General features: G+C 68.6%; 52 protein-coding genes and 3 pseudogenes (2 of these 55 running past the window's edge). 28 read left to right on the forward strand and 27 right to left on the reverse strand.

Annotated features, from left to right (window positions below; genetic code table 11):
- From ACZ67T_RS35345 to ACZ67T_RS35360, 4 genes are all read right to left on the reverse strand, one after another.
- Positions 1–315, reverse strand: partial view of a LacI family DNA-binding transcriptional regulator gene (locus tag ACZ67T_RS35345; protein ID WP_469989655.1) — the 5' portion only. The gene continues 738 nt to the left of window position 1, outside the view; only the first 315 of its 1,053 coding nucleotides appear in the window; the start codon lies at positions 313–315; its stop codon lies beyond the left edge, outside the window.
- Positions 316–619: 304 nt separating this feature from the next.
- Entirely contained in the window at positions 620–721 is a 102-nt protein-coding gene (locus tag ACZ67T_RS35350; RefSeq protein WP_469989657.1) for a zinc-binding dehydrogenase, read from the reverse strand.
- Between the two features lie 719 nt (positions 722–1,440).
- A complete protein-coding gene (locus ACZ67T_RS35355) occupies positions 1,441–2,514 on the reverse strand; it encodes an alkene reductase (RefSeq protein ID WP_469989659.1) in 1,074 nt (357 codons plus the stop codon).
- Between the two features lie 258 nt (positions 2,515–2,772).
- Positions 2,773–3,363 carry a malonic semialdehyde reductase gene (locus ACZ67T_RS35360; protein WP_469989661.1) on the reverse strand — a complete coding sequence of 197 codons (591 nt, stop codon included), beginning with the start codon at positions 3,361–3,363 and terminating at the stop codon, positions 2,773–2,775.
- 209 nt (positions 3,364–3,572) lie between these two features.
- On the opposite strand from ACZ67T_RS35360, the gene ACZ67T_RS35365 reads away from it, so the two are divergent.
- The 4 genes and pseudogenes from ACZ67T_RS35365 to ACZ67T_RS35380 form a co-directional block, all read left to right on the forward strand.
- Entirely contained in the window at positions 3,573–4,076 is a 504-nt protein-coding gene (locus ACZ67T_RS35365) for a MarR family winged helix-turn-helix transcriptional regulator (RefSeq protein WP_469989662.1), read from the forward strand.
- Positions 4,077–4,409: 333 nt separating this feature from the next.
- Entirely contained in the window at positions 4,410–5,411 is a 1,002-nt protein-coding gene (locus ACZ67T_RS35370) for an alcohol dehydrogenase catalytic domain-containing protein (RefSeq protein ID WP_469989664.1), read from the forward strand.
- Between the two features lie 354 nt (positions 5,412–5,765).
- Positions 5,766–6,170: pseudogene (locus ACZ67T_RS35375) on the forward strand (AraC-like ligand-binding domain-containing protein); the annotation flags it as partial.
- Positions 6,171–6,317: 147 nt separating this feature from the next.
- Positions 6,318–6,554 (forward strand): annotated as a pseudogene (locus ACZ67T_RS35380) (helix-turn-helix domain-containing protein); the annotation flags it as partial.
- A gap of 318 nt (positions 6,555–6,872) precedes the next feature.
- Here ACZ67T_RS35380 and ACZ67T_RS35385 read toward each other — a convergent pair.
- The 7 genes from ACZ67T_RS35385 to ACZ67T_RS35415 form a co-directional block, all read right to left on the reverse strand.
- Positions 6,873–7,580, reverse strand: a complete 708-nt coding sequence (locus ACZ67T_RS35385; protein ID WP_469989666.1) for a maleylpyruvate isomerase family mycothiol-dependent enzyme — start codon at positions 7,578–7,580, stop codon at positions 6,873–6,875.
- Positions 7,577–8,401 carry a fumarylacetoacetate hydrolase family protein gene (locus ACZ67T_RS35390; RefSeq protein ID WP_469989668.1) on the reverse strand — a complete coding sequence of 275 codons (825 nt, stop codon included), beginning with the start codon at positions 8,399–8,401 and terminating at the stop codon, positions 7,577–7,579. The genes ACZ67T_RS35385 and ACZ67T_RS35390 overlap by 4 nt, the downstream gene beginning before the upstream one ends.
- Positions 8,398–9,513: a cupin domain-containing protein gene (locus ACZ67T_RS35395; protein ID WP_469989670.1), complete on the reverse strand. Its 1,116-nt coding sequence runs from the start codon at positions 9,511–9,513 to the stop codon at positions 8,398–8,400. Before ACZ67T_RS35395 ends, ACZ67T_RS35390 begins: the two co-directional genes overlap by 4 nt.
- Positions 9,510–11,237, reverse strand: a complete 1,728-nt coding sequence (locus tag ACZ67T_RS35400) for a (2,3-dihydroxybenzoyl)adenylate synthase (RefSeq protein WP_469989672.1) — start codon at positions 11,235–11,237, stop codon at positions 9,510–9,512. Before ACZ67T_RS35400 ends, ACZ67T_RS35395 begins: the two co-directional genes overlap by 4 nt.
- A complete protein-coding gene (locus ACZ67T_RS35405; protein ID WP_469989674.1) occupies positions 11,218–13,311 on the reverse strand; it encodes an acetate--CoA ligase family protein in 2,094 nt (697 codons plus the stop codon). The genes ACZ67T_RS35400 and ACZ67T_RS35405 overlap by 20 nt, the downstream gene beginning before the upstream one ends.
- Complete coding sequence (locus tag ACZ67T_RS35410; protein WP_469989676.1) at positions 13,308–14,888, reverse strand: FAD-dependent monooxygenase; 1,581 nt, start codon at positions 14,886–14,888, stop codon at positions 13,308–13,310. The genes ACZ67T_RS35405 and ACZ67T_RS35410 overlap by 4 nt, the downstream gene beginning before the upstream one ends.
- Positions 14,889–15,033: 145 nt before the next feature.
- The gene (locus ACZ67T_RS35415) at positions 15,034–15,834 is read right to left on the reverse strand and encodes a PaaX family transcriptional regulator (protein ID WP_469989678.1); all 801 of its coding nucleotides are present in this window, start codon (positions 15,832–15,834) and stop codon (positions 15,034–15,036) included.
- Positions 15,835–16,181: 347 nt separating this feature from the next.
- Between ACZ67T_RS35415 and ACZ67T_RS35420 the strand changes: the two genes are divergently transcribed.
- The 3 genes from ACZ67T_RS35420 to ACZ67T_RS35430 all read left to right on the forward strand — a co-directional run bounded on the left by ACZ67T_RS35420 (position 16,182) and on the right by ACZ67T_RS35430 (position 20,153).
- The gene (locus ACZ67T_RS35420; protein ID WP_469989679.1) at positions 16,182–17,288 is read left to right on the forward strand and encodes an NAD(P)-dependent alcohol dehydrogenase; all 1,107 of its coding nucleotides are present in this window, start codon (positions 16,182–16,184) and stop codon (positions 17,286–17,288) included.
- Positions 17,289–17,328: 40 nt separating this feature from the next.
- The gene (locus ACZ67T_RS35425) at positions 17,329–18,774 is read left to right on the forward strand and encodes an aldehyde dehydrogenase family protein (protein WP_469989681.1); all 1,446 of its coding nucleotides are present in this window, start codon (positions 17,329–17,331) and stop codon (positions 18,772–18,774) included.
- A gap of 224 nt (positions 18,775–18,998) precedes the next feature.
- Complete coding sequence (locus ACZ67T_RS35430) at positions 18,999–20,153, forward strand: MBL fold metallo-hydrolase (RefSeq protein ID WP_469989683.1); 1,155 nt, start codon at positions 18,999–19,001, stop codon at positions 20,151–20,153.
- Between the two features lie 91 nt (positions 20,154–20,244).
- Here the strand turns inward: ACZ67T_RS35430 and ACZ67T_RS35435 are convergent, their stop codons facing one another.
- On the reverse strand, positions 20,245–21,381 hold the full coding sequence (locus ACZ67T_RS35435; RefSeq protein WP_469989684.1) for a luciferase domain-containing protein: 1,137 nt from the start codon (positions 21,379–21,381) through the stop codon (positions 20,245–20,247).
- A gap of 128 nt (positions 21,382–21,509) precedes the next feature.
- On the opposite strand from ACZ67T_RS35435, the gene ACZ67T_RS35440 reads away from it, so the two are divergent.
- Entirely contained in the window at positions 21,510–21,983 is a 474-nt protein-coding gene (locus ACZ67T_RS35440; protein ID WP_469989686.1) for a MarR family winged helix-turn-helix transcriptional regulator, read from the forward strand.
- Here ACZ67T_RS35440 and ACZ67T_RS35445 read toward each other — a convergent pair.
- A complete protein-coding gene (locus tag ACZ67T_RS35445; protein WP_469989688.1) occupies positions 21,980–23,308 on the reverse strand; it encodes an MFS transporter in 1,329 nt (442 codons plus the stop codon). The genes ACZ67T_RS35440 and ACZ67T_RS35445 overlap by 4 nt on opposite strands.
- A 123-nt stretch (positions 23,309–23,431) precedes the next feature.
- On the opposite strand from ACZ67T_RS35445, the gene ACZ67T_RS35450 reads away from it, so the two are divergent.
- The gene (locus ACZ67T_RS35450) at positions 23,432–23,962 is read left to right on the forward strand and encodes a PadR family transcriptional regulator (protein WP_469989690.1); all 531 of its coding nucleotides are present in this window, start codon (positions 23,432–23,434) and stop codon (positions 23,960–23,962) included.
- A gap of 19 nt (positions 23,963–23,981) precedes the next feature.
- On the forward strand, positions 23,982–24,962 hold the full coding sequence (locus ACZ67T_RS35455; RefSeq protein WP_469989692.1) for an NADPH:quinone reductase: 981 nt from the start codon (positions 23,982–23,984) through the stop codon (positions 24,960–24,962).
- Positions 24,963–25,221: 259 nt separating this feature from the next.
- On the opposite strand, the gene ACZ67T_RS35460 is transcribed toward ACZ67T_RS35455, so the two are convergent.
- From ACZ67T_RS35460 to ACZ67T_RS35480, 5 genes are all read right to left on the reverse strand, one after another.
- The gene (locus tag ACZ67T_RS35460; protein ID WP_469989694.1) at positions 25,222–25,599 is read right to left on the reverse strand and encodes a Rossmann-fold NAD(P)-binding domain-containing protein; all 378 of its coding nucleotides are present in this window, start codon (positions 25,597–25,599) and stop codon (positions 25,222–25,224) included.
- 51 nt (positions 25,600–25,650) lie between these two features.
- The gene (locus tag ACZ67T_RS35465) at positions 25,651–26,007 is read right to left on the reverse strand and encodes a hypothetical protein (RefSeq protein WP_469989696.1); all 357 of its coding nucleotides are present in this window, start codon (positions 26,005–26,007) and stop codon (positions 25,651–25,653) included.
- Positions 26,008–26,086: 79 nt separating this feature from the next.
- Positions 26,087–26,776 (reverse strand): 3-oxoacid CoA-transferase subunit B, encoded by a 690-nt coding sequence (locus ACZ67T_RS35470; RefSeq protein ID WP_469989698.1) that lies wholly within the window; start codon positions 26,774–26,776, stop codon positions 26,087–26,089.
- Between the two features lie 17 nt (positions 26,777–26,793).
- Positions 26,794–27,465: a 3-oxoacid CoA-transferase subunit A gene (locus ACZ67T_RS35475; protein ID WP_469989700.1), complete on the reverse strand. Its 672-nt coding sequence runs from the start codon at positions 27,463–27,465 to the stop codon at positions 26,794–26,796.
- Complete coding sequence (locus tag ACZ67T_RS35480; RefSeq protein WP_469989702.1) at positions 27,462–28,667, reverse strand: thiolase family protein; 1,206 nt, start codon at positions 28,665–28,667, stop codon at positions 27,462–27,464. The genes ACZ67T_RS35475 and ACZ67T_RS35480 overlap by 4 nt, the downstream gene beginning before the upstream one ends.
- 83 nt (positions 28,668–28,750) lie before the next feature.
- Here ACZ67T_RS35480 and ACZ67T_RS35485 point away from each other — a divergent pair, with 83 nt between their 5' ends.
- Positions 28,751–29,638: a LysR substrate-binding domain-containing protein gene (locus tag ACZ67T_RS35485; protein ID WP_469989704.1), complete on the forward strand. Its 888-nt coding sequence runs from the start codon at positions 28,751–28,753 to the stop codon at positions 29,636–29,638.
- Positions 29,639–29,751: 113 nt separating this feature from the next.
- Here the strand turns inward: ACZ67T_RS35485 and ACZ67T_RS35490 are convergent, their stop codons facing one another.
- From ACZ67T_RS35490 to ACZ67T_RS35505, 4 genes are all read right to left on the reverse strand, one after another.
- Entirely contained in the window at positions 29,752–30,855 is a 1,104-nt protein-coding gene (locus ACZ67T_RS35490; protein WP_469989706.1) for a mandelate racemase/muconate lactonizing enzyme family protein, read from the reverse strand.
- Between the two features lie 117 nt (positions 30,856–30,972).
- Positions 30,973–31,428 (reverse strand): hypothetical protein, encoded by a 456-nt coding sequence (locus ACZ67T_RS35495; RefSeq protein ID WP_469989708.1) that lies wholly within the window; start codon positions 31,426–31,428, stop codon positions 30,973–30,975.
- Between the two features lie 130 nt (positions 31,429–31,558).
- Positions 31,559–32,476, reverse strand: coding sequence for an NAD(P)-dependent oxidoreductase (locus ACZ67T_RS35500; protein WP_469989710.1), 918 nt, complete (start codon positions 32,474–32,476; stop codon positions 31,559–31,561).
- A 68-nt stretch (positions 32,477–32,544) separates the two neighbouring features.
- Positions 32,545–33,489 carry a LysR family transcriptional regulator gene (locus tag ACZ67T_RS35505; RefSeq protein WP_469989712.1) on the reverse strand — a complete coding sequence of 315 codons (945 nt, stop codon included), beginning with the start codon at positions 33,487–33,489 and terminating at the stop codon, positions 32,545–32,547.
- A gap of 258 nt (positions 33,490–33,747) precedes the next feature.
- Between ACZ67T_RS35505 and ACZ67T_RS35510 the strand changes: the two genes are divergently transcribed.
- The 5 genes from ACZ67T_RS35510 to ACZ67T_RS35530 all read left to right on the forward strand — a co-directional run bounded on the left by ACZ67T_RS35510 (position 33,748) and on the right by ACZ67T_RS35530 (position 38,424).
- Positions 33,748–34,197, forward strand: coding sequence for a VOC family protein (locus tag ACZ67T_RS35510; protein WP_469989714.1), 450 nt, complete (start codon positions 33,748–33,750; stop codon positions 34,195–34,197).
- A 4-nt stretch (positions 34,198–34,201) separates the two neighbouring features.
- Positions 34,202–35,305, forward strand: a complete 1,104-nt coding sequence (locus ACZ67T_RS35515; RefSeq protein WP_469989716.1) for a cyclase family protein — start codon at positions 34,202–34,204, stop codon at positions 35,303–35,305.
- Between the two features lies 1 nt (position 35,306).
- On the forward strand, positions 35,307–36,026 hold the full coding sequence (locus ACZ67T_RS35520) for an SDR family oxidoreductase (protein WP_469989718.1): 720 nt from the start codon (positions 35,307–35,309) through the stop codon (positions 36,024–36,026).
- A gap of 143 nt (positions 36,027–36,169) precedes the next feature.
- Positions 36,170–37,534, forward strand: a complete 1,365-nt coding sequence (locus ACZ67T_RS35525) for an MFS transporter (protein ID WP_469989720.1) — start codon at positions 36,170–36,172, stop codon at positions 37,532–37,534.
- Positions 37,535–37,644: 110 nt separating this feature from the next.
- On the forward strand, positions 37,645–38,424 hold the full coding sequence (locus ACZ67T_RS35530) for an alpha/beta fold hydrolase (protein ID WP_469989722.1): 780 nt from the start codon (positions 37,645–37,647) through the stop codon (positions 38,422–38,424).
- On the opposite strand, the gene ACZ67T_RS35535 is transcribed toward ACZ67T_RS35530, so the two are convergent.
- A complete protein-coding gene (locus ACZ67T_RS35535) occupies positions 38,405–38,695 on the reverse strand; it encodes a hypothetical protein (RefSeq protein WP_469989724.1) in 291 nt (96 codons plus the stop codon). The two genes, ACZ67T_RS35530 and ACZ67T_RS35535, sit on opposite strands and share 20 nt — an antisense overlap.
- Positions 38,696–38,844: 149 nt before the next feature.
- Between ACZ67T_RS35535 and ACZ67T_RS35540 the strand changes: the two genes are divergently transcribed.
- A complete protein-coding gene (locus ACZ67T_RS35540) occupies positions 38,845–39,207 on the forward strand; it encodes a nuclear transport factor 2 family protein (protein ID WP_469989726.1) in 363 nt (120 codons plus the stop codon).
- A 234-nt stretch (positions 39,208–39,441) separates the two neighbouring features.
- Here the strand turns inward: ACZ67T_RS35540 and ACZ67T_RS35545 are convergent, their stop codons facing one another.
- The 3 genes from ACZ67T_RS35545 to ACZ67T_RS35555 all read right to left on the reverse strand — a co-directional run bounded on the left by ACZ67T_RS35545 (position 39,442) and on the right by ACZ67T_RS35555 (position 41,285).
- Entirely contained in the window at positions 39,442–40,242 is an 801-nt protein-coding gene (locus ACZ67T_RS35545; protein WP_469989727.1) for an SDR family oxidoreductase, read from the reverse strand.
- 96 nt (positions 40,243–40,338) lie between these two features.
- Positions 40,339–41,091 (reverse strand): isochorismatase family protein, encoded by a 753-nt coding sequence (locus ACZ67T_RS35550; RefSeq protein WP_469989729.1) that lies wholly within the window; start codon positions 41,089–41,091, stop codon positions 40,339–40,341.
- A 41-nt stretch (positions 41,092–41,132) separates the two neighbouring features.
- Positions 41,133–41,285, reverse strand: a complete 153-nt coding sequence (locus ACZ67T_RS35555; RefSeq protein WP_469989731.1) for a hypothetical protein — start codon at positions 41,283–41,285, stop codon at positions 41,133–41,135.
- Positions 41,286–42,062: 777 nt separating this feature from the next.
- On the opposite strand from ACZ67T_RS35555, the gene ACZ67T_RS35560 reads away from it, so the two are divergent.
- The 3 genes from ACZ67T_RS35560 (at position 42,063) to ACZ67T_RS35570 (ending at position 46,462) form a co-directional block, all read left to right on the forward strand.
- Positions 42,063–44,279, forward strand: a complete 2,217-nt coding sequence (locus tag ACZ67T_RS35560; protein WP_469989733.1) for an MMPL family transporter — start codon at positions 42,063–42,065, stop codon at positions 44,277–44,279.
- Between the two features lie 207 nt (positions 44,280–44,486).
- Positions 44,487–45,809: a sensor histidine kinase gene (locus ACZ67T_RS35565; protein ID WP_469989735.1), complete on the forward strand. Its 1,323-nt coding sequence runs from the start codon at positions 44,487–44,489 to the stop codon at positions 45,807–45,809.
- Positions 45,806–46,462: a response regulator gene (locus ACZ67T_RS35570; RefSeq protein WP_469989736.1), complete on the forward strand. Its 657-nt coding sequence runs from the start codon at positions 45,806–45,808 to the stop codon at positions 46,460–46,462. The genes ACZ67T_RS35565 and ACZ67T_RS35570 overlap by 4 nt, the downstream gene beginning before the upstream one ends.
- 652 nt (positions 46,463–47,114) lie before the next feature.
- On the opposite strand, the gene ACZ67T_RS35575 is transcribed toward ACZ67T_RS35570, so the two are convergent.
- Complete coding sequence (locus ACZ67T_RS35575) at positions 47,115–47,483, reverse strand: MerR family transcriptional regulator (protein ID WP_469989738.1); 369 nt, start codon at positions 47,481–47,483, stop codon at positions 47,115–47,117.
- Positions 47,484–47,717: 234 nt separating this feature from the next.
- Here ACZ67T_RS35575 and ACZ67T_RS35580 point away from each other — a divergent pair, with 234 nt between their 5' ends.
- The 8 genes and pseudogenes from ACZ67T_RS35580 to ACZ67T_RS35615 form a co-directional block, all read left to right on the forward strand.
- Entirely contained in the window at positions 47,718–48,953 is a 1,236-nt protein-coding gene (locus ACZ67T_RS35580) for an alkene reductase (RefSeq protein ID WP_469989740.1), read from the forward strand.
- A 166-nt stretch (positions 48,954–49,119) separates the two neighbouring features.
- On the forward strand, positions 49,120–50,253 hold the full coding sequence (locus tag ACZ67T_RS35585) for an SDR family oxidoreductase (protein ID WP_469989742.1): 1,134 nt from the start codon (positions 49,120–49,122) through the stop codon (positions 50,251–50,253).
- Between the two features lie 90 nt (positions 50,254–50,343).
- Positions 50,344–51,030 (forward strand): NAD(P)H-binding protein, encoded by a 687-nt coding sequence (locus tag ACZ67T_RS35590; RefSeq protein ID WP_469989744.1) that lies wholly within the window; start codon positions 50,344–50,346, stop codon positions 51,028–51,030.
- Between the two features lie 286 nt (positions 51,031–51,316).
- The gene (locus ACZ67T_RS35595; protein WP_469989746.1) at positions 51,317–52,306 is read left to right on the forward strand and encodes an EthD domain-containing protein; all 990 of its coding nucleotides are present in this window, start codon (positions 51,317–51,319) and stop codon (positions 52,304–52,306) included.
- A 676-nt stretch (positions 52,307–52,982) separates the two neighbouring features.
- Positions 52,983–53,621 (forward strand): NADPH-dependent F420 reductase, encoded by a 639-nt coding sequence (locus tag ACZ67T_RS35600; RefSeq protein WP_469989748.1) that lies wholly within the window; start codon positions 52,983–52,985, stop codon positions 53,619–53,621.
- A gap of 293 nt (positions 53,622–53,914) precedes the next feature.
- Positions 53,915–55,531 carry a GMC family oxidoreductase gene (locus ACZ67T_RS35605; RefSeq protein ID WP_469989749.1) on the forward strand — a complete coding sequence of 539 codons (1,617 nt, stop codon included), beginning with the start codon at positions 53,915–53,917 and terminating at the stop codon, positions 55,529–55,531.
- Positions 55,532–56,071: 540 nt separating this feature from the next.
- Positions 56,072–56,296, forward strand: a complete 225-nt coding sequence (locus tag ACZ67T_RS35610) for a hypothetical protein (protein WP_469989751.1) — start codon at positions 56,072–56,074, stop codon at positions 56,294–56,296.
- Between the two features lie 12 nt (positions 56,297–56,308).
- Positions 56,309–56,625 (forward strand): annotated as a pseudogene (locus ACZ67T_RS35615) (IS30 family transposase) (its annotated part continues 34 nt past the right edge of the window); the annotation flags it as partial.

The following is a 56,625-nucleotide window of genomic DNA, read 5'->3' on the forward strand; positions in this document are numbered from 1 at the left end:
CTCGGCTGCCCGGACGAAGAGCCTCTCCACGAAGCGCACCTGGAACGGATTGCGCAGCTCGAATACCATGCCGATCAGGCGCGTGCGATTCTGCCGCAGCAGGCGCGCGGACGCGTTCGGCCGATACCCGAGCTCGCTCGCGGCGGCGAGGATCCGTTCCCTCGACTCGGCACTCGGCCCCGGTACGCCTCTCAACACCAGCGAGACAAGCTGACGGGACACACCGAGATGGTCGGCGATGTCCCGCATCGTCGGCATCCGGCCGGAGCCCTTGCCCCGCCCGCGGCTCCGCGAACCCTCCACGCCGGTCGTCATACGCGATAGTTTCGCATGCGGAGGGCGGGGGCGGTTCTGATCCACTTCCCGGCCAGGACGGGCCATCCACGGCTAACGGATGAAGGCGACTGGCGGACCGGCTGCCGGCTCTGGCCGTGGACCCGCTCGCTGGGGCCTACTCAAACGGCACAAGCAGAAGTCTGCCCGGACCGGCGACCATGTCTTCGCCCGAGCTGACACCACGGACACCACCGGCCCGTCCGTGGCGAAACCGGCTCGGCTGCAGCTCGGGGAAGGGAGCGCGACCGCATCAATGCACGCTCAGGGCGATCTTGCCGGCGCCTCACCCAGCCTCCCCATGAGCGTGCGCCTTGGCAGCCTGGTCAAGGGGGAAGACCCTGTCGATGACCGGATGGAGCCTGCCGTCGGCGGCGAGCGCGACCATGCCGACCGGTCCGGCCCGACCGCGCTCCAGTCGTACGAGATGCCGCGGGCCCGGGCCTGTTCCACCACCGCGGGGTCTGGTTCCGGCTTGAGGGTGACCAGATGCCCGCCGTCGCGCCGCACCGGCCCGACCTGGAGGTAGTTCCTCACAGCCCAGGCCAAACACCTCGTCGCCGTCGACTTCCTGCACGTCGACACCATCAACCTCAAACGCATCTACGCCCTGGACATGCTCGAATACGGCAGCCGCCGCGCCTACCAGCTCGGCCTCACCGCCAACACCACCGGCTAAACAGCAGTCCCAGGTCCCTGCGGACGCGAGCCCGGTGGGCGATGACGAAGGCGTCCTTCGCGTCGGCCTTTCCCTCGCCCGGGTAGGTCGACGGTGCGGTTACCCGATGTTCGGCGCGAACGCCGCCAACTGATCGGAGGTCGTCAGCGGTTCACCCGTCCGGTGACTGGTGCGTGCCCGTCACCGGACCTGCCGGACAGTCCCGTCCTGCGACGTCGGCTGCCAGACCCGGCGCCGGCACCCGATAAGCCAGTCCACCGACAAACAGCCACCCCATTCGGCCCGCGGTCCAGGCGCCCTCCTGCCCGGCGACAAGACACCGACGTCCTCATCGCATCCGGCGGACCCCGGCTCGCTGCGAGACGACGTTCTGACCCCATACCCGGGGGAACTCGAGTGGCGCTCCGTGCTGATCCCTATGGGTGCGGTCAGCCCAGGGGCGGGTAGTCGGTGTAGCCGCGGTGGTCGCCGCCCATGGCGGTGTTCGGGTCCTCGGTGTTGTACGGGCCGCTGGCGGCGAGGCGGGCGGGCAGGTCCGGGTTGGCCAGGAACAGCCGGCCGTACGCGATGAGGTCGGCGGTACCGTTCTCGATCAGTTCCAGCGCTTCCGGACCGACGGGGTCCATGCCGGTGGTGTGGGGGTTGAGCAGGAAGGTGCCGGGCCAGTCCTTGCGCAGCCGCAGGACCAGGTCGCGCAGCCCGGGGAGTTCGAAGACGTGCAGGTAGGCCAGGCCGAGCGGGGCCAGCCGGCCGATCAGCGCGCCGTAGGTCTCCTCCAGATCGTCCTCCTCGAGGTCGCCCGAGGGGTTGCCCGGGGACAGCCGGATGGCCGTCTTCTGGCCGCCGATGGCCGCGGCCACAGCGGCGGTGACCTCTACTGCGAACCGGATCCTGTTCTCGACGGAGCCGCCCCAACTGTCGGTGCGCTGGTTGGCGTTGGGGGCGAGGAACTGGTGGACCAGGTAGCCGTTGGCGCCGTGGATCTCCACACCGTCGAACCCGGCGTCGATCGCGTTGCGCGCGGCGGACACGAAGTCGGCGATCGTCTCGGTGATCCCGTCCCCGGTCAGGGCGATCGGGACTTGCAGGTCCTTATGGCCCTCGCGGGTGGACGCGTGTCCTTGCGCAGCTATCGCGGAGGGTGCGACCGGGTGCAGGCCGTCGGGCAGGAGATCGGAGTGGCTGATCCGTCCGGTGTGCATGAGCTGCACGAAGATCGTGCCGCCATCACGATGGACGGCGTCGGTCACCTTGCGCCATGCCTGGACCTGCTCGGCCGAGTGCAGGCCCGGGGTGTCGGGGTAGCCCTGGCCCACGGCGGACGGCTGGGTGGCCTCGGCGATGATGAGCCCGGCGGAGGCACGCTGTGCGTAGTACGTCGCCATCAGCTCGGTCGGTGACGCGCCGGGACCGTATGCACGGCGACGCGTCAGCGGTGCCATCACTATGCGGTTGGCCAGGCGCTTGCTGCCCAGCTCGTAGGGGTCGAATGCCGTAGGCATGATGCTCTGTTCCTTCTTCGGGCGGCTGAATACGGGCGGCTGCAGGTCTGCGATCTGCGGGTGGATGGGGCGGGGAGAGTGAGGGCGGTGGGGCTCTCGGCGCGCGACCGGCACGGGTCGCGCCGTGGTTTCCCCGTAAGTGGTTCAGGTGCCGACCGGCTCCGGTGCGATCCGAGGCCGGGTCTGCGGGGCCGTGGAGAGAGCGGCCGGCCGGTGCCCCGGATCTCCGGCGGACCGGGGCACCGTTTGCTGCACGGCTCAGACGGTGGTGCTGACCTCGGCGAACTCCAGGCGCGGGGCGCGCGGGTAGTAGGCGTCGGCCGCAGGCTTGCCGAGGGTGACGACCATCAGCGGGGTGTGGTCGTCGTCCAAGAACTCCTTCTGGATGCCGGCGTGGTCGATGCCGTTCATCGGTCCTGCGGCCAGGCCCAGGGCGCGGACACCGAGGACGAAGTAGGCCGCCTGCATCGCGGCGTTGAGCACGGCCGACTGCTCGCGGACCGGGCGCTCGGAGAAGAAGGCGTCCTTGGCTGCGGGGAAGGCGGGGAAGAGGCGCGGCAGCTCCTCGTGGAACTCGGCGTCGGCGGACAGGATCACGGCCAGCGGGGCGGCGGCGGTCTTGGCCTGGTTGCCCTCGGCCATGTGCCGGACCAAGCGCTCCCGGGCCTCGGGGGAACGGACGACGGTGAGCCGCAGCGGGGACTGGTTGAACGCGGTCGGCGCGAGCTTGATCAGGTCGTAGACGGCCTGCAGCTGCTCGTCGGTGACGGGCTCGTCGGTGTAGGCGTTCGCGGTGTGGACCTCGCGGAAGAGGAGGTCCAGGGCGGTGGGGTCAAGAGCGAAAGGCATGACTGTCATTTTTCATGTCGGTTTATGGATATATACGGGAGTGAGGAGTGGAAACTCGTGACGGGGCACCCCAGCGGGTGCCGCCTCGCGGCGATTCCGCGCTTGCCGCGGGCCCGAACCTGCGCCACGATGCTCGCCCCGAGCCCCGGACACATCATTCGCACACCGATGATTGCAGCAACAACTATTGCGTTGCGTATAATTCCCGTGTGGCAGAAAAAGATTTCCTGGACGCCGATCGGGAGCTGGCCTGGCGCGCCATACTCAAGGGGCACGCCCTGCTAGTGGGCCGCCTTGACGCTGAGTTGCGAGCAGAAGCGGATCTGTCGCTGATCGAGTACGACGTCCTGGTCCAGTTGTCGGAGGCGTCACAACGGCGACTGCCGATGGCGGAGCTTGCCCGTGCCGTGGTCTACAGCCGCAGCGGACTGACCCGCCTGGCCGACTCGCTGGAGCGCCGAGGCCTGGTCGCCCGGGAGCGCAGCAGCACCGACCGCCGCTCCTGGTATGCCGTCCTCACGGACGACGGCCTCGCAGCCCTGGAAAGAGCCTGGCCCATACATGCCGCCGGAGTGCGCGATCACTTTGGCGCGCACGTCAGCCCCGAGCAGGCTCGAACCCTCGCCACCGTCTTCGGCACCGTCATCGCCGACCTGGCCCCCGACCACAAGGAACTGCACCATTTCCACCCCGGTCAACAGACCTCTTCCTGAGTTCCCAGGGAGCCGCGCCAGCACGATGTCGGGCAGCTGTCCGGCATCGATAGATCACCGCGTAGGCATGAGTTATGACATCCGCAACGATGGCGGAGTCGGCCAGCGAGGCGGCTTTGACCTTTTCCCTGCTGGCGTGACGACACGCTCGCCGCCGTAGACCAGCCCGCTCGCCAGGCGGGATCCAACCACGCCCGCTCCGATGGCAGCCCGGTCATGACGCACTCCCCGCCCCTCCCCCCAGATCGCGCGGAGCCACACCAACACAGCTTAGTACAGATTTCAATCATTGCTTCGACTATAGTTGTCATGCGAACTAATGGAGAATTCATCATGCCGCGGACGATGCGTGCGGTCGTGCTCACCGAGCCCGGCCCTGTCGAGAACTTGCAGATCCGGGAACTGCCGCTGCCCGAACCGCGACCGGGCTGGGTGCGGATCAAGGTGAAGGCATTCGGGCTCAACCGCTCCGAACACCACATGCGCGTGGGTATTGCCGAAGGCGTGCCCTACCCGATCGTTCCCGGCCTGGAGGCAGTCGGCGTCGTGGACGCCGCACCCGGCAGCGACCTGCGCCCCGGCCGGCAGGTCGCCGCGCTGATGGGTGGCATGGGCCGTGCCTTCAACGGCGGCTACGCCGAGTACACCGTCGTACCCCGCACTGCAGTGGTTCCCTTCGACTCCGCACTGCCCTGGGAGGTGCTCGGTGCCGTCCCCGAAACCCTCCAGACCGCCCACGGCTCCCTCACCACCGGCCTCGATCTGCAGCCCGGCCAGACCTTGCTGATCCGAGGCGGCACCTCTGCCCTCGGCTACGCCGCAGCGGCCGTCGCCCACGAGCGGGGCGCCACCGTGCTGGCCACCACCCGCCAGGCCGACCGGCTCGGCACCCTCGCCGAGCACGGTGTCGACCACCCGCTCCTCGACGACGGCAACGTCGCCGGGCAGGTCCACGGCATCGTGCCCGGCGGAGTCGACACCGCGCTCGAACTGGTCGGCACCCCGACGCTGCCCGACACCCTGGCCGCCACCCGCGTCCACGGCACGGTCTGCTTCGCCGGGATGCTGTCCAACGAGTGGATCGTCCGCGACTTCTACCCGATCGCCTACATCCCGCGCGGCGTGCGCCTGACCTCCTACGGCGGCGGCGCCGACGATCTGCCCGCCCCGGTGCTGCAGCACTACCTGGACCGGATGGCCGCCGGCGCCTTCAGCCTCGGCCCCGTCACCACGTATCCGATGGAACGGATCCGCGACGCCCACCATGACGTGGAGACCAACGCCCTCAGCGGCAAGGTCGTCGTCCTCACGCACTCCGCCTCCGAGGAGTTCTGATGCGTGCCGCCTGGTACGACCGCAAGGGCGCGGCCCGCGACGTGCTGACCGTCGGCGAGCTGCCTGACCCCGGCTCGACGGCGTCGCTCACGCCGCCCTTTGCGTCCCTCCAGCCGTTGCTGAAGATCTTGCCCTGCCAGGAACGTCATCAAGAAGTCCCATGTTCTTGCTCTTTCCGTGTCTGCTGTTGAAACGTGCCGCCACTCAGCTCTGTTGAGCACGTAGGACGGGGTCGGCTGCCCTACCCGCCATGCCGACCGTCGTCGCTTTCGAGCGGCATGTGCTGCCCGCGGCTCCGAGCTTTCGGCCACGTCCCCCCGAGGCACGGCGACCGACGCCACGGCGTCGGACGCCGATTGCAGCGAACTCACCTACGCACCCGATGGGTTGCGGCCTCGGAAGACCCGCAGGGCAATCGCTGCCGCACCGCAGGACCCCTCGAAGATCTGCATTCCGCTGGCGGGCAGCGCGGTCATCCACCAAGCCGACCGTGAGGTTCTCATAGAGCCTCGCCAACTGGCCCTGTACGACACAGGACGGCCCTACGACCTGAGGCTTTCCGGAGACTGGACCTGCGCCGTCGTCACGGTTCCGCGGAATGCGTTGCCCGTCTCGGACGCCACGCTGGACACCGCGATGCGTCATCCGTTCTCGTCGGCCCAAGGCCCGGGGATTCTGCTGGCCAATCTCACCGACTACGCGCTGTTGAATGCGCGGGAGGGGGCGCCGACGAGGCCCGGACCCACCTCGGTGAAGTAGGGATCGAACTGGTCGCCGGCATGCTCGCCACTGTTACGTCCCGCGATGGAGACCGCGGGTCCAGGACAGGGAAACCATCCTCGCTTACATACGTACTCACCTGCGTGACCCGGATCTGAGCCACACGCAGCGGTCGCGGATGCACACCACATGTCGTCGCGAAGCCTGAATCGACTGTTCGAGGGTGAGGACCGCTCCGTCACGGCAACGATCCGGTCGATGCGCCTCGACGCCGCGCGCCACGATCTCCGGGATCCGCGGTGGCAGCGCAGCTCGCTGATAGCCGTCGCATCTCGCTGGGGCTTCCGCGACCAAGCGCACTTCACCAGGGCCTTCAAGGCCGAGTTCGGTATCACACCGGCCGCGCTGCGCCGGGGGGCGTGACAGGTTGCGAGCCGGCGCCGGTGTGCCAGAAACGAGATAGAGGGAACGGCCTGGTTCGGACGCTTCTTACTCGTTCGAGGACACTGGCTGCGCCCCCCGACATAGGAACACGCCGACGGTGCGGGTCCGCCGTAACGGGCCCGCACCGATGGAGCTACGGCCGCGCGGAGTGCAGCACTTCGCGACGGCCAAGAGTGTCGATCAGGTGTGAGGGCTCCGGGCCGGAAGTCGTGACGCTCTTCGGGCAACGCCTTGGGGCCAACAGCGAACGACTACTCAGTCGGTGCCCCACTCACACGGCGGACTCGGTCGGTCGGCCTAGAGCCAGGCCGGGAGGTGCGGCAGAGGTCCTCCTGACGCCGCACTCAGCGTCGGCGAGGCAATGCCCCGGGTCAGCCAGCGGGCGAGATCCGCCGCCGGGCCTTCGACCACCGGTCCGGTCGCGCCGAGGCCCTGCTGCCGGTCGGTGGCGCTGACCGCAACGTCGACGGCCTGGGGACCACGACGGCGAGTGAGCGCGTCGTCAATCAACGCGTCCGTGAAGTCGTCGGGGAAGGCGTCGAAGCCACCTCTACCCGGCAGGTCGCAGGCGTGGATCCACACCTCCCGGCAGCGCAGCCAGGGGATCGTCGTGGCCGGGACCGTTCGGCCCTGGGCAGTCACGACCAGCGCCTTCCACTGCTCCGGCTCAATACGGTCGAGCGCGGCCGACAGCTGGTCCTGCTCCTCCACGACGAAGTCGCGCAGCCGACCCGTGGACCACTGAGCTCCGGCTTCGATCTCCTCCGCCCGTGCCGACGGATTCGGATACATGGGCGTCTCTTCGCCGGTCTGTGCCCAGTGGGCGAGGCGGGTCAGGGCCCGTGCGTTGTGTCCGACATGGGAGAGCAGATGCTTTCCCGTCCAGCCCGGCAGCGCAGTTGGTCCTGCGAGCTCCGCATCGTCGACGCCCTTCAGACAGGCGACGAAGTACTCGTGGCCCTCGGTCATCCAACGGAGATACGTGGAGGGCGTGGTGTCGCTCACGACGCTCCGCCCCTGACCGGGGTGACGAGCTCGCCGATGCCTTCGATGCGTGTGACGACGGTCTGACCGTCGCGGAGGTAGCGCGCGGGCTTTCGGGCGTGGCCGACGCCACCGGTGGTGCCGGTGGCGATGAGGTCGCCGGGGTTGAGCGTGATCATCGTCGAGATGTAGCTGACCAGGTCGGCCGCGTCGAACACGAGGTCACCGATGGTGGACTTCTGCATCACCTCGTCGTCCACGGTGCAGCTGATCTCCGCGTCGGGCGCCAGCTCGTCCGGGGTGGCCAGGACGGGACCGAGGGGGGTGCTCGCCTCCCAGGTCTTGCCCTGCAGCCACTCCTTGGTACGGAACTGCCAGTCCCTCGCGGTGATGTCGTTGAGGATCGTGTAGCCGGCGATCGCGGCCGCGGACGTCTCCCGGTCGGCCCTCCTGACGCTGCGGCCGACCACGACGGTGAGTTCGGCCTCCCAGTCGACCGCTTCCGACTCCGGCGGCAGTGTCAGTACGTCGTTGGGGCCGATGAGCGCCTCCTGGTACTTGGCGAACAGGGTGGGGTACTGCGGCAGGTCTCGGCCCATCTCAGTGATGTGGGTGCGGTAGTTGAGGCCCACGCAGATGATCTTGCCAGGGTTCGGGACGACGGGGGCGAGCCGGTCGGGCTCGACCTGGAAGACCGGGCCCTCTGCCGCCGCCGCGACGGACTGCCAGTCCTCCCGGCGCAGCAGCCCGCCGACGTCTCCGGGGCCGATGTCGACGTATCCGCCGTCTTCGACCCGGACGACCCGGAATCCGTCCTCGGTGCGAATGGTCGCGAGCTTCATGCCTGGGTGCCTTCCCGGTAGTTGCGGTGGAGGTGGAGTCGTTCAAATATGGGGGCGTCGCTGAACCGGAACAGGTCCAGGCCCGCCTCGGTGGTGAGGCTCAGTGGCTGCCAGGAGGGGACGACGAAGAGGTCGCCGCGTTCGACGGTCCAGGTCGCGTCGCCGACGGTCACGTCTGCGGTGCCGTCGAAGACCTGGAAGACCGAGGAACCCACCTCCTTGTGCGCGGCCGTCTCCGTGCCGGGGGCGAGCCGGTGGAATTCGGTGCGCAAGGTGGGCATGATGTCGTCGCCCGTGGTCGGGTTGGTGTAGCGGACCGCGGCGTGGCCGGGCTCCACGGTGACGGGTTCCCCTTCGGCCTCCAGGGCGAGCTGCTCCGTCAGCGCGCGGTCGGTGTACTCCCAGCGGTAGGCGAGGAGCGGGGTCGCCGGGGTGGGCTGCAGATGCGTGAGCGGGCGCAGACCGGGGTGGGCCCAGAGCCGTTCCGAACGGGAGCGCTCCGGGGCCTCCCGTGATTCGACCTCGTCGGGCCCGAACTCGAAGAAGGTCGCCTCGGTGTAGTGCTGGAAGGGGATGTCGAGGCCGTCGATCCACGCCATGGCACGGTCGCTGCCGTTGTGGTGGCCGTGCCAGTTCCAGCCGGCCTGCGGCAGGAAGTCGCCGCGCCGCATGGCCACGGGATCACCGTTCACCACGGTCCAGACGCCCTCGCCCTCGACGACGAAACGGAAGGCGTTCTGGGTGTGTCGGTGGACGGGAGCGTCCTCATGCGGATTGAGGTACTGGATCGCGGCCCAGAGTGTCGGTGTCGCGAACGGGCTGCCGTTCAGCCCCGGATTGGCCAGGGCGATGGCCCGGCGCTCGCCGCCACGGCCGACGGGCACCAGTTCGCCTGCCTGCTCCGCTGCGGGGAGCAGGTTCTTCCAGCGCCACAGGTGCGGGAGGGCCTTCGACGTCGGCTGGGGCGGCATCAGGTCGCCTATCTCCGTCCACAGGGGGACGAGGAGCTGGCGCTCGAAATTGCGGTAGAGGTCTTCCAGTTGCGGGGTGCGATCAGGCTGGTCGGAGGCGTCCGTGGACTGGATGCGCACCGGCGACGCGACGGATGTCATGTGAGTCCTCCTGAGTTGCGGACGGGCACGGAAGCGGTGCCGTCCATGCGGCGAGCGATGTCTGCGCGCAGGGCTTTCTTGTCGATCTTGCCGACCTTCGTGGCGGCCAGCTCCTCTACGAGAACCAGTCGCTCGGGGACCTTGAACTGAGCGATGCCGATGCGGTCCATCAGCGCCCTGACTTCCTCCAGCGTGAGCGACGTGCCTGGACGGAGCACCGCGTACACACAGACCCGCTCGCCCAGCGTTTTGTCCGGCATCGCAACAGCCGCCACCTGGCTGACCTGCGGCAGCTGGTAGACGAGGTTCTCGACCTCCTCGGCGGAGATCTTCTCCCCGCCTCGGTTGATCATGTCCTTGTCCCGGCCCTCGACAATCAGGTTGCCGTCCGATGTTCGACGGCAGATGTCACCGGAGCGGTACCAGCCGTCTGCCGTGAACGCGCGGGTGTTCTGCTCCGCCGCCCGGTAGTAGCCGCGCGGTGTGTAAGGGCCGCGCGTCAGCAGCAGGCCAGGTTCGCCATCGGCCAGGTCGTGGTCGAGTTCGTCGACGATGCGTACTTCGTCCGCAGGGCTCATAGGGCGCCCCTGTGTCGTGCAGATGACGTCCTCGGAGTCGTCGAGGCGGGTGAAGTTGAGCAGGCCCTCCGCCATTCCGAACACCTGCTGGAGGGTCGTGCCGAGCACCGGACGGATCTTGCGTGCTAGTTCGTCCGCCAGGCGGGCTCCCCCGACTTGGAGGACGCGCAGTGACGCAAGCCGGTCGGCGCCGTGCTCCTCGGCGTACTCCATCCATCGTGCGGCCACGGCAGGCACCACGGCGGTGTGGGTAACACCCTCTGCGGCGATGGTGGCGAAGGCTCGTTCCGGTTGTGGCGACGGCAGGGTGAGCACCGTGCCCCCGGCCGCCAGTGTGCCGAGAATGCCCGGGCAGGCGAGGGGGAAGTTGTGGCCGGCCGGAAGGCTGATCAGGTAGACGGTCGTCTCGTCGACCGCGGCGACCTCGGCACTGCGGCGGATGTTGTAGACGTAGTCGTCGTGCGTGCGGGCGATCAGTTTGGGCAGACCCGTCGTGCCGCCGGACAGGAGGAAGACGGCCACATCCCCGCTGCCCGGACCGGCGGCGTCCAGGCGGGCCGAGTCCGCCGCGGGGTCCGTGGCCGGTGCGCACAGCGCTCGCAGGTCGACACTGCCCTGGCGGACGTCGTCCCCGGCGACCAGAACGTGCCAGTCGGCCCCGGTCTCCTTGCGGACGTCGGCGGACAGTTCGTGGGCGAGTGCTTGGTGATCGAAGTCCCGCATGCGGTCCGGTACCGCGATCGCGACCGCCTCGGCATGCACCGCGAGGTACTGCAGCTCGTAGCGGCGGTGCGCCGGCAGTGCCATGACGGGGACGATGCCAGCCCTCAGACAGGCCAGGGTGAGAACGACGAACTCCCAGCCGTTGGCCAGCTGCACAAGGATCCGGTCGCCCTTGCGGATGCCGAGGTCCAGGAGACGGACGGCGGCGGCGTCGGCGCGCTCGGCCAGCTCGGCGTGGGAAAGGCGGACCCCAGCACCGCCGGAGGCGACGGGATCCGTCACCGCGATGACGTCGGGGGTACGTGCAGCGACCTGGCGGAGCACGTCGCCGAGCGTCACACCGGCCCAGTAGCCCTCGGCGGCGAACCGCTGCGCCTCGGATTCCGGCCAGGGGACGACGTGGTCAGAGATCGGGCTGGGCATCGTCAGTCTCCTTGGTCAGGATCACGGCGTCGAGGGCCACAAGGCCCTCCGCGGTGAGGCGCAGCGGGTTCACCTCGACGTCGTCGAGTGAGGGATTAGCGTGGAGCAGGTCGCCCAACGCGGCGACGAACCGGCCCAGTTCGCCAGTGTCGAGAACGGGCCCGCCACGCCAGCCGTCGAGGAGCGCGTGTCCCGCGAGTTCAACCGGCATGGCCGCGGCCTCGGCCGGGGTGACGGGTGCCAGGCGGATGCTGACGTCCGCGAGCGCCTCCGCCGTGGTGCCGCCGAGGCCGAGGAGGACGACGGGGCCGAAGACGGGGTCCCGACGGGCTCCGACGACAAGGTCGACGCCGGGTCCGGCCATGGCTTCCACGAGGTAGCGGCGGACGCCGATGGCTTCCAACTTGTCGAGTGCGGCATCGAGTTCGGCCGGGGTGACGATCCCGAGATGGACGCCGCCGACCTCTGTCTTGTGCAGGACCGTGGCATCGAGCAGTTTCACCGCCACCGGACCGCCCAGGTCGGCGAGAGCAGCATGTGCGGCGGCCCGGCTGTCGCAGGCACGGCGCGGCGGAGTGGCGACGCCCAGACGGGACACCAGCTCCTTGGCCTGGTTCTCGTCGTAGGCGCCCGTTACGCCGGTGGGCACCTCGGACGCGGTAGCGGCGACCGCGTCGCGGGTACGGGACCGGGAGCGGGCATCAGCCAGCAGGGCCCCGGCTGCCGCGGCCACACCGCGAGGGTCGGCGGCGACAGCGATGCCGGCGTCGAGGAGCGCGCTACGAGCGGACGCCACCTCCTCGCCCGACCCGCCTAGGCCGATCACCATCGGCACCCCGTCCCTGCGACCCTGCACGGCGGCATCGACCACGTCCACGGCGTCAGGCTCGTACAGGGCGTACCCCGCCACGATGTCGACGCCCGGATCGTCGCTCACCGTCGCGAGCACCTGGGCCAGCTCGGGCCCCGGGCGTCCGGTGTCGACAGGGTTCCGCTGGAAGGTCAGTGGCGGCAGGAGTTCCGCCAGCCGCTGCTGACTCGCGTCCGTCAGCTCGGGGACGGGGGCCTTGCGTCCGCGCAGATCGTCGAGGAGCAGGAGGCCCGGGCCGGCCTGGGCGGTGACCACTCCCACAGCCGGATCGGCGCTGGGGCGCGCCCGGGTCACGGAGAGGGCTCCGACGGCGTCGACGAGCTCGCGCTCGTCGTCGACGACCACGGCCCCGGCCTGGGCAAGTGCGGCGCGTGTGGTGCGCCAGGACGTCGCCAGTGCTCCCGTGTGAGAAGCGGCGAACTCACCAACGTCGTGCCGGCCCACCACCAGGGCGATCACGGGGCGGCGGGCGGCCAGTCGGCGCACGCTCTCCACCAGGCGTGGTCCGTCGGCGACGGATTCGACGTGAAGGGCCACGGCAGTGGTGTGCGGGTCGTCCGCGAGGTGGTCCAGGACGTCCGGTGCGGTGACGTCGACGCCGTTGCCGAGGCCCACCGCAAGGCTGACCCCGTGTCCGGCATCGGTGAGCAGGAACGCAAGGGCGTGGTTGACGCCGCCGCTCGCCGCTACGACCGCGATCCGCCCAGGACGGACGCGGGCCACGCCGGGTACGAAGCTTGCGGTCAGCCCGGAGTGCGGAGCGAGGAAGCCACTGGTGTTGGGGCCCAGCAGGCGGATGCTTGTGGTGGCGACCACCTTCTCCAGCTCGCGCTGGTAGTCCACGCCGGCTCCGCCGGCCTCGGCGAAACCACCGCCGCTGATGACGGCGGCACCGACTCCGGCCTCGGCGGCTTCCGCGAGCACTCCGGGACAGGCCGGGGCCGGTACGCAAATCATCGCCAGGTCGACCGGCCCGTCCTGGGCGGCGTCGCGCACGGAGCGGTACATCGTGTCGTCCCGACCGTTGACCAGGGCCAGGCGGCCGCCTGCGGCGGCGAAGCCTTCCAGGGACCGGGCCAACGCGGCACCGAGCTTGCCGGGGTTGCGCGAGGCGCCGATGACGGCGATGCCCCGCGGCGCGAAGAGCGACGCCAGAGCAGCGCCCGACGGCGCGGTCGTCCCGCTGGTGATGGTGCTGGTCACGAGGACCCTCCTACGAGATCGGCGCGGCCGGAGAGCACCGTGGTCAGGGCACGGTCACGATCGGCCTGGGGGTCGATGACCAGGGCGGGGAGGCCATCGTGCAGCCTGGCTCGTTCGCAGGCGAGGGTCCGGGTGAGTGAGGTTCCGCCATGGACGGCGACCACGACGGGCCGGTCCTTCTCGGGGAGCGCGACGAGCTCGGCAAGACGGTCGTGCAGGGCGGGCAGCCCGGCTTCGGTGGTGGGTGCGGCTAGGAGCGCACCCCACGGGCCAGGGATCGGCTGTTCGGAGAGGGCGAGTCGTTCGGTGCCCTCCACGGCCGCCGGGGTGTCTGCCTCGTCACGGGAGATGCGGACCAGGCGTCCTGGCGTGGTCCATCCGCGGTTCTCGAAAGGCGTCTCCAGCGGCTCGGCGCCGTATCGGTTCTGCCAGGCGAGGTGACCGGCAGCGATGAAGTCCGGCGCGCGGCGGCCCAGGCGGGCGTCGGTGATGCTGCGGGTCATGAAGTGGTAGGCGAACTGCCAGGGTTCGAACACGTCGTGGTACCGGCCGAAGTGCTCCCACCAGGCCAGGCTGGGCCGCGCCGAGTCCTGGATCTTCTGGACTGAGGGCTGCGCGGCCTCTTCGTAGGCCGCGAGCGCCGTTTCGAGGTCCCCGGGGTGGGAGGCGACCGCCGCGGCGAGCGCGATGGCGTCCTCCATGGCCATCTTGGTGCCGGACCCGACCGAGAAGTGGGCGGTGTGCACCGCATCTCCGAGGAACACCACCGGGCGTGGCGTCAACGTGTGCCAGCGTGCGGTGCGACGGGTCCGGAAGTTGCCCCAGCGGGAGTTGTTGGTGAGCAACTGCTTGCCGTCGATCTGCTCAGCGAAGAGCTTTTCGAGGTACTGCTTGGTCTTCATGTCGCTCGCGCCGGGCGGCTGGGTCACGTCGAACTCGTCGAGTCCGGCGCGCCGCCAGGACGCCTCGTCCGTCTCCACGATGAAGGTCGACATCGTGTCGGAGATCGGATAGCCGTGTACAGCGAAGACGCCGTCCGGACCGTGTTCGTGAACGAAGGTCAATCCGTCGAACATGTAATCGGTGCCGAACCAGATGAACTTGGCCGTGGCCGTCTCGACCTGTACGTCGAGGTCGGCGCCGACCTGTTCCCGGATTCTCGATCCGGTGCCGTCCGCGGCGACCACCAGGTCGTAGTCGGTGAGTTCGTCGAGGCCGACCGCGGTCGAGAAGCGGACTTCGGCACCGACCTGTCGTGCACGCTCCTGCATCAGCAGAAGCAGCTCGCGGCGCACGACGGCTGCCATGCCGTTGCCGCCGCAGCGGATCCGCTCGCCCTTGAGCCGCACCTCGATCTCGTCCCAGTGCCGACCGTGCTCGTCCAGCGCCTCGCGCAGGACGGGATCAGCCTCGTGGATCGCCGCGAGGGTCCGGTCGGAGAAGACGACACCAAAACCGAAGGTGTCATCCGCGCGGTTGCGCTCGAAGACCGTGACTTCGGCCGTGGGATCGGACTGGCGGATCAGAGTGGCGAAGAACAGCCCGCCCGGGCCGCCGCCGACGACAGCAATACGCATGGGAATCCCCTGGTAGACGCAGGGCCGGGGCGGGAACACGCCCCGTCGGTTCAGGCGGCCCGTAGCGGCGCCGCAACATCAATGTACGACACATTTACAACGGCCGTCTAGTGACTGAAACAATTAGACCTCCCACGGCGCCCCGTCAGTCGACCTTCAGGAGCTGATCGACACACTCCTCAGCCCGGGCCCGCAGCAGGCCGTGCGCCTCCAGGAACACTTCGTGGGCCACGCGCCCCTGCCACTCGGGGGGCAGCAGGTCCGGCGGGAGGTCCGGGTCACGGAAGGGGAAGAGGCGGTAGTCGTGGATCAACCTCATCCGCTCGACCAGCGCCTCCCGGGCCGTAAGAGCGCCGGCCCTGTACCCCGCCAGCCGCGGCTGATAGGTCTCGAGGAGTTCCGCGTAGTCCTGATCCAGCTCCTTGAGGTCCCACGCCCGCGCAGCCACATCCCGGTCGGACTCGACACCTGTCAGACGGGAACGGAACGAGTGGAGCTGGACCGCTGGATAGTCGGCGAAGGCCGCGAGGACCTCCTCGGTACGGTCGTGCGGACTGAGCCAGACCGCAGAGGACAGCGGACCGAAGCCGAACCAGGCCAGCTTCTTACGGAGCTGTTCTCGTAGCGCGCGCTCCGTCTCGGGAACGGAGTACACCACCATGTTCCAGTGCCCGTCCCAGGGCCCGCGAGCCCGGCGGAAGATGCGGTCCCGCCCCTCGTCGAGCAGCTCCCAGGCGGCGTCGGTCAGCGCGTAGACCGTCTCGCGCCCTTCCCGCCGACTCACGAGCCACCCTTCCTTCCTCATACGCGTGGCGACCACGCGGACGGTCGCCTCGGGCACGTCGAAGCACGCCATGAGCGCGACCAAGCCGCGCAGCCGCACTTCGCCACCCCGGTAGCGCAGGTAGTCGCCGAACAGGTCGAAGACCAGGGAACGCGGTTTCACTCCATACCTCCTGACGCCCCCGCAAGAGGGCCCACTCCATACGCCTCACCAGCTCACGCCGGCTGCGACGCCCCTCGATCCCATTGTCCGACGCGGATACCAGTGGATCGAAGTAACTCACTTGAAAGACGAGCGCCATCATATTGACACTTAAGATGCCCGTCACGATGATGGCTGGAAAGGACAGCGCTACGTGGGTGCACCCGCGTAGGACGGACACACAGCGCCCGCGTCACGCGCCGATCGGCGCCCTCCTCCACCGGCCGTGCAGGCCAAGTGCCGTACTTCCCCGCTGGCTCAACCGCATCGAGTCCGGTCCGGGGTCCCGTTCACGAAAAGAGACGATCATGACCACCACCGTCACCGCCGCCGTCGCCCCGGCCACCGGCGACCCCCTGCTGGTGCGCGAACTACAGCTCGACGACCCCAGGCCGGACGAGGTACGCGTTCGCATGGTCGCCACCGGCGTCTGCCACACGGACGCCATCGTCCGCGACGGCATCTACCCCACTCCCCTGCCCGCCGTACTGGGACACGAGGGCGCCGGTGTCGTCGAGGCCATCGGTGACGCCATCACCACCGTCGCGGTCGGGGACCATGTCGTCCTGTCCGCCGCCTACTGCGGACACTGCCGCCGCTGCCGCGCCGGACAGATGGCCTACTGCGAGAACCTGATGGCCGAGGACTTCGGTGGGCGCCGGCGCGACGGCAGCACTTCGCTCTCCGACGAGGAAGGACCGATCTCCTCGCACTTCTTCGGCCAGTCCGCCTTCGCCACGTACGCCAATGTGGTCGAGACCAGCGTCATCAAGGTCGATGCCGCAGCTCCCCTCGAGAAGATGGCGCCGCTGGGCTGCGGACTGCAGACCGGCGCGGGAGCCGTCCTCAACGAACTGCGACCCGAGCCCGGTACGTCACTCGTAGTCTTCGGCACGGGCGCGGTCGGATCGGCCGCGATCATGGCCGCGCGCGTGGCCGGTTGCACCACCGTGATCGCCGTCGACCTGCACGACTCCCGGCTCGAACTCGCCGAAGAGATCGGCGCCACCCACACCATCAACTCAGGTGCCGTCGACGTCGTGGACGAGATCACGAAGATCACCCACGGTGCCGGCGTCGACTACGCACTCGACACCACGGCCGTCCCCGCCGTCCTGCGCCAGGCCGCCGCCGCGCTCGCCATCCGCGGCACGCTGGCTCTGGTCGGCGCGGCGAAGCCGGGCACCGAGGTGCCGTTCGAGATCGGCGCCTCCCTCGTCAAGGGCTGGACGTTCAAGACCATCATCCAAGGAAGCTCGGTCCCGCAGGTCTTCATCCCGCGCCTGGTCGAGCTGTGGGAGCAGGGGCGTTTCCCCTTCGACAAGCTGATCCGCACCTACAGCCTCCAGGACATCAACACCGCGTTCACGGACTCCGCGAACGGCTCCACCATCAAGCCCGTCGTCGTCTTCTGATCCTCCCCGACCCACAACTCGCACAAGGAGATCCTTCCCGATGACCACGACCAACGAAGTTCTCTCCATCGGGCACCTCAAGGGCCACCGCCTCGCAGCGTCAGATGCCTACGAGGAGGTCCGGGACCCCGGTCGGCTCGGCGATGTCGTCGCACGCGTCGCTGTCGGCACCCCCGATGACGTCGACCAGGCGGTGCGCGCCGCACACACCGCCTTCCAGTCGTGGCGGAACGTACCGGCGGCCGAGCGGGCCCAGCTGCTGCTCAAGGCCGCCGACGTCCTGGCACAGTCCGCCGACGAGCTGGCACCCCTCCTGGTCCGCGAACACGGTGGCGTGCTGTGGGAGGCGCAGACCGACTTCGCCCTGGGCACGGGGGTGCTCCAGCACACCGCGAGCCTGGTGGACAGCTTCTTCACGCCCGTCGAGTTCGACGACGAGCAGAGTTTCATCAGCGTCGAACGCATGCCGCGCGGCGTGGTGGCAGCCGTCGTTCCGTGGAACATGCCGGTCGTCCTGACGATGATGAAGCTCGCGCCGGCGCTTGCCACGGGCAACACGCTGGTGCTCAAGCCCTCCCCGTTCGCGTCGGCCGCGCTCACCCTCGCGCTGCAGCGCGTCGCGCAGATCCTGCCCGAGGGTGTCCTCAACGTCGTGCACGGCAACGCCGACGTGGGTGCGGCACTCGTCTCCCACCCGCTGGTTCGCAAGATCGGGTTCACCGGTGGCACCGAAACGGCACGCCACGTCATGGCGGCAGCCGCCGGCACCATCAAGAACCTCACCCTCGAACTGGGCGGCAACGACCCGGCCATCGTCCTGGACGACGCCGACATCGACGCCACACTCGATCGCATGCTCAAGGGCGTGTTCACGCGGACGGGGCAGATCTGCTTCGCGGTGAAGCGGATCTACGTTCCCCGCTCGCGCTACGACACCTTCGCGGACGCTTTCTGCGCCCGCGTCGCGGAGTACGCCGTCGGCCACGGCCTGGACGAGGAGGCGAGCTTCGGTCCGCTGAACAACAAGGCCCAGTTCGACAAGGTGACGGGCATCATCGAGTCCACGCGCAACAGTGGCGCCAACGTGATCGAGCTCGGCCGGAGGCTGCCCTCGGCAGAGAACGGGTACTACGTGCAGCCTCACGTCGTACGGGACGCCGAGCACAACGCCCCCATCACCTCCTGCGAGCAGTTCGGCCCGGTCGTCCCGCTCATCGCGTATGACGACGAGGACACGGTCGTGCGCTGGGCGAACGACTCCGAGTACGGCCTCGGCTCCTCGGTGTGGACGGCCGATCACCAGCGCGGACTCGCCCTGGCTCGCCGGATCGAAGCCGGCAGCACCTTCGTCAACACCCACTCCTTCGAGTCCCTCGACCTGCGGATGCCCTTCGGCGGCATCAAGCAGAGCGGCATCGGCCGGGAGTTCGGTGAGGCAGGCATGAAGGAATACGTGGAGGAGCACGCCATCCGACTCCTGAAGTGATCCGTCCGTGCGGGGTGGCGCGTATTCGATACGTGCCACCCCGCACGGCTGCGCGCTTGCTTGCGTGGCTGCCTGCTACGGCAGCGCGACCGCCTCCGCCGCCGCGCCTCGGCAGATAGTCGCTCCAGCCCTGATCACCCCGAACTGACCTGGCATCGGCTGCCCGCCGTCTCCAAGCGGAGACTCTCCGCACATCGCGGGCTGCCCTGTGGAACGGAGTACACATGTGCATTGCTTGCTGCTTGCGCCCGGACCGTGAGGACACCGCACAGACCTCAAGCCTCACAAGACGGTCGATTCTCGCCGGCATCGGAGGGACCGCGACGGCCGGTCTGGCCGCCTGCGCACCTTCCCAGCATTCCTCGTCACCCTCCGGCGCAACTGCCCGGCCAACAGCAACACGCTCTTCCCGCCGACTCGAGCTCATTCTCCTGGGCACTCAGGCCGGGCCTCCGATCGCAGCCGACCGCACCGGCACCTCCACAGCGCTGGTCGTCGACGGCAGGGTGTACATCGTCGACTGCGGGCGCGCCGCAGCCACGCAGTACCGCCGAGCGGGACTCAACTTCTCAGATCTCGCCGGCATCTTCATCACCCACCTGCATGCCGATCACGTCGCCGACTACTACAACTTCTTCATGCTCGGCGGGGGCACCATTCCCGCCATCGCTGACGGCATAGCCGGCCCGGTGCAGGTCTACGGCCCCGGACCGGCGGGTGGACTGCCCGCCGCCTTCGGCGGAAAGAAGGTCCCGGTCACCAGCCCCGACCAACCAACGCCCGGGCTCAAGGAACTCACCCGTAGATGCACCGAGGCTTTCGCCTACAGCAACAACGTGCTGATGCGGGACAGCGGCTTCCCCGACACCAGCGCAATGCCGGTGGTCCACGAGATCAACATCCCAGAAGTCGGTGCGAGCTTCAGACACACAAGCCCTCCGTGCCCACCGTTCCCGGTGATGAGCGACGACCGTGTTCGCGTCACCGCCACGTTGGTACCCCATGGCCCCGTGTTCCCGGCTTTCGCCTACCGCTTCGATACCGAATACGGATCGGTCACCTTCTCCGGGGACACGATGATGTCCGACAACCTCGTTCAGTTGGCGCACGGATCAGACGTGCTGGTGCACGAAGCGGTGAACCTCGAGGGAAGCGCCCTGCCACCGGTGTCACGCGACCACATGCTCAAGTCTCATGTCGAAGTCCAGAAAGTCGGATCGATCGCGCAGCGGGCAGATGTGTCGAAGCTCGTGCTGTCCCACATCATCGACTTCAAGGATCGAAAAGTGGACCCAGTTAAGTGGACACGGTTCGCCAATCGCGGCTACGACGGCTCGGTCGTGGTGGGCAATGATCTGCAACGGATCAGTGTCCATTGACGCCACGTGAGCATTATCCCGGGCGGTCGAGGCAGAGGCCGTCCGCCGGCAACTCCCGTCGGCCCGCCTGACCGGAGCCGATTGACGCCAGTCATCCCAGATCAGCTGCCCAGGCATGGCTGGTGGCGACGATGGACGACACCACACCGAGTTCGTCGTCGTCTCGGGGGCCGTACACGAGCACCATCCCGGGAGTGAGGCGGATCCCGGCGAGCGGGTGGGCAACGGCCCATCCGCTCGCGATCGCCTCGGCAGCCATGGGCAGCGGCAGCGCGACGTGCATCGATCCGTCGGATTCCGGGTGCAGATGCGCGAACTCCCCCACGTGCGGCACGAGGAACGCCGCGTCAGGACCGGACTGGGGCATGGTCAACATGAATCCGCGTGCGCCGGGAACCGAGATGGCCGACTGACCGCTTCGGACACCAGGGAGCGCGCTCAGCCGGGTGAACAACTTCTCCTGCAGTTCCACCGGAGCAAGGTCCGTACGCTGCTGCTGCGGGATCGTCGTCGTGACGTCGGGACGCGGACCGACGCGGGAGGGAAGGCCGTCGAGCAGGCCCACCCATCCCGCCGGACTGGCAGCCTGTACGCCCTGGCGCGCGAGGAACGCCGATCGCTCCACCAGCCAGCCCGCCAGGCTGCCCAGCGCCTCACGTGCGATCCCGTGCCCTACCGGATCGCGCCGCGCGACCGTGGGGGCGCCCGACTCGACCGTCGCGTAACGCCAGGTCCGATCGAGCAGTTCGGGCGGGATCACCTGGTCGTGATCCCCCTGGGCGACGAAGACAGGTACCCCCACCAGACGCGCGGGGTCGGTCGGCACACCTGCGTCGAACGGCAGCGTGCCGTAGAGGATCGCCGCTCCGGCGAATCGCGCGGGATCGTCCAGTACGAGGCCTCCAGCGAAAGCGGCACCCCCGCTGAAGCCGACGAGGAGGACCGGGCGACCCGGTGGTGCCACCTCGTCCAGCCATGCCCGGAACCAGTCCATCGTGCCCCGCAACGACTCCTCCACCGGCCTCCCGATACCGCGGTTGGCGAACCAGGCAAAGCCCCCGTGCTCCGCAATGGGCGCCCGGACCGCGGCGTAGGACAGGCTGCTCGGCAACGCGTCCGCCAGCCCGATGATGTCGGTCTCCCGTGAGCCTCGGCCGTGCAGCAGGACGACCAGCGGTGCGTCCTCGCTTCCTCGGCCGACGACGACGGGCTCCGCGAACTCGCTCATGATGCGCCTCCGGCCCTGCGCACCGCGGTCGCGGTGCGCAGGGCACTCCCTAAATAGTTGACGAGTCAGATATTGACACGCTAGCAAACATAACTGCTGCCGCAACTATTTCGACCTACACTTTTGGCATGACCTCCCCTTCACCCATCGACGATCGCCTCATCACGACGTTCGGCCGCCTGCTGGAGGCGTCCAACAGGCTCGAGCGGCAGCTCGGCGCGGCCATGCAGCGCGAGTCCGGTCTGCCGCAGGTGTGGTTCGAGGTCCTCATCCGGCTGGCCCGTACGCAGGGCGGCCAGCTGACCATGGGCGCCCTGGCCGAGGACGTCGTCCTCACCAGCAGCGGCATCACCAGACTGGTGGACCGCATAGCGGCTGCCGGATACGTCGAGCGCCGTCCGTGCCCGACCGATCGGCGGGTGTTCTACGCCGCCATCACCGACCAGGGCAGGGAGGCCGTCGAGCGCGCCGCGGTCGCACACGCCCGCAACCTGCGCGAGGCTTTCGCCGGCTTCGACGACGGTGCGCTGGCGCTCCTCGACGGCCTGCTGGACCGGCTGCGCGAACCTCACCCAGCCCTCACCCGCAATGACGGAAACTAGGGACGGGCGCCGCCCGCATAACCGACACGCGCCGGTGCAGTCTCCGGCAGACGCCAGAGCACCGGCAGGGCCATGAGGGCGACGCCCGCCACCATGGCCCCGGGCACGAGCGTCCATCCGGTGCTGTCGATCAGAGCCTGGGAGGCGTACGGCGAGAGGCCTCCGAAGATCGTCGTGGCCACCGTCGCCACGGCCAGCCCGCTGAGCCGACCCACCACCGGGAACTGCTCCGGGGCCGAGGACGCGCCCACGGCGCTGACTCCGCCCGCCACCAGTGCCAGGACCACGGCCCCGACCAGAGCTGTCACAGCGTGCCCTCCGGTCATGAACCCGAACATCGACACCGGTAGGACCAGGGACAGCACAGCGAAGATCACGAGGGTGGGGCGCCGGCCGAGCCGGTCGGACATGACTCCGGCGAACGGCGTGACGACGATGACGGTCACGGAGGCGACGGTCGACAGCCACAGTGCGTCGCTCTCGGCGAAGCCACCCACGGACGTGAGGTACGTGGGGACATAGGTGATCCCGACGTAGTACGTGATGGAGCCGAGCGCGGAGATGGCGAACGCTCTGTAGATGCCCGGCCGTCGGCTGCGCAGTGTGCGCACCAGCGGAGCGGGAGACGTCGCCCGCGCCTGCCGTGCTTCCTCGAACGCCGGGGATTCACGCATCGCGGAGCGCGCGATCAGAGTACCTGCGGCAAGCAGGGCGCCGACGAGGAACGGGATACGCCACCCCCAGGCGTCCATCGCCGTACGGCTCGTCGTGGCGGTGGTCAGCGCCGCCACACCGACGGCCAGCAGCGCCCCGACCTCGCTGGCGGCGGAGGCAAGAGAGGCGATCAGGCCACGCCGCCGGGGCGGCGCCCCTTCGACCAGGTACGTCATGACGCCCGTGTACTCACCGCCCACGGAGAAACCCATGACGCAGCGGAGCAGCAAGAGCAGTACCGCGGCCGTCGAACCGATCTGCTCACGCGTGGGCAGGAGAGCGGTGACCAGCATGGCCAGGGTCATCATCGACATCGAGGCCAGCATCACCTTGCGCCGCCCCAGCCGATCGCCAACATGACCGAAAACGAGGGCACCGAGCGGCCGCATCACGTAGGCGATGGCGAAGACCGCGAGCGTGGTGAGAACGGAGGACGCGCCCGGGCCGAAGAAGACCCTGGCCAGCACAGTGGTCATGTAGAGGTACAGCGTGAAGTCGTACCACTCGACCACCGTGGAGAACGCCGCCACCGCCATGGAAGAACGCGGCAGGGCGGGTGGTGGAGGGGGTGCGACGGACGCGGACTCGGTGACAGAGGTTCTGAATTCCATGGTTCGCGGCTCTCGGCGGTGGTGAACAGGTGAGGCGTGGCCTCGACTGCGGGACGGCCATGAGAGGCTAACATCGAATCGATGTGAACATCGAATCGATGTTTGATGTGAGAAGATGACCTCATGCTGGAACTCGCGATTCTGGGCTTCCTCGCCGAGGGCCCTCTGCCAGGTCACGAACTGCGACGGCGTGTCTCACACCTGACGGGCTTCACTCGCCCCGTGAGTGACGGAAGCCTGTACCCGGCCATCACCCGACTTGCCAAGGCAGGCCTCCTTGAACGGCAGGCCGATCCCCGCGCGGGCGCGTCCCGCTACGTGCTCAACCTGACGGAGGCCGGACGCGCCGACATGCTGGATCGGCTGCGGAGGCCGGCCGACCACGAGATCACCGACTTCGCCCGCTTCTCCACGATCCTGGCTTTCCTCTCACAGCTGCCCGACGTCGCCGAGCAGCACGCGGTGCTCCGTCGCCGCCTCGCTTTCCTGGAGGAGCCGGCGAGCTTCTTCTACGTCGGCGACCGACCGATCTCCGCCGAGCAGACCGCCGACCCCTACCGGCGCGGCCTGATGCTCACCGCCCGCGCCACGAGTCGGGCCGAGCGCACCTGGCTCCACGAAGTCCTGGGCACGAACGCGCCCGACCAACCCTGACAGCCACCGGAGGTAGTCCATGTTCGCGTCCTGGTACGACCGTCAGGGCCCGGCCGCCGATGTCCTGCACGTCGGCGAGCTGCCCGACCCCGAGCCCGGCCCCGGCGAGGTCCGCGTGCGCGTCGCCGTGTCCGGCGTCAACCCCGGGGACACCAAAAAGCGGCGCGGCTGGCTCGGCTCGTCCATGCCGTACCCCAGGGTGATCCCCCACAGCGACGCCGCCGGTGTCGTTGACGCCGTGGGCAGCGGGGTCGACGCCCACCGTGTGGGCGAGCGGGTGTGGGTGTACGGCGCCCAGTCCTACCGGCCCTTCGGCACCGCCGCCCAGTTCACCGTGGTGCCGGATGACCAGGCTGTTCCACTCCCCGACCACTTGAGCGACGAACTCGGCGCGAGTCTCGGCATCCCCGGCATCACCGCCCACCGCGCGGTGTTCGCGGACGGGCCGGTCGACGGCCGGCTCGTGCTCGTCAACGGCGTCCTCGGCGGTGTCGGCTCACTGGCCGCGCAACTCGCACGCTGGGGTGGAGCCACCGTCCTCGGCACCGTGCGCCGCGAGCGCGACCTGGTCCTCATCGACCCGGCTGTCGTCTCCCACGCCGTCGCCCTCGACATGGAAGACCCGGCCGCGGCGATCCGCGCGCACGCGCCGAACGGCGTACACCGCGTCGTCGAGGTGTCCCTGTCCGCCAACGCCGACCTCGACAACGTGGTCACCGCTCTCGACGCCGTCATCGCCGCCTACGGAACGCAGGCCGACCGCACCGAACTCCCCTTCTGGCCCCTGCTGTTCAACAACGTCACCCTGCGCCTGCTCGGCAGCGACGACTTCCCGGCCGAGGCCAAACGGCAAGCCGCCCGCGACCTCACCACCGCAGCGGTCGCAGGTGCCCTCACGGTCGGCGTCGGCGACCGCTACGCACTTGAGGACATCGCCAAGGCCCACGACCGGGTCGACGCGGGCGGACGCGGCCGGGTGCTGGTCGCCATGCCAAAGTGACGGCTGCCGTTGGCACACTGCGCGGCCGCCACCTCACACCCGAGCTGGCCGACGTTACGACCGCGCAGCGGTTCGCTGCTCCGCGGATTCAGGGTATCGACGACGCAAGAGCAATGCGGCAAAAGGGCCGCGGCAGACAGCACAGGCGATGCACACATCCCTGCCGACATTCCCGGAACAACGTGCGGGCCGTCACCGCCCAGCCCGCACCACCCACGCCAATTCGATGGCGTCGGCAGGCGGTGCGGGTCCGTCGCAATTACATCTCGTGTTCTATCCATGCCGTGACCGAGCGGTGGAACGGCTGCCATCCCAACTCGCTGCGAGCTCGCTGACCTCGTACTCGGCTATTCGAGCCGAGCGCGAGAGCAGCGTGCAAGCCCCAAGCCGCCGTCGCCTCCTCCAGGGACCACGCCTCTGGGCCGCGCAGCTCAAAGCGGCGGGCGGGTGCCTGCACCATCTCTTCGAACGAGGTCTCCCCGCTTTCCACGAAATAGAAGGCTCCGGCTGGGGCGTTCTCAAGGGCAAGCTCGTAGGCGTCCACCATGTCCACGTTCGAGTAGACGTTCTCGCCAGGCCCAACCGTCCGCACCGTGCCGCTGTCCTGGCCCTGCTTCAAGAGGAGCGGGAGCTGCACGCTGTCCGGATGCAGGCCGCGGCCCGCACCGAAATTAGCGGGGGGGGCAGATCACCGCCGAGCGGACACCTCGAGAAGCCGCCTCCCGCACCAGTCGATCCAGAGCGTGTCGGGCAGCCCGCGCCAGCAACGGCGTGAACGGCGCATCTGCGTCGTACACCTTGTCCGATCGATACCCACCCCGGCGTTGTCGGTCATCTTGCCGGCTCCGCTCGTGTGCAGAAATGGCTTGTCCGATCCTTCCAGCCCAGCCAGCAGCGCTTCAACCGCCTCCCGATGGTCGCTGGTGGCGGCATTGATGACCAAACGGCAGGCGCCCGCGACCTCACCGCCACGGCCCCCGCAGGCGCCCACCAGGTATGCCGGGAAGCCGCCAGGCACGGTCGGCGGCGCCCGCGCCGATGGCATCGTTACTGGGTCACCGAGCCCCGGCACTCACCAAGAACCGGGACGACTCGGCGACGACCTTCCATCGCCGCCCATGAAGTCACTGCTCGGCCACGGTCAGGGGTACGTCCAGGCGGGCGGCGAGTTCGTCGGGTGTGATGCCGAAAGTTCGCGCCACGTGCACGCCTTGTGGGGTGATGTCGAAGACGGCGAGGTCGGTGTAGACGCGGTCTACGCAGCCGAGGCCGGTGAGCGGGTAGGTGCACTCGGGCACCAGCTTGGGTGTGCCGTCCTTGGTGAAGAGGGTCATCATCACGAAGACCTTCTTGGCCCCGATCGCCAGGTCCATGGCTCCGCCGACAGCTGGGATGGCGTCGGGCGCACCTGTGTGCCAGTTGGCCAGGTCGCCGCGTGCGGAGACCTGGAACGCGCCGAGGACACAGATGTCCAGATGGCCACCGCGCATCATGGCGAAGGAGTCGGCGTGGTGGAAGTACGCGGCCCCGGGCAGCTCGGTGACGGGAACCTTGCCCGCGTTGGTCAGCTCGGGGTCGACCTTGCCGTACTGCGCGGCGGGCCCCATGTTGAGCATGCCGTTCTCGGTGTGGAGGACCACGCCGGAGTCGGCCGGCAGATGGTCCGCGACGAGGGTCGGCTGGCCGATGCCCAGGTTGACGAAGGCGCCCTGGGGGATGTCGCGCGCTATCAGGGCGGCGATGTCGTGCTTGCTCAGCGGGCCTTGCTCGCTCTTCGGCGCGTGGCTCGTCAGCTCTTGCCTGGTCGGGTTCATGATTCGGCTCGTCGGGTTCATGCGCGGCCCGCCTCCTGCACCACTCGGTCGACATAGATGCTCGGTGTCACGACGGTCTCCGGATCGAGCGTGCCGGTGTCCACGATCTCGCGGACCTGCGCGATCACGGTGGTCGCCGCGGTGGCCATGACCGGCCCGAAGTTGCGGGCGGTCTTGCGGTAGACGAGATTGCCCATGCGGTCGGCTCGGTGGGCGCCGATCAAGGCGATGTCGCCCTTGATCGGGTACTCCAGCACGTAGGTACGGCCGTCGATCTCGCGGGTCTCCTTACCCTCGGCGAGCAGGGTTCCGACACCTGTGGGGCAGAAGAAGGCGCCGATGCCAGCTCCGGCCGCCCGCATGCGTTCCGCGAGGTTGCCCTGCGGCACCACCTCCAGCTCGATCCGGCCGGCACGGTACAGCTCGTCGAACACCCACGAGTCCGCCTGCCTTGGGAAGGAGCAGATCACCTTGCGCACCCGCCCCTTGGCCAGGAGCGCGGCAAGTCCGGTGTCGCCGTTGCCCGCGTTGTTGGAGACCACGGTGAGGTCGGTGGCACCCTGACGGATGAGCGCATCGATCAGGTCGACCGGCATCCCTGCCATGCCGAACCCGCCGACCAGCACAGTGGAACCGTCCTCGATGCCGGACACCGCCTCGTCCGGGTCGGCGCACAGCTGTGTGGTCATCGGTTGCTCCCCGTGACGTTCTCCAGGACCACGGCGAGGGCCTGGCCGACTCCGATGCAGATGGCCGCGACGCCCCACCGCTCGCCGGACTCGCGCAGCCGGTGGCCCAGGGTGCCGAGGAGGCGTCCGCCGGACGCGCCCAGGGGATGCCCCAGGGCGATCGCGCCGCCCTTGGCATTGACGATGTCCGGGTCCACGTCCCAGGCGTCCACGCACGCCAGCGACTGGACGGCGAACGCCTCGTTCAGCTCGACGGCGGCGACGTCGGACCAGGCGATCCCGGCGTTCTTCAGCGCCCGGTTCGCGGCCTCCACGGGGGCGTATCCGAACAGCTGCGGGTCAAGGGCGGACACGCCGCGTCCGGCGATACGGGCCACGGGGTCGGTGCCGATCCGTGCGGCGGCGGCGCCCGAGCCCAGCAGGACGGCCGAGGCGCCGTCGCTCAGCGGGGAGGCGTTGCCGGCCGTGATGACGCCGTTGGGGCGGAAGACGGGCTTGAGCCCGGCGAGCTTCTCGGTGGTGGAGCCGGGGCGGATGCCCTCGTCCCGGTCGAGCGTGGTGCCCTTGGCGTCGATGGTGACGGGCACGACCAGGTCGTCGTAGAAGCCCGCGTTCCAGGCGTCGTCGGCGAGGTTGTGGGAACGGGCGGCAAAGGCGTCCTGGCGTTCGCGGGGGACGTCGAAGCGGTCGGCGAGCTGTTCATTCGCCTCGCCCAGAGAGACGGTCCACTCCTTGGGCATGCGCTCGTTGACCAGGCGCCATCCGAGGGTGGTGGACACGGCTGTCACGTTTCCGGCCGGGAATGACCGGTCGGGCTTGGGCAGGACCCAGGGTGCCCTGGTCATCGACTCGACACCACCGGTGAGCACGATGTCGGCGTCGCCGGTCTCGATGGCCCGCGAAGCGATGATGGCGGCATCCAGCGATGACCCGCACAGGCGGTTCACGGTCGTCGCGGGCACGGAAGTCGGCAGGCCTGCCAGCAGGACGGCCATCCTGCCGACGTTCCGGTTGTCCTCGCCGGCGCCGTTGGCGTTGCCCCAGACGACGTCGCCGATCTCGGCCGGGTCGAGGTCGGGGGTCTTGGCCAGGGTCCCGGTGATGGCCAGCGCCGCGAGGTCGTCGGGCCGGACGTTCGCGAGGGCTCCCGAGAACCGTCCGAAGGGCGTTCGTGCTGCTGCGTACAGGTAGCTGTCGGTCACACGCCCACGCTAGGATCCCTGGTTCATCACGTCCAAGACCTAGTCCGCATGGATTGATAACGGGTCCTTATAAGATGGAGCTCATGGAACTCCGTCAGCTCCGGTATTTCCTCGCCCTCGCCGAGGAGTGCCACTTCGGCCGCGCGGCAGCCCGTCTGCACGTGGCGCAGCCGGCCCTGTCCCAGCAGATCAAGCAGCTGGAGCGCGAACTGGGCGTCCCGTTGTTCAACCGGTCCACGCGACGCGTCGAACCGACCGAGGCAGGTCGCCAGCTCACCGACTACGCACGCGCCCTCGTCACGGAAGAGGAGCGTGCCCGCGTGCACATGCAGGAGCTGGCCACCGGCCACGCGGGGCGGGTCTCCGTGGGCTTCATCGGTACCGCCACGTACGACGTGCTGCCGCGGGTCGCACGTACGGTGCGGGCACAGCTGCCCGGGATCACCATGGACCTGCGCGGCGAGCTCCTCACCCCCGAGCTCGTCGAGGGCGTACTCATCGGCACGTACGACCTCGCGGTCGTCCGGGGCGCGGTAGCCGGGCCGGACCTGTGCATCACGCCGCTGCGGTCCGAGCCCCTGGTGGCCGTTCTGCCGTCGCACCACCCGCTCGCGGGCCGACGGAGCATCGCGCTGGAGACCCTGGCGGACGAACCCTTCGTCGTCCACCCCTCGCAGTCCCGGTCCTCGATGTACGACCGGGTGATATCCGCGTGCGAGCGGGCGGGATTCCGGCCCACCTCGGTGACCGAAGTCGGCGAAACGGCCACCTTGGTCGTCTTTGTGGCCGCCGGTCACGGCGTCGCCCTGGTACCGCAGTCGGTACGGAGCCTCAGCCTCGAGGGCGTGACCTACGTGCCCTTGACGGAACCCGAGTCCGTGGACCTCCTCCTGGCCCGCCGCGCGCACCGCAACTCCCCGGCGAGCGAGCAGGTCGCGTCGGTGATCGAGCAGTGCGCGAGTACAGCCTGAACGCTGGAACCGGCAGCGCGACGGCCACCTCATGCCCGCCTCGACCAGATCACGCGCCGACTTCTCGACGCTGTTCACGCAGTCGCGTCACGGGTGAGCCGGGCCGGGGCCGTTCAGCGGTCCTGACGGTAGTGCTCAAGCTTGTCGAGGTCGATCACCAGGCCCAGGCCAGATCCCTCGCGCACGCGCAGCGTTCCGTCCTCGATCACCAGAGGGTCGGCGAGCAGATCGTCCGCCATGTCAAGGAAGTTGGACAGTTCGCCGGCCCGGTCGGTGGTGGCGCGATGGGCGGCGCCGAAAGCGACTGAGCACAACGTGCCTATCTGGCCGTCGATCTGATTGCCGATCACCACCTCCACTCCCATCGCCTCGCACTGGTTGAGGACGCGCGTCGAGTCGGTGAAGCCGGTACGGGCCGTCTTGATGCTGATCGCCGTGGCGCTGCCTCCCAGGAGTTCGCGAGTGACGTCGGCGGGGGTCGGGACACTCTCGTCGGCGACGAAGGGGATCCTGCTCTGGGCCACGAGCCAGCGGCGGCCCAGGACATCGTCGGCAGGGCACAGTTCTTCGGCGAAGTCCAGGTCGAGGTCGTCCATCTCCCGCAGGGCGCGCGCGGATTCGGAGGCGCTCCAGCCTCGGTTCCCGTCGACGTAGAGCCGGACGTCGTCGCCGAGTGCGTCGCGCAGGGCTCGGCAGGCTTCGACGTCCAGGGTGTAGGGCCGGCGTCCGACCTTTACTTTGAAGGTGGTGATTCCGTAGGTGTCCCGGATGCGTTCGGCCTCGGCGACCATCTGCTCGGATGGTGCGAAGCCGACCATGTGACTGACTTTCATGCGGTCCGACCAACCACCGAGAAGTTCACTCACCGACATCTGCGCGGCCTGGCCGATCACGTCCCACACGGCCATGTCCAGCGCGGCCTTGGCCGTCGGATTGCCCACCGTCCGCCCCAGGCGTGCGTGCATAGTCTCGCGTTCCCACGCCGACAGGCCGATGAGCTGCGGAGCGAAGATCTTGTCGATCACCGCGACGATCGATTCCTGTGTCTCGCCGTACGTGTAGGGGCGCGGCGGCGCCTCCGCCGTACCGACGAAGCCCTCGTCAGTGTGGACGCGTACGAGGACGTGGTCGGCGACGTCCACTTCGCCGCTCGCGAATATCAGCGGCTTGCGGTACGGAATGGCGAAGGGGATCGCTTCGATCCTGGTGATCTTCATTGTCTTCCTTGGTGAGGCCGCAGGCAGGGCGTTCGCTCCGGCGGACAGGAGGCGCCGGCAGGCGAAACGGGCGCCGCCCGACGGGTGCGCTGCGGTGTTGCTGTGGAAGGGGCGGACTTATGTCCGGATCGGCTCTTCTGCCGCGGGGATGAGCAGCACCTTGGCAGCGTCACCGGACAAGAGGGCGATGGCCTCGCCGAATTCGGCGAGTGAGAGGCACTGCGAGATGAGCGCGGCCAGGTCCAGTCGCCTGGAGGCGACCAAGGCGGCCACCCGGTCCCACGTGGCCCACAGGGATCGGCCGAAACTGCCTTTGAGCGTGAGGCCTTGCTTGATGACGTGCCGTGTGATGTCGAGCGGGTATGCCTGGTTCGGCAGCCCCACACACACGGCGGTCGCCTCGCGCCTCAGCGCGTGGAGGAGGGTGTCGAGCGCGAGTTCGCGGTCGGTGCCGCAGACGGATGCCGCCGCCACGGTGACACGGACCTCGTCAGGCGCGAGCGAAGCCCTCTCTTGCTTGTAGGTGAGGTACTCGAAACCGGCTGCGGGCCCGGTCTTCACGATGGCGCGCATGGGTGTCCTCTCTACGGAAAGTTGAACGGCCCCTGGAAAGAGACGGCACGAGGAAGCAGCGGCGGAGGGGCGGGCGTATGCGTCGCTCGCAACGGCCGCGTCGCGGGGGGCGTGCCCCGCCGGATCGTCCCTATTGGGTGTCGAGGTACGTGCGGATGATCTGGCTGTCGTCGAGTTCGAGCAGGCCTTGCTCGATGGCCTGCCGGTACTGGCCGGCGGCTGCCCGCGCCAGCGGGATCCGTGCGCCGGCCTGCTCCGCTTCCTGCACGACGAGCGCGTTGTCCTTAGTGAGGATCGCCAGGCGGGTGAAGACGTCTTCCGGCGCATCGGGCGCTGCCATGCGAGGGCCACGGTCCTCAAGGAACCAGGAGGAACCGGAGCTTCCGCTAATGACAGGCACGACACGGGCCGGGTCGAGGCCCAGGTGAGAGGCGAGCGAAAGGGCTTCAGCCGCGGCGGCCAAGTGCACTGAACTGCACAGTTGATTGACGACCTTCACGGCCTGCCCTTGTCCTGGCTCGTCGCCGACCTCGGCTACCTGACCCAACGGCCGGAACAGGTCACGAACCCGGTCCAGGGCCTGGCGGCTCCCGGCGGCCAGGATGCGCAGCGCACCCTTCTCCGCACCGGGTACTCCGCCGAGAACGGGCGCGTCGACAACTTGAGCGCCTGCTTGGGCCAGCCGCTCCCCCGCCGCTCGCCCGTCCTTGGGGCCGACGGTCGAGCCTATGACCCAGGTCTGTCCGGCCAACGAACCGCGCGCACTGGCGGCTGCCACTGTTTCGAGGAGCTGACTCCCGGTGGCGACCATGACCACCACCACGTCGCCCAAAGACGCCGAGGCGACGTCGGCCGCGGTCTTCAGGCCTGCGTCCTCCGCCCGGGTGCGGGTCTGCGGGCTCGGTTCGACAGCAGTGACCTCGAAACCCGCGGCCGCCAGTCGAAGGGCCATGGGCAGTCCGATGGCACCCGCGCCGACAAAGGTGACCGTCACGGGGGGCTTGTGGTCACCGGCGGTGGAGACGGGGTCGAACTGCTGGATGGCCATCGATCACTCCTCTGTCCAGGTCGCTGGGCTGCTGCGCTCCAGCTGCCAACGACGCTACGCCCGCCGTTCTAGACCTGGCCAATACCAATGGAGGATGTATCGATACCCGAAACTTCAAAATCCGGAGCGGGCAGGGCCGTCTCACTGATCTCGACAACCCGCGCAAGGGCGGGCGAAGGGTTGTCGGTGCGCCAGGCGAGCGCGGAGACCAGATGCGTGGGCCGGATTCCGTCCAGGGGCCGATACACGATCCCCACGGACTGCACCGGGCACACGGAACTGAGCGTGATGGTGATGCCCGCACCAGCGGCGACAAGAGCGAGCACGGTGCTGGAATCCGGGGCGAGTTGCACAAGGCGCGGGCGGAAACCCGCCGCGTGGCACAGCGACATCATGGTCGCCTGCAGCATCGACCCCTGGTCGGGAGGCAGGCTGACGAAGTCCTCCTGAGCGAGATCACTCAGCCGGATGCGCTCGCGATCGGCGAAGGGGTGGTCTGCGGGCAGCGCGCAGATCAGCTCCTCGACTTCGACGGGCCGGGCGCTGAGTTCCGGATGAGCGATGGGCAGACGCACGAACGCCAGGTCGAGCTCTCCGGCGAGGACTTGCTCCAGCGCGGTATAGACGTAGGTCTGCGACTTCAAGACCAGTTCGATCCGGGGATATCTTCGGCGCACCGCCGTAGCCAGCATGGGGAGCAGGCGCTGACTTGAGGCGCCGGCGAACCCCGTCCGTACACGGCCTTCCTCGCCGGACAGGATCGAGGCCGCCACCTCGCGGGTGATCGCGGCCTGACTGAGGGTGCGGCGTGCTGGGTCGAGCAGCCGCAGGCCCGCGTCGGTGAGGGCGACCGTGCGTGTGCTTCGCTCGAACAACTGCAGACGTAGCTCGCCCTCCAGCCGCCGGACGCGATTGCTCAACGGCGGTTGGGCGACATGAAGGCGTGCGGCCGCCCGCCCGAAGTGTAGTTCCTCGGCCACTGCCACGAACGCTTCCAGGTCACGCAGGTCCATGATCCTCACCCTTCATTGATATCCACAGGTTACAAATGGAGAGCCGATTGGTATTGGACCTGTTAATTCTCGTGGGCAATGATGCCTGCACCGGGACGCCGCGGAACCTGCTTCCCCGCAGGTCCGCGGACTGCGTCGAGGGCTGTGCGCCGCATCGCCGGGCCGCATGTACGGCTCGATGCGATGGTGCCGGTCGCGTCCACCCGTTCCGGCCGCTCCGAGCGGGCACACTAGCAACGCATCAGAAAGGCACCATCGATGGATCTCCGTCTGCAGCACGTCAACGTGTGTTCCGACGACATGGAGGAGCTGCACCGCTTCTACTCCGAGGTGCTGGGTCTGAAGATGGGTCCCCTGCCCCCGATGATCAGCCACGAGGGGCACGAGGAGGACGAGTCCCAGGAAGAAGGCACCTGGCGCCAGAACGTCGCCTTCTTCGACGCCGGTGAGGGCGGCCAGGACGTCCTGCAGATCCACGCCAGCCGACGCCAGGCCTACCTCGGCCCGCGCATGGGCCACACCATCAACCCCCTGCTCACCGGTCACTTCGCCTTCCGCACGGACAACATCGCCGAGGTTCGCGAGCACCTGACCAAGCACAACGTTCCCTTCGCCGACTACGGCGAGTGGGCCGTCAAGGGCTGGGACCAGATATTCCTCACCGACCCGGCCGGCAACGTGATCGAGATCCACCAGCTGATGGACTGACGTCGTGTCCCAGCCTCCCGTTCCGCCTCCCGGACATCCGGCCGCCCACCGCTGGACCAGGCGCCCGGACCATTCCACCTGGGGAGACTTCGGACCGGACGACGTTCTGGGACGCCTGAACCTGATCGGTCCCGATCAGGTCCGCAAGGGCCTGGCCGAGGTGCACGACGGCATCACCTACTGCTTGTCTCTGCCCCTCGACCGGCCCGGCGGGACCGTCCTGAGCCCGAACCGGTTTCCTCCCGTGGTCCGCCCGACCCTGCGCTCCGGTGCGGTGAACTTCAACTGCGACATGAGCGTGGCCCACCCCGGTGCCACTGACGTCGTCAACGACGACCTGGTCGTCCTGCACACTCAGTACTCCACGCAGTGGGACGCCTTCGGGCACGTGGGTTCCCGCTTCGACGCGGACGGCGACGGCACACCGGAGCCCGTCTACTACAACGGTTGGCGCGCTGGAACGGACGTGACCGGCCCGGCCGACACCAGCGACGCCGGCACCTCCAGCCTCGCCGACCTCGACGGCATCGCCGACGGCGCGGCCTCCACATCGGACGCCGGACCAGTGGGCATCAGCCACATGGCACGCCACGGCGTCCAGGGCCGCGCCGTCCTCATCGACCTCGAAGCCCACTACGGAACTGCTCGCACAGCCATCGGTTACGAGCAGTTGGCAGCCGTCATGGCCGCGGACGGCGTGCACGTCGAGGCCGGCGACATCCTCCTGCTGCACACCGGCTATGGACGACACCTTGTGCACGGCGACGGCCCGCCACCCGTCGAGGCCGTCAACGCCTGCGCCGTCCTGGACGGCGCCGACCCGCAACTCCACCAGTGGATCCGCGACAGCGGAGTAGCGGCCATCGCAGCCGACAACCACGCCGTGGAAGCGTTCCCCGACCCTACGGCCCGCCCCGGCGAGCCGGTCCTTCCCCTGCACCGTCTGTGTCTCTTCGAACTGGGCATCCACCTGGGCGAGTTGTGGTGGCTGAGCGACCTCGCCCAGCATCTGCGCGCGGCGGGCCGCTCACGCTGCCTGCTCACCGCGCCACCCCTGCGCCTGCCCCGAGCCACCGGCTCCCCCGTAACCCCGATTGCGACGGTTTGACATGACTCAACCCACCGAACGCCTCCTGGTCACCGGCGGAGCCTCCGGCATCGGCCGCGCCATCGCCGAGGAAGGCCTCACGCTCGGCTGGGACGTCGTGGTCATCGACCGGGACAAGGCGCCCATCGGCCAGGCCGTGACCGCGGACCTGTCCGACCCCGACGCCACCGCGGCCGCCCTGGACGAGGCCCTGGCCGCGGGCCCGGTGACCCGCCTGGTCAACAACGTGGGCGCCGTCTTCCCGAACAGCCTCGAGGAGCAGACCCTCAGCGAGGTCGACGCCGCGTACGCCCTCAATCTGCGCTGCGCGATCCAGTGCACCCAGGCCGTGCTTCCCGGCATGAAAGAGGCCGGCTTCGGCCGCATCGTCAACATGAGTTCCCGGGCCGCCCTCGGCAAGGAACTGCGCACCGCCTACGCGGCGTCGAAGGCCGCGCTCATCGGCCTGACGCGCGTGTGGGCACTGGAGTTGGGCGAGCATGGCATCACGGTGAACGCCATCGGCCCGGGCCCCATCGCCACGGACCTGTTCACCCGGGCCAACCCCGCCGGCTCGCCCCGCACCCAGGCGATCGTGGACTCGGTGCCGGTACGCCGGCTCGGCACCCCGGACGACATCGCCCACACAGCGGGCTACTTCCTCAGCGACCGTGCGGGATTCGTCACCGGGCAGACCCTCTACGTCTGCGGCGGCATGACGGTAGGCGTGGCCCCCGCCTGACCGACCGCCCCACACCACATCCCACTTGGCCGTACGTAGCAGAGCGTGCGCGCCCTCCCCGTCATGCCTCCCGCGCTGCTCCTGGCCGGTCCGACGGGGCCCGCCGGAATCCGCGTTTCCCGCCACCCAAGGAGTCAGGTTCAATGACGAATCCTGTCGGCGCAGTGGCGCCACCCGACATCGAGGTCCGCATCTACCGCAAGATGCTGCTGCGCATCATCCCGATCATCATGCTCGGCATGTTCGTCTCCTACATCGACCGGGCCAACATAGGTGTGCTGGCCGATCCGATGTCGAACGACCTCGGACTCACCTCGGCCGCCTTCGGTCTCGCCGCGGGGCTCTTCTACATCGGCTACTGCCTCTTCGAGATCCCTTCGAACATGGCCATGGCCAAGTTCGGCGCACGCCGGTGGATCGCACGGATCATGCTCTCCTGGGGCGTCGTCACCATGCTCATGGGCGTGGTGCAGAACGAGGCCACGCTCTACATCGTGCGGATCATGCTCGGCATCGCCGAAGCCGGATTCTCTCCGGGCGCACTGCTGTTCCTCGCCATGTGGTGCCCGCCGCGCATGCTCACCAAGACCTACTCGATGATGAATCTGGCCGTCCCCATCGCGCTCGCGATCGGCTCCGTGCTGACGTCGGCACTGCTGTCGATGCACGGTCTTCTGGGGATCGCCGGCTGGCGCTGGGCGTTCCTCATCGAGGGGGCGCCCGCCATCCTGCTCGGCGTATACATATGGTTCCGACTCCCCAACTCGCCGCGCGAAGTGGCCTGGCTCGACGAGTCGGAGAAGGCGTATCTGGCCGAGTCCGGAGTCCAGGGCGAGAACGCTTCGGCACACGAGTTCAAGCAGGTGTCGGCGGTACTCCGGCGCCCGGCCGCCTGGATGTTCGTCCTCCTCTACTTCTGCATGTCCATCGGCTACTGGGCCATCACGTACTTCCTGCCGACCATCGTCCGCGAGCGGTTCGACCTCGGCGACGCGGCAGCCGGCTTCATCTCAGCCATTCCCTGGGCCTTCTCGGCCGTCGTCATGCTCCTCGTTGCCCGCAACGTCACGCGGACCGGTGAGCGCACCTGGCACCTGACCCTCCTCCAGTTGGCGGGCGCCGTCGGCCTCGTCATCGCCGCGACGACCGGCAACGCCGTCCTCGCGCTCGTGGGCGTCAGCCTCGCCGGAGCCGGGTTCTTCGGCTCACTGTCCACCTTCCAGGCTATGCCCGCCCAGGCCTTCGCCGGTGGCCTCGCGGCGGTGGCCCTGGCGATGGTCAACGGGCTCGCCAGCCTCAGCGGCCTCGTCGGCCCCTATGTGGTCGGCGTACTCAAGGATGCGACGGGCTCGACGGATCGCGGACTGCTCATCATGTCCGTCTTCTTCGTGATCGCCGCGGTGCTGACGTACTTCATGAGCAAGTGGACGGACAAGGTCACCGGCGGACTCGCCACCGCCCCAGCCCTCGCCCTCGCGGCGAAGGCCACTGCCCCTGCGACGCGATAAAGGGAGGGGCGGCACGCCGAGGCGCGCTCGCCGCCCACCCACCCCCTGCCACGCAACGCTTACGAGAAAGGACTCACCCAATGACTGAAGTCCACCCTTCCCGAAGGTATGTGACCTCTACCGACAGCACCCGGATCGCGGCGACCGTCACCGGTGAGGGCCGCCCCTTGGTCGTCGTGCACGGCTCCATCAGCACCTCTGCGAACTGGCAGCGCTTGGCGGACTCGCTGGCGCCGCATGCGACCACCTACACGGTCGACCGGCGCGGCTACGGAGCCAGCGGGGACTCCGACCTCTACTCGGTCGAGCGGGAACGGGAGGACATCGCTGCAGTGCTCGACCTGGCGGGGCCTGATGCCGTTCTGCTTGGGCACTCCTTCGGCGGCTTCCTCGCGGGAAGCCTCGCCCTGGGGCGTGCCCCATCGGCCGCGATCCTGTACGAACCGCCCTTCTTCCCGCCCGGCCCTGTCGCCGGCGAAGAGGCACTCACGCACTACGACAGGCTGCTGGGGGAGGGGGATCTCGACGAGGCCCTCGCCTACGGGATTCGTTCCTTCGTGAAGGCCCCCGCAGAAGACGTAGCAGCACTCCGGGGCACCATCACATGGAAGGAGCGCGCCGCCCTGGCCCCTAACTGGTCCCGTGAGCTCCGCGCCCTGGACGCCTTCGACAGTGAGAACGCTCCGTTCGGTCAGGTCACTTGCCCGACTCTGGTGGTGCGGGGGCAGAACAGCCCGGGCTGGCTGAGGCACAGCGCGTACCGCCTCCAGGAGGCGCTCCCGGACGCGCGACTTGTGGATCTGCCAGGCCAGGGCCACGACGCCAACGAATCCGCTCCCGATCTGCTGGCTCAGGAAATCCTCGGATTCCTCACCGCGCTCCGCGCATGACCGAAGAGGTGGAGGTCGACGCCGACCGCGTCGGCTTCCACCATGCAACCCCGCACTGGTTGTACCGCCCAGCAGCCCACGGCTCCATGGCCAGGTCGCGGTGCTGGTCGAAAAGACTCACGAGCTCGACGGTCGGACCAAGAAGCCACTGGATCTCCAGGCCATCCATCGTGGCGGCAAGCATGCGGATCTCCACCTCGGCCTGCGCGTCGGTGAGAGGCGGGATCTCACCGGCCGCGGCTAGCAGGCGCTGCGTGAGAGCGCACAGCATGCCACCCTCGAAATCGGTGTCAAGCCCTCACGACCGAAGCCCTTACCTGGCTGGCCCAGGTCCGAGACATCCCCGTCGACGCGCGGTCACGTCCCCCGCCGGTGTCCAATGGGCGAGGAACCTCTCCCCCGCTCGAGGAAGGCCACGCCATGTCGAACCCATCGGCTCGTACCCCCGAGGAAATCTTCTCCAGCCACGGAGCGGCCCTCGGGGCTGAGGATCTGGACGGGATTATCGCGAACTTCGCCGAGGACGCCGTACAGATCACGCCTGCGGGTGTCCGGAACGGAAGGACGGAGATCCGCGAGGGGTTCGTCAAGCTGTTCACGGACCTGCCCAGGGCCGACTGGGACATGAAGTCCGTGGTCTTCGGCGGAAACACGCTGTTCCTGGAGTGGTCGGCCACTTCCCAGGCGAACTACGCCGCGTACGGCGTCGACTCGTTCTTCTTCCAGGACGGCTACATCCAGGCCCAGACGGTCTGGTACACGCTGACTCCGAACGGCCAGTAGCCCCGGGCACGGAACCCACCGGACCAGGTGCGTGAGTACCGCGGCGCGAGGAAGCGGTGCGAGCTTCGGTCCCAGCACACGGATGACCGCTCCCAGCGTGAAACAGGGGCCTGATCGGGTGCCGTTCGGTCGACCCGATCGACGTCGCGGCACCGATACCGACGGCCACCCGTACGGCGATCCACAGAATGCAGGACGACGCGTCGTCGCCGAAGGTGAGCCGCCCAAGTCGGTTCAGGAAGGTGGCCTCGGTGTTGGGCGTAGGCGTTCAGGCGAACAGAGGACGGACTGGCCCGTCATGTAGTCGGAGTCCGGCCCGGTGAGGTAGGACACGAACATCGCGACGCCCTCGAGGGTGGAGAAGCGGCCCAGGGTGATGTCCTTGGCCATGGCCTTCATCGACTCGCCCTTGCCGAGCTTGTTGATGGCGCCGAGGTGGTGGTCCACCTCGACCCACATGTGGGTGTCGACGATGCCGGGGCAGTAGGCGTTGACGGTGATACCGCGCTCGGCCCACTCCTGCGCGGCGGTCTGGGTCAGCGTGCGCACAGCAAACTTGGTGGCGCTGTAGGGGCCCATCAGCGCGTAACCCCTGTGACTGGTGTTCAACGAAGCACCGATGATCTTCCAGCCGTGCCCTGCTTGATCATCTGGCGGGCGGCCTCGGTGTAAGAGAGGGAAGTTGTCTCGCACGTTGATCGCGAGGGTACGGTCCAGCTCCTCGGGGCTGACGTCGAGCATGGCCGTGATCTGCACGATGTCGGCGTTGGCGACCATCACGTCGAGGGAGGCGAACTGCTCGGCGGTGTCCTCGACCAGTTTGCTCCCGCAGAGTGAGAACGGCCGCTGCGCCGGCGCAGCGGCTGTCCTCGCGGGTTCGCTGGCCGGTGAGGCGCTGTTCGTTCTGTGCGGGCAAAGAGCGGGGGCCGCGCAGATGTGCTGGAAGGCCTCGGCGGCTTGGGTATGGGCGGGCGGTCGCGGAGTGACGGAGTCGCCCTCTGTCCCGGTCCCCGCGGGTGCAGGGTGGCGGTCCATGGTGGGGTATGGCCTTCCTGGGAGAGCTCGACGGGCATGACGATGGCCGGGCCCCGCCTCCTGGGGCGGGGCCCGGCCTTCGACGTGGGGACGGACTCAGGCGACCTCACCGAACGGGTCCGGAACGGTGTGCCCGTTGGCGTTGTTCCAGAAGTTTTCGATCACGTAGCCGTACTCGGGCAGCTGTGCCTTGAAGGGCTCGAACATGCCGCCGGCGATGGGCAGCTTCCAGTCCGCGACGAGCTCGCAGGCGAGGGCGAAGGTCGAGGCGGGCTCGGCGCCTGCCCGGACCATGCGCGCGGTGGCGGCCTCGACCTCGTAGCTGTTCCAGGCGCCGCATGCGTCGATGACCGGGAAAACCGGGTAGCCGTCGTTACGCAGGGAGAGCGTCGGCATCATGGTGCAGGTGCCGATGGTGACGCCCGCGATGATGATGTGGGTGCGGCCGGTGCGCTGCAACAGCTCTTCGAGGGCGGCCCGGAAGGTGGGGTCTTCGTAACAGTTGATGATGCCGGTACGACGGTAGATCGGCTCGTCCGGGAAGAGCGCCTTGAGCTCCGGGATCGTGTCGCCGTTCTGGTACTGCCCCATGGAGGTCGACAGCAGCACCGGGATGTCCAGCGTCTTCGCGGTCATGCCGAGGCCGAGGATGTTTGCGCGCAGCTGGGCGAGCGGAATGTCCCGCACGCTGGAGAGCAGGCCGATCTGGTGATCGATGAGCAGCAGGACGCTGTTCTCGGGGGTCGGCTTCTCGTACGGGACACGGACGGCAGCGCGGGCTTCCTCGGCGGTGGCACGAGTCGGCAATACGCCGTCGGTGATGGGGCTGACGATTTCGCGGTTCGACATGGTGACTCCTTGAGCGGGCGTGGAGGGAAATCGGGTGGAGGTCAATTGGTTTTGAGGGTGCGGTAGAGCCAGCCGCGGACCAGTCGGGTCCAGCGCGGCATCAGCACGACGTTGAGGAGGAAGACGTTGACCAGCAGCGTCAGCAGCGCGCGAAGCGCCGGGGCGGCGGGGAGGCCGACGGCGTTGCAGAACACCGGAACTGGGGGGCCGGTCAGCAGTACGAGCGGCCAGAGGGCGTGGCCAGCCGCTGCCTCCAGCGTGCCCGAGCAGGCGCGGCCCCGCGCGCCGGGAACCAGAAGCCGACTATTGGCTGGACCCCCACCGACTCGTCCTCCGCGAGCAGCGGGGAGAGCTCGTCGAGCAGGTCTGCACGGGTGTCCGACACCATCCACCGCCGCAGCTGGTCCTCTGACGCGAAGCGCAGGGCGGGGCCGGAGGGCGCGGCACGATGCTTCTTGCCGGGGCCGGTTCGGGACGGATGTCGATGCCGCCAGCGTGTACCGCGCCGAAGCCCGCAGCCTGGATCAGCTCGGCGACGGCGTCTGCAGCGGCCTGGTCGTCGGTGGCGTACAAGAGCACCGCGCGCTCGGGGGTGCGACGGGATGCCGAGGCGAGGGACTCTGCCGACAGCGAGCCGAACGCCTCGACGGGTGCGGCGCCCTCGGGCAAAGGCCGGCCGCGAGCTGCCCGATGACTCGCGTTCGCCAATGGTCTTGGTAAAGCCGCCGGTGCCGTCGGCTGACAGCCCGGTAGTCCCAGACCGTCTGGTACACCTCACCCCGAACGGCCAGTAGCAGCTCACGCCGACGCTGCAACTCGCGGAGGAGACACGTTAGTCCCCCGGTACTAGCCGGCTCCGCCAGGTTCGGTCCCACAGGCGGCACAGGACACGGATGACCGCTCCTAGCTTGAGATAGGGGCCGCTCGGGCCCCGCTCGCTCAGCGATCTCTTCTCCTCGTGGGAGTAATCCGTGGCCACTTTCCTCTACCGGCTGGGGCGGTTCGCCTTCCGGCGACGCCGCATCGTCCTGATGCTGTGGATCGCCGTACTGGCGGCCGTCGGAATCGGGGCGATGAGTTCCACCGGGTCGACCTCGGACAGCTTCACACTGCCCGGCACCCAGTCCCAGAAGGCCATCGACCTCCTGGAGAAGGAGTTCCCGCAGGCATCCGCCTCCGGTGCCTCCGCACGGATCGTCTTCGAGGCGCCCAGCGGGCAGAAGCTCACCACCGCCGCCATCAAGTCCGAAGTAGCTTCCCTGGTCGCCGAGTTGAAGACCGCGCCGCAAGTGGCGAGCGTCTCCGACCCGTTCAGCGGCGGCCAGGTGAGCGAGGCCGCCGACATCGCCTACACCCAGGTGTCGTACAAGGTCGCCAAGTCGGATGTCAGCAACGCCGCGCACGACGCGCTCACCAAGGTCGCTGACGAGGGGGAGAAGGCCGACCTTACGGTGAGCATGGGCGGTGACGCCGTCGAGGACAAGGCCACCAGCAAGGCCGCCGAGCTGATCGGGCTCGGGGTCGCCGCCGTAGCCTTGGTGATCACCTTCGGCTCGCTGATCGCGGCAGGGCTCCCGCTGCTCACCGCGATCCTCGGCGTGGGCGTGGCGGTCATGTCCATCACCATCGCCACGACGTTCGTGGACATGGCCTCGGCCGCCTCGACCCTGGCCCTGATGCTGGGCCTGGCCGTGGCCATCGACTACGCCTTGTTCATCGTCTCCCGCTACCGCCACGAGCTGCGCGACGGCCACGCCCCTGAAGAGGCCGCAGGGCGCGCCCTGGGCACCGCCGGGTCCGCCGTGGTCTTCGCCGGCCTGACCGTGATCATCGCCCTTGCCGGGCTGAGCATCATCGGCATCAAGATGCTGACCTCCATGGGCCTCGCGTCCGCGTTCGCCGTCGCTGTCGCCGTGGCGATCGCGCTGACGCTGCTGCCCGCCATGCTGGGCTTCGCCGGTCCGCGCATCGTGAAGGGTCGGCTGCTGAGCCGCCGGATGCGCGCCTTGGAGGAACGCGGCGAGGGTGAGGGTTGGGGTGTGCGGTGGGCGCGGTTCGTCACCCGTAACCCGGTCAAGGTCCTCGCTGTCTCGGTGACCGGTCTCCTGCTGCTTGCCATCCCTGCCCTGTCGTTGCGTCTGGCTCTGCCGGACGACTCGATGAAGTCCGCCGACAGCACCCAGCGCGTCGCCTACGACACCTTGAGCAAGGGGTTCGGGCCCGGGTTCAACGGGCCGCTGACCGTGGTCGTCGACGCCCGCGGCAGTGACGACCCGCAGGCCTCCGCCAAGGAGGCGGTCGCACGGATCGAGAAGCTGCCCGACGTGGCCACGGTGCGGGACGCCGCGTTCAACGCGTCGGGTGACGTGGCCCTGATCGGCGCCGTCCCGAAGAGCGCCCCCAGCAGCCAGGCGACCAAGGACCTGGTAGCCGACATTCGCGACCAGAGCGCCGCTCTGCATGCGGAGACCGGCGCCGATCTGATGGTGACCGGCACCACCGCCGTCAACATCGACGTCTCCACCAAGCTCGCCCAGGCGCTCGTCCCGTATCTGGCGATCGTGGTCGGCCTGGCGCTGCTGCTGCTCCTGCTGGTCTTCCGCTCGATCCTGGTCCCGCTCAAGGCCGCCCTAGGCTTCCTGCTCAGCGTCGGCGCGACCCTGGGCGTCGTGGTCGCCGTCTTCCAGTGGGGCTGGCTGAAGGACGTCTTTGGCATCGACGAGACCGCCCCGATCGTGAGCGTGCTGCCGATCCTGCTGATCGGTGTGGTGTTCGGGCTCGCCATGGACTACCAGGTCTTCCTGGTGACCCGCATGCGCGAGGAGTACGTCCAGGGTGCCGAGCCCGTCCAAGCCGTCGTCCGGGGCTTCGGGCACAGCGCACGCGTGGTCACCGCCGCCGCGGTCATCATGATCTCTGTGTTCTCCGGGTTCCTCCTCGACGACGTGGCGCTCATCAAGTCCATCGGGCTCGGTCTCGGCTCCGCTGTGTTCTTCGACGCCTTCGTGGTGCGTATGACGATCGTGCCCGCGCTGATGGCACTGCTCGGCCGCCGCGCGTGGGCGCTTCCCCGGTGGCTCGACCGCGTGCTGTCGAACGTGGACGTCGAGGGCGAGAAGCTGCGCCACGCGCTGGCCGACAAGAAGGCATACGCCGCCCCGGAACCCGTACTCGAACCCCGAGGGTGAACAGGCCGGACAAGACGGGGGAGAAACCAGCTCAGAGGAACCGACCTGGACGGGTTGCGACGGCGACGATGGGACATTGACCGGTGGCCACAGGCCACCTGCGAGACCGTCACCGAGGCCACCGACGCACATCGCCCAACTCGTCTCCCCAGCCCGCCGTCCCTGTCTGCAGGGCAGGCGGGCCCCCGCACCACGAAGGACCACACAGTGACCGCACCGAGCACGCGCCCTGCTCAACTCTCAGCTCCCGCCCAGGACGACAGCGGGTTCCCGCAGAGCCTGGCCGACGACTCCGAGCAGCGCGTGATCGTCTCGGTGGTCTCTCGGCTGGCCGCGCTGCGGCGAGCCGACCGGGCCCATCCCTGGGTTCGCCGATGGGGGATGCCGGCCTTCTGTGCTGGGCTCGGCGTGAGCTCGTACTTCAATCCCCGCAACACCGCGGACGTCGCGGCCCAGCTGGCGCTCATCGTCGCCCTGACCGTCCCGCTTCTGTGGCGCGAGAGCCGACCCATGCTGGTCTTCGCCCTCACCACCGCCGCCTCGATCGCGGCCCTGCCGCTGGGGGTGCTGACCGGCGCCGAGTCCGCACGCGTCGTCGCCCTGTTCAACGTCGGCCGCCACTGCAGCCCGCGCCATCTCGTCCTCGCCATCAGTATCACCACCATCCAGCTTGTCGCGTGGGCCACCGCCTTCTGGAACGGCGGGCAACTGGAGTACGCCACACGGCCGGAGGTCGTGACACTCATGGCGATGACCGCGCTGGCCGTGTTCGCCGCGCTGGGTCTGCTCACCCGGATCGCCGCCGCGTACATCGACGCCCTCAAGAAGCAGCGCGACCAGCAGGCCCGCCTCGCCGCCGCGCAGGAACGCGCCCGCGTCTCCCGCGAGATGCACGACATCCTCGGTCACACCCTGGCCGTCATCGTCGGCCTCGCCGACGGAGCTGCCGCGCTCGCCGAGACCAAGCCGGAGCGCGGCGCCCAGACACTGCGCATCATCGGCGCGAGTGGCCGGGACGCGCTGGCCGAGCTGCGGCGCCTGCTGGCCGTCATCGGAGAGGACCCGACGGCCAAGGCCGGCAAGCAGCCTGCCGGGGACGGGACACCTGATGCCCCGCTCGCCCCGCAACCCGGCCTCGCCGACCTTGATGCGCTCATCGGCAGGATCCGCGCGGCAGGCCCTGCCGTCACCCTCGAAACCGACGGTGACCTGCGCGGTCTGGCCCCCGGCCTCCAGTTGTCCGTGTACCGGATCGTCCAGGAGGCGTTGACCAACACCGTCAAGTACGCAGCCCAGGACACCTCGGTCCGCATCTCCCTCACGGCCACGCCGGACACGGTCCACGTCACCGTCGAGGACGACGGCCCGCCCCGCGGCGCTCCGGCATCCGAGAGAGGCCGTGGCCTGCTCGGCATGCGCGAGCGCGCCGCGCTCTACCAGGGCCATGTCACCACAGGCCCCAACGCTCGCGGCGGCTGGACCGTCCACGCCACCCTCGTCCCCAACTCCCCCAAAGGGCGCGCCACATGACCACAGTTCTCATCGTCGACGACCAGGCCCTGCAGCGCATGGGCTTCAGCATGCTGCTCGAAGCCCAGCCCGACATGACGGTCGTTGGCGAGGCCGCCAACGGCAGCGAAGCCGTACGCGCGACGGCCGAACTGCGGCCCGACGTCGTCCTCATGGACGTCCGCATGCCCGGCATGGACGGCATCGAGGCCACCCGCCGCATCGTGGAGTCCGGCGGGCGCTCCCGCATCCTGGCCCTGACCACGTTCGACCTCGACGAGTACGCCTACAGTGCGCTGCGCGCCGGAGCCAGCGGTTTCCTCCTCAAGGACGCTCAGCCCGAGGAGCTCGTCGCCGGGGTCCGCGCGGTCGCCGCCGGCGACGCCGTCATCTCCCCCGGCCTCACCCGGAAACTCCTCGACGCCTTCGGCGACCGACTTCCTGGCCACTCCTCGCAGCAGCAGCGCCGTCTCGCCGACCTCACCGACCGGGAACGCGAGGTCCTGACCGCCATCGCCGGCGGCTGGACCAACGCCGAGATCGCCGACCGTCTCCACCTCGCCGAGTCCACCATCAAGTCCCACATCAGCCGCATCCTCACCAAGATCGACGCCCGCGACCGCGTCCAGGCCGTGATCTTCGCCTACGACACCGGGCTCGTCCGCCCCGCGTAGGAAGGCCGGGCGGACGCGAGCGAGGGCGAGCACGAAGTACACCACCACCCGCAGAAGCAGCAGCCGCTGACCAACGCCCTGACCTCGCTGGCCCCGGCGCGTCCCGCAGCCTCCTCGCTGACGCGGCCAGACGCAGGGTCGGATCCGCGCCTCTGCGGGTGCTGCTCGAGACGCTCGCCGGGCCCGTCGCCCGCCCCGGGCAGGCCGGGTCCTTCTACCGGGGCCTTCGCACGGCCGCGGTGGACGGGACCCTGCTGCACACCCCCGACGACGAGACCCTCGCCTGGCGCTACTCCAAACGGGCCGGAGGAAGATCACCAACAACATCCAGAAGTCGAGCCAGAACCCGCGCTGTGACAGCAGTGTCGGCAGGTCGGCCTTCAGGGGTTGCGCCGGCCGACAGGTGATCAGGTCGTGCTCAACGGACTCGCCGCCCGCGCAGCGCTGCAGCACGGTGTACCGCTGGCGGTGAGCGATGGTCAGGCGCCACGCTTGCCATTGCGCCCGCTGCGCGGAGCTCTCGGGTTCCGCCATTGCCACGGAGAACGCGAACGGCAGGTACCGGGCACGCCCGGGTCGCACTGACCGGCGTCAAGCGTGGGCCTGTCGACCCGGCGGCGAGCGCGCGGGCGAGTCACGACGAAGCGGAGTGTCAGCCGACCGCCGCGGGGGTCGCGCCTCGCAGGAAGTCGCAGACGGCGTCGCGGTTGCGGGTCAGGGTGTCGATGCGGGCGTTCATCTGATCGACTTCGCGGGCCAGGTTGGCGGCCAGTTCCTCGTCGACCTGCGGACGAAGCTGAGGTCCGGAGCCTTCGAAGCAGGGCACGACGACGCGGATGACGCGGGTGGACAGGCCGGCGGCGAGAAGGTCGCGCACCTGCTCCACTCGCAGCACGGAGGACTCGGGGTAGGAGCGGTAACCGTTGCCCTCGCGCTCGGGGTGCAGTAGGTCCTGCTCCTCGTAGTAGCGCAGGGTCCTTGTGGTCACGCCGGTGCGACGTGCCAGCTCACCGATCTTCATCGACTCACCCGATTCACTACCCAAACACTGACATTCACGTACACGTCAGAGTGTATCTCCCCGCAAGTTGCAAGCCAGGGGCCGGTATGGCGACTCTCCGCTACTTGGCGAAGGCGTTCCGTTTCGCCCCTTGCGGCACTTGACCTTCACGTCAATGTCAAGGTTTAGCTTCGGGAGAACCAGGTGGCACACCCGGCCTGGCCAGCATATTCGCCACATCCCGGAGAGAAGACCATGCAGTACGACCGCCCCACCTTGTTCGAACCCGTCCAGCTCGGCGCCCTGTCGCTGTCCAACCGCATTGTCATGCCGCCGCTGACCCGCAGTCGCGCTCTGCCTGACGGCCGTCCGGGGCCGTCCGCCAAGCTCTACTACGCGCAGCGTGCCTCGGCCGGGCTTATCGTGTCCGAAGGCACCGCAATCTCCCCCGAAGCCATCGGCAACCCCAACATTCCCGGCTTGTGGAACGACGAGCAGGTCCAGGCGTGGAAGCCCGTCACTGACGCGGTCCACGACGCCGGCGCGGCCATCGTCACGCAGCTGTGGCACACCGGGCGTGCCTCGCACCCGAGCCTGCAGCCCGGAGGCACAGCCCCGGTCGCCCCCTCCGCGATCGCGATCACCGGACTCACCTTCGCCCGCGACGGCCGCACCCCCTATGTGACGCCCCGTGCGCTGGAGACCGAGGAGATCGCGGGGATCGTCGCCCAGTACGGTCAGGCCGCGCGGAACGCGCGGGCGGCCGGCTTCGACGGCGTGGAGCTTCATGCCGCCAACGGCTACCTCATCGACCAGTTCCTCCAGGACAACACCAACCAGCGCACCGACCGCTACGGCGGCAGCATCGAGAACCGTGCGCGCTTCCTGCTGGAGGCCCTGGACGCGCTGATCGACGCGGTCGGCGCGGACCGGGTCGGCGTCCGGCTCTCCCCGAGCAGCACGTTCCAGGACATGGCAGACTCCGACCCGATCGCACTGTTCGGCTACGTCATCGACGCGCTCGCCGAGCGTGACCTCGCCTACCTGCACCTGGTCGAGCCGGGCATTTTCGGCGACAACTCGGAGACCACGCAGCGGCCGGCAGACAGCATCGACAGCGCCTGGGCCCGCAAGCGCTACCCCGGACGCGTCATCGCGACCGGCGGCTACGACCGGGAGCGAGCTCTCGACGTGGTGGGCGACGGCAACGCCGATGCCGTGGCCTTCGGCCGCGCCTTCATCGCCAACCCCGACCTCCCGGCTCGTCTAGAGGCTGACGCCGAGCTCAACGAGCCGGACAGGGCTACCTTCTACGGCGGCGACGACCGCGGCTACACCGACTACCCCTCCCTCGAAGCCGAGCACCTCCTCGGCGACCTGCGCAGGGAACGCGCCGAGCCGGTCCCCGGCCTGGAGCTCAATGGCGACACGTCGCTCGAGCAGTGGCATCTGGCCTGGGCACAGCAGCAGCACGCGGCCGCCCAGGACTGACCCGCACTCGTGCGAACCGCAACCGCACCGTCCGCACGCCCCTGAAGGGCGCCGAACCCCGCCGGCGAAGTGCCGCGTCGGGTTCGGCGCATTGTGTCCGGCGCCGACCACATCGCGCCGGGCCCCGCCCAAGCCCTTCGTGATCCGGAGGGACGCGAGGAGAAGCATGAACACAGCAGCAAGCGCCCCCAAGCGACGTGCCCTGATCGTCGGGGGAACCGGGATCGCAGGCCGGGCCCTGTGCAGGGAACTCAGGACACAGGGATGGCACGCCGCCAGCCTCTCCCGGCGCGAGCCCGCAACCCGGGACAGCGTCGAAGCCCTGCGTGCCGATCTGACGGATCCACAGTCCGTACAAGCAGCGCTGGCCGGGCTGCATCCCACACACGTCTTCTTCACGGCGTGGAGCCGTCGGCCGACCGAGGCGGAGAACATCACCGTCAATGCCGCCATGGTTCGCAACGTCATGGACACGGTGGGGCTGGCCGGGCACCTGCGGCACGTGGCGCTGGTCACCGGCCTCAAGCACTACATGGGTCCGTTCGAGGCGTACGGCACCGGCCCGACCCGGGACACCCCCTTCCACGAGGACGAGCCCCGCCTGGACACCCCGAACTTCTACTACGCCCAGGAAGACGCGCTGTGGCAGGCCGCCGAGCGCTTCCAGTTCGCCTGGAGCGTCCACCGCTCGCACACCATCATTGGGCACGCCCTCGGTAACGCCATGAATATCGGTCAGACCCTGGCCGCCCAGGCAGCTCTGTGCCGCGCCGAAGGACTGCCATTCGTCTTCCCCGGCAACGAGGTTCAGTGGAACGGCGTCACTGACATGACCGATGCCGGTCTGCTGGCCCGCCAGATGATCTGGGCGGCCACCACCGAGAACCTGCCCAGCCAGGCGTACAACACTGCCAACGGGGACATCTTCCGTTGGCGCTGGATGTGGCCCCGGATCGCGGAACTGCTCGGCGTCGAACCCGAGGGCTACGCCGAGCGCCCGCGTCTGGCGCCGGCTCGCCGAACGCGAAGGCCTCGCCGAGGCCGACCTCGACCGGGTGGCGTCCTGGTGGCACACCGACAGCGACCTCAACCGCCCCGTCGAGTGCTTCACCGACATGACCCGCAGCCGCAGCGCCGGATTCACCGACTACGCCGACACCCTCGCCTCCTTCACCAAGCTGTTCGACATCCTGCGCGAGGAACGGGTTATCCCCGCCTGACCTCACCGCATGATGGTGCGGAGCTCACCGACTTCGCACAGCTGGTCTTGTCGCTCAAGGACACTTCGCGCCGGAAATAACGATATTTTGCCTCATATAGGAGCCGTCGATCACGACAGTCCGGCCGGCGGGCCCGCTGGAACCCGAAGCCGACACCACAGGAGGCGCTCATGTCAGAGGCGAAGCGCGTAGTCATCCTCGGCGGCCACGGCCAGGTCGCACTGCTCACCGCACCCAAACTGACGGGCGCGGGCTATTGCGTCGACTCGGTCATCCGCGATCCCGCCCAGAGCTCCGACGTCGAAGCCGCAGGAGGCAACCCCGTCGTGCTCGACATCGAGCAGGCAGGCATCGAGGAGCTCACGAAGGCCTTCGACGGCGCGCAGGCCGTCGTGTTCGCCGCCGGTGCGGGCGGCGGCAACCCCGCCCGCACCCACAAGGTCGACTACGAGGCCGCCGTGCGCGCGATGACGGCGGCCGGGACGGCGGGCGTCAAGCGCTTCGTCATCGTCTCGTACGCGGGAGCCGGAGTCGATGCCGACAGGATCGACCCGGACGACTCCTTCTACGCCTACGCGAAGGCCAAGCGCGATGCCGACGCGCACCTCAGGGAGACCGAGTTGGACTTCACGATCCTCGGCCCCGGGAATCTCACCCTCGAACCGGCGACAGGGAAGATCCAGCTCGCGGACCCCGACGGCACGATCAACGGCCGGCAGCCGGGCGACGACGAGGGCCACACCTCCCGGGACAACGTCGCTGCAGTGATCACCCACGTCATCACCGCGAACGCCGGGATCAGGCAGACCGTGATCTTCTACGACGGCCGGACGCCGATCTCCGAGGCGATCCGGTGAGCCACACGGAGCCCCTGAACTGACACGACCAGACGGGCCGGTTCCGCACTGCGGCGTCGGCCCGTTCACTGCCGACCCGGCCGGTTCCGGCGCTCAGGACATGGGGCATGGCCTGCCGTGACCGCGCGTGCTCGATCTTGATTCTCGACGGCCCCTCCGCATGACACCCCGACGACCAAGTCCATGTTGCCCGATATATGGACATTACCTCCGCTGCACTCAAAGTCTGCCGCCCTGGCGCCACGTCTGTGGGCCGGCTGCGACTCATCCTCGTAGGAGCCTCTAGATGCCCCACGACTTCGACCGCGCGGACAACTTGCACCGTGAACCCTTTCTCCGCGAGTTCACCTCGACCGCCCAGCCACTGATCGTCGCCCCGCATTTCCTGCGGCGAGCGGACGCCACACCACTGGACGAGCGCACACAGACCGACGGCTGGGCACGCGACCTCCACGGTCGCACGGTGAGCGACCCGGTGCAGCGGCCGGACGCGCTGGCCCTGGAACCTCTTCCCAACCTCGCCTTCGAGCACTACGACGAGTACTGGCGCAAGATTCACGGAGCCAAGTTCTCCTATGAGGAGCCGGGCAGTTCACTGGAACTGGTGCTGCGCTACGACCAGGTGCACCGCCTGCCCTCCGGGCCCTCCTCCTTCTTTCCACCGCCCTACCGTGCCATGGTGGACGACCGGGGAAAGCTGGTTTCCGACCCCGAAGCGCGCGTTACCCCCTACCGGCGGTCGAAGTGGGACGGCTTCGCCTACCTGACGTTCGCGCAGGAGGCGGACGTGGAGAACACGTTCAACCAGGACAAGTTCACCAAGCGCTTCATCCTCGACGAGCAGACCGTGTTCCGCATGCTCACCCGCGGCATCACACGCGAATACACCCTGATCCCGAGCGCACGGCACCGCGATCCCATCAGCCTGGTGGAGATCTACATCCGCCGGCCCGAGCTCTCCCGCGACGACTTCCAGCACCGGCTGCTCCACGAACACGCCAAGGTGGTCCTCGCCCGCCCGGCGACGCACGAATACGTCCGCCGCTACGCCCAACTGCACGCGATCGGCAACACGGCGCAGAACGACCCGGAAGGCGAGCAAATCGACGCGGTCTCGGTGTTCTCCTTCGCTTCACTCAACGACATCGAGGACTATCTGGTCAGCGAGGACCACGGCGCGATCGAGGCATCCGAGGCCGAGGGCTCAGAATGGTGGACCGCCGTCAACTACAACGTCGTGAACCGGCTCATGCCGGAGCTCGCCACGCAGTACTGAACGGAGGCAACCGCCCGCTACCACCCCGCCCGTTGACGGCGGACGTCGATGTCTCTGCAGAGCCGGTGAAGTGGTGGTACGGCGGCCCTTCGCGCGCGGGCCAGGATCGGCGCGGCTGACACCGATTCGGAGGGCCTGGGTCCTCCGATCGATTGACCGGTTGATCGCAACACCGTCCCGGCGTCGCGCAGTCGGTTGCGTTGTTCATTCTTCCCTGTACGCGCGAGCGGCTCTGCTGCGGATGCGATCGGTGTGATGCAGCCGCACAGTGGATCTGTGTCCGTGAGCCTGCGGACCGCAGCCCCCCTTCGAGGAGACAGCACATGAGCGCCGCGACGTCCTCGCCGCCATGGCGCCCGACGCCCGTACATCTCGTTCGACTTCAGCGCCCGCGAGTGGAAGCGGATTATGCCGTGGACGCGTACCGCGACGGGACACGAGGCGTTTGTCTCCACCCTCGTCCGTGTCGCCGCCTGCCAAAAGATCAAGGACTTCACCATCTGGACCCTGCTCGGGGCGCATCTTTGGACGCTGCCGGTGATCCAGTGTCGGTGTGACAATCCAGAGCCCGCAGCGCGGGTACCCGCTTCCTAGCTTCAGGACTCTTCCGCGCCCCGGCCTCTCGGCCCCCTGAACCTGCCCAGCGCATGATCCTCGACGAAAGAAACGACTCGACATGACGACGGCCATCATCGGCACCGGAAACATCGGTTCACGCCTCGCCGCCGACCTGGCGGTAGGCGGTATCGACCTGCTGATCGCCGGCAGTGACACCGCCAAAGCTCAGGCGCTCACCGAAACCCTGGGCGGACACGGCCGGGCCGTCACGGTCCAGGAGGCCATCGCCCAAGCCGACATCATCGTCTTCGCCGTCTGGCTGGACGTGACCAAGCAACTCATCGCCCAGTACGGGGACACGCTCACCGGCAAGGTCGTTGTCGACCCGTCCAACCCCATCGCGCCCGACGGCAAGGGAGGCTTCACCAAGACCATCGGGGAGAACGAGTCCTCCGGCGAACTGTTGGCCGCCCTGCTGCCTGCCGGCGTGGCGCTCGTGAAGGCTTTCGGCTCGCTGGCAGCCGAGTCCTTGACCTCGGTGTCGCGTCGGACCCCGCAGCAGGCGGTGCTGTTCTACGCCACGGACGACGAGGCCGCAGGCGATCAGGTGGCTGGGCTGATCCGGGCTGCCGGTTTCGACCCGGTCCCGGTAGGGGGCCTGGACCAATCGATCCGCATCGAGGTCTTCGGTGACCTTCACGAATTCGGCGCCATCGGCGGCCCAGTCACCTACGAGGAAGCAATCGCCAAGGTCTGACGCCACCCGCCGACACTCGCGGTACCCCCTCGTCGACACTCGCACCCCGATGTCGGCTCCCATGCCCGCGAGTTCCAGGCATCATCCCCTGAGGCGTCGGCCCTGACCCGATTTGGTTTCGTCGGCATGCTGCCTACGGCAGACACATTCCCTTGCCGTTACACACGTCCACAGGACAGTCCGTTTCCTGCGCAATGCTCCCCAATCAGGCTGCGACCCCGGTCTTTCACCTCTAGGTCAGGTGTCGGTGGTTCGAGGGAACCTGTTGCCTCGTCAGCAAGGAGCTATCGTCCATGTCTCGACCGCATTACGTCATCGTCGGCGCGGGAACTGCCGGCCCCGTCATCGCTGCGCGGCTGAGCGAGGATCCTGCGGTCGAGGTTGTCCTGCTGGAGGCGGGCAAGGAGAACACGTACGAGGCCAGTCGCACCCAGGGCGCCTTCACCGTACTCATGGGCAGCGACGCCGACTGGCAGTACGAGACCACGGCTCAGCCAGGGATCGGTGGCCGGTCGATCGTCCACCCGCGAGGTAAGGCCGTCGGCGGCTCGTGCATCCTCAACATTGGCGCGTGGCTCCGTGGAGCCCTCGGCGACTACGATCGCTGGGCCCAGGAGGGCGCTCAGGGCTGGGACGGGGCCGAGGCCCTGCGCACGTACCTACGCATCGAGGACACCGACCGCGGCCCCTCCGAGTGGCGCGGCTCCGGCGGCCCGATGACCCTCTCCGATCTTCCCTCCCCCACCAGTCTGGCGGACTCTCTGCTGTTCGCATTCACAGAGGCCGGCTACGGGCCGCGCGGAGATGTCGACGGAGCCTCGCCCTACGTCGCCGACCGGTACCAGAGCATCTTCAAGGCGCGCACGCGCCGCACCCCCGCCGATGCCTACCTCACGGACGAGGTGCGTGCGCGCCCGAACCTGCGCATCATCATTGAGGCTGCGGTCACCAGGGTCGTGTTCGAGGGCACTCGGGCCTCCGGCGTCGTCTACGAGCAGGGCGGCTCGGAGCACACGGTCGAGGCGGAACGCGAGGTGATCCTCTCCGCCGGTGTCATCAACACACCGCAGCTGCTCATGCTTTCCGGCGTGGGCCCGGCCACGCACCTGCGCGAGCAGGGCATCGAGGTCGTCGCCGACGTGCCCGGCGTCGGTGAGAACCTGCATGACCACCCGACCACACCGGTCGTCGCAGCCGCCCCGCAGGGCGTCGGCGGCTCCTACCAGGGGGACCCCACCTCCGACGAAGCCTTCGCCCAGTGGCGGTTGGACCGCAGTGGACCGGCGGCATACTTCTCGCAGAACGGCGTCGGATTCGTGTCCCGGACAGCGGACGCAGCGTTTCCGGACTACGAACTGCTCCTCGACTACAACCCCGACATCTCCTCCGACAGCCCGGTCGCCGGCCCCACGGCCGGGTCCGCCGAGGTCGACCAGCGCAGCGGCTACAAGATCTGGGCAGTGCTGCTGCACCCCAAGAGCCGCGGCACGCTCCGCCTTGCCTCCACGAACCCCCACGACAAGCCGGTCATCGACCCCCGCTATCTGAGCCACCCCGACGACCTGCCGAGCATGATCGACGCGATGCGCCGCGCCCAGAAAATCACCCAGTCCGAGTCCTTGGCGCCGTACACCGAGGAGGTCTACCCGGCTATCGGCGCACCCGACTCGGAGTTCCACGAGGCCATCCTGAAGAGCATGTACACCACGTACCACCTGGTCGGAACCGCACGCATGGGTGACCCTTCGGACGCACTCACCGTGGTAGACCCCCAGCTTCGCGTCCGCGGCGTCACTGGCCTTCGTGTGGCAGACGCCTCCGTCATCCCCTCCCTCATCAGCGGCCACACCATCGCTCCAAGTGTCATGATCGGCGAGCGGATGGCGGAGCTCATTCGCAACGCCGACTGACTGCCGACACTTGGGTCAGTCGTCAGGGGATGTGCCTCATACGAGTGCCTGGTGATCGCGCCCGCCTCGGCGTACTGGATCAGGAGTTCACCCACTCGGCGACCCAGCCTCAATGGCGGAGCAGCCTGGCATCGCCAGTGCGACGGACGCGCCTGGAGCGCCGTCCAGGGTCGCGGACAGGAAGGGCTGGCGAACTGAGCCCGGTCTGGGTGCCCTGGCCGTTGACCGCGAAAGGCCGCGCTTGAGCCTGAACGTGTTGCACATCGGTTATCTCGCTCGGATCCAGCCAGAAGGAGCAAAGTCAACTGCCCGCCTGCGCCTCGGTTTGCCCCGACCCGGCCTATGCCTTCAGGCTGGCCCCCGGAGATCGTCCCGGCCTTGTGCAACACGCTTTACTGTTTGATGCTGAACGACGGGGGTCGCCTGTCACGGGATAGGGCCGAAGCAGAGGCAGGGACCGCTTCCTGCCTGGCACGGAAAGCAGTACGTGACCCCGGCTGAACTACTGGTCCACCTCGGCAGCTTCGCCCTGGACCTGATGTGGCGCGCGAATTCGACAAGACCGTCGATCCTCGCTGTATCGAGACGGATAGCGCCAAGGACGGTTTGAGCAGGACGCTGACCAGGAAACTCGCACCGGCCGGCCGCTGCGCAAGCAGCGTCGCCGCGCCGGCCAGCGAGCGCATGACCCGCTTCATCGCACCCGCCACCTTGATCAACCAGCGGCCGGTGGTGGTCGAACTCCGCCAGGGCCTCGGTTGGTAAGGCGACCTGGTCGTGGGCATCCGCAGCCAATCCGCCGTCGCCACCCTCGTTGACCGCCGCACCCACTACCTGCGTCTGGTCGCGCTCCCCGAAGGACGCTCAGCCGGCCACCTACGCGACGCCCTCATCACCACGATCACCGAGCTGCCCGCCCTCGCTCGCCGGACTCTCACCTGGGACCAGGACTCAGACATAGCCCAACACCACCAGATCGCGCCCTACTTCACCGACGGTGCGTTCTTCGCACACCCGGCCAGTCCCTGGCAGTGCGGCACCAACGAGAATACGAACGGTCTTCTCCGTCAGTACCTGCACAAACGCACGAACCT

Source organism: Streptomyces sp. NPDC107517, assembly GCF_055582645.1.

Coding starts and splice junctions, on each gene's coding strand:
- ACZ67T_RS35350 (WP_469989657.1), bottom strand. CDS start 721: ATGGTCGCGCTCGCCGCCGACGGCAGGCTCCATCCGGTCATCGACAGG.
- ACZ67T_RS35355 (WP_469989659.1), bottom strand. CDS start 2,514: ATGCCTACGGCATTCGACCCCTACGAGCTGGGCAGCAAGCGCCTGGCC.
- ACZ67T_RS35360 (WP_469989661.1), bottom strand. CDS start 3,363: ATGCCTTTCGCTCTTGACCCCACCGCCCTGGACCTCCTCTTCCGCGAG.
- ACZ67T_RS35370 (WP_469989664.1), top strand. CDS start 4,410: ATGCCGCGGACGATGCGTGCGGTCGTGCTCACCGAGCCCGGCCCTGTC.
- ACZ67T_RS35390 (WP_469989668.1), bottom strand. CDS start 8,401: ATGAAGCTCGCGACCATTCGCACCGAGGACGGATTCCGGGTCGTCCGG.
- ACZ67T_RS35395 (WP_469989670.1), bottom strand. CDS start 9,513: ATGACATCCGTCGCGTCGCCGGTGCGCATCCAGTCCACGGACGCCTCC.
- ACZ67T_RS35400 (WP_469989672.1), bottom strand. CDS start 11,237: ATGCCCAGCCCGATCTCTGACCACGTCGTCCCCTGGCCGGAATCCGAG.
- ACZ67T_RS35410 (WP_469989676.1), bottom strand. CDS start 14,888: ATGCGTATTGCTGTCGTCGGCGGCGGCCCGGGCGGGCTGTTCTTCGCC.
- ACZ67T_RS35420 (WP_469989679.1), top strand. CDS start 16,182: ATGACCACCACCGTCACCGCCGCCGTCGCCCCGGCCACCGGCGACCCC.
- ACZ67T_RS35425 (WP_469989681.1), top strand. CDS start 17,329: ATGACCACGACCAACGAAGTTCTCTCCATCGGGCACCTCAAGGGCCAC.
- ACZ67T_RS35430 (WP_469989683.1), top strand. CDS start 18,999: ATGTGCATTGCTTGCTGCTTGCGCCCGGACCGTGAGGACACCGCACAG.
- ACZ67T_RS35435 (WP_469989684.1), bottom strand. CDS start 21,381: ATGAGCGAGTTCGCGGAGCCCGTCGTCGTCGGCCGAGGAAGCGAGGAC.
- ACZ67T_RS35440 (WP_469989686.1), top strand. CDS start 21,510: ATGACCTCCCCTTCACCCATCGACGATCGCCTCATCACGACGTTCGGC.
- ACZ67T_RS35445 (WP_469989688.1), bottom strand. CDS start 23,308: ATGGAATTCAGAACCTCTGTCACCGAGTCCGCGTCCGTCGCACCCCCT.
- ACZ67T_RS35450 (WP_469989690.1), top strand. CDS start 23,432: ATGCTGGAACTCGCGATTCTGGGCTTCCTCGCCGAGGGCCCTCTGCCA.
- ACZ67T_RS35455 (WP_469989692.1), top strand. CDS start 23,982: ATGTTCGCGTCCTGGTACGACCGTCAGGGCCCGGCCGCCGATGTCCTG.
- ACZ67T_RS35465 (WP_469989696.1), bottom strand. CDS start 26,007: ATGCCATCGGCGCGGGCGCCGCCGACCGTGCCTGGCGGCTTCCCGGCA.
- ACZ67T_RS35470 (WP_469989698.1), bottom strand. CDS start 26,776: ATGAACCCGACCAGGCAAGAGCTGACGAGCCACGCGCCGAAGAGCGAG.
- ACZ67T_RS35475 (WP_469989700.1), bottom strand. CDS start 27,465: ATGACCACACAGCTGTGCGCCGACCCGGACGAGGCGGTGTCCGGCATC.
- ACZ67T_RS35485 (WP_469989704.1), top strand. CDS start 28,751: ATGGAACTCCGTCAGCTCCGGTATTTCCTCGCCCTCGCCGAGGAGTGC.
- ACZ67T_RS35490 (WP_469989706.1), bottom strand. CDS start 30,855: ATGAAGATCACCAGGATCGAAGCGATCCCCTTCGCCATTCCGTACCGC.
- ACZ67T_RS35495 (WP_469989708.1), bottom strand. CDS start 31,428: ATGCGCGCCATCGTGAAGACCGGGCCCGCAGCCGGTTTCGAGTACCTC.
- ACZ67T_RS35500 (WP_469989710.1), bottom strand. CDS start 32,476: ATGGCCATCCAGCAGTTCGACCCCGTCTCCACCGCCGGTGACCACAAG.
- ACZ67T_RS35505 (WP_469989712.1), bottom strand. CDS start 33,489: ATGGACCTGCGTGACCTGGAAGCGTTCGTGGCAGTGGCCGAGGAACTA.
- ACZ67T_RS35510 (WP_469989714.1), top strand. CDS start 33,748: ATGGATCTCCGTCTGCAGCACGTCAACGTGTGTTCCGACGACATGGAG.
- ACZ67T_RS35520 (WP_469989718.1), top strand. CDS start 35,307: ATGACTCAACCCACCGAACGCCTCCTGGTCACCGGCGGAGCCTCCGGC.
- ACZ67T_RS35525 (WP_469989720.1), top strand. CDS start 36,170: ATGACGAATCCTGTCGGCGCAGTGGCGCCACCCGACATCGAGGTCCGC.
- ACZ67T_RS35535 (WP_469989724.1), bottom strand. CDS start 38,695: ATGCTGTGCGCTCTCACGCAGCGCCTGCTAGCCGCGGCCGGTGAGATC.
- ACZ67T_RS35540 (WP_469989726.1), top strand. CDS start 38,845: ATGTCGAACCCATCGGCTCGTACCCCCGAGGAAATCTTCTCCAGCCAC.
- ACZ67T_RS35545 (WP_469989727.1), bottom strand. CDS start 40,242: ATGGACCGCCACCCTGCACCCGCGGGGACCGGGACAGAGGGCGACTCC.
- ACZ67T_RS35550 (WP_469989729.1), bottom strand. CDS start 41,091: ATGTCGAACCGCGAAATCGTCAGCCCCATCACCGACGGCGTATTGCCG.
- ACZ67T_RS35570 (WP_469989736.1), top strand. CDS start 45,806: ATGACCACAGTTCTCATCGTCGACGACCAGGCCCTGCAGCGCATGGGC.
- ACZ67T_RS35575 (WP_469989738.1), bottom strand. CDS start 47,483: ATGAAGATCGGTGAGCTGGCACGTCGCACCGGCGTGACCACAAGGACC.
- ACZ67T_RS35580 (WP_469989740.1), top strand. CDS start 47,718: ATGCAGTACGACCGCCCCACCTTGTTCGAACCCGTCCAGCTCGGCGCC.
- ACZ67T_RS35585 (WP_469989742.1), top strand. CDS start 49,120: ATGAACACAGCAGCAAGCGCCCCCAAGCGACGTGCCCTGATCGTCGGG.
- ACZ67T_RS35590 (WP_469989744.1), top strand. CDS start 50,344: ATGTCAGAGGCGAAGCGCGTAGTCATCCTCGGCGGCCACGGCCAGGTC.
- ACZ67T_RS35595 (WP_469989746.1), top strand. CDS start 51,317: ATGCCCCACGACTTCGACCGCGCGGACAACTTGCACCGTGAACCCTTT.
- ACZ67T_RS35600 (WP_469989748.1), top strand. CDS start 52,983: ATGACGACGGCCATCATCGGCACCGGAAACATCGGTTCACGCCTCGCC.
- ACZ67T_RS35605 (WP_469989749.1), top strand. CDS start 53,915: ATGTCTCGACCGCATTACGTCATCGTCGGCGCGGGAACTGCCGGCCCC.